The following is a 57,671-nucleotide window of genomic DNA, read 5'->3' on the forward strand; positions in this document are numbered from 1 at the left end:
CCACGGTGTTCGGCGACGACCTCTACGGCGAGTACTGCCGGGACGTCCTGTGCGACCAGGAGGACATCGACCTCTCGCTCTCCCGCACGGCGGACGGCTGGCCCACCCCGGTCACCGTCTCCCTCGCCCTCCCCCACCCTCGGCTTCGCTCGAGCGGGGGGACCCCCATCCACGACCGGGCCCTCGTCACCCACGGCCAGGAACCCCCGTACTCGCAGGACGTGCTGATGGGCGACCCGCCCGAGGCGCGCACGGCCCTCGTGCACATCGAGGCCGAACCCCGCGAGTGGCTGGCCAAGGCCGCCGCGAACGGCACGCAGATCTACGCCGACGTCGGCTGGGACCCCTCACAGCAGTGGTCGACCGACCTCCTCGACCAGCTCTCCCTGTGCCACGCCTTCCTCCCCAACGAGACCGAGGCGATGGCCTACACCCGCACCGACAGCGCGGTCGCGGCCCTCGGCACGCTCAGCGAGCTGGTGCCGGTGGCGGTCGTCACGCGCGGCGGGGACGGAGCGGTCGCCGTCGACCAGATCACCGGCGAGTACGCGGAGGTCCCCGCCCTGGACGTCGACGTCCTCGACCCGACGGGCGCCGGCGACGTCTTCGGCGCGAGCTTCGTCGCGGCCTCACTCGGCGGCTGGCCGCTGGAGGAACGGCTGCGGTTCGCCGTGCTCGCCGCCGGACTGTCCGTCCAGCACCACGGCGGGGCCCTGGCGGCCCCCGGCTGGTACGGCGTCGACCACTGGTGGCGGTCGGCGGAAGACCCCGGCCTGCGACGCGCGTACGGATTCCTCGAGCACCGCATCCCGGCCGACGTCGGCCCGCCCGTGCGCCACGCACCCGTCACCCCGCCGGCCGGTCCCCCGCCCGTGGGTCCACGCGCCTCCGAACGGCGGCACTGATCCCCCATCCCCTCAGCACGTCGAACAGCCCTCAGCACGTCGAACAGGAACAACAGGAGTGACCCGTGGACCTTTCTCGTAGAGGCTTCCTCCAGGCCGCCGTGTTCACCGCGGCCGCGTCCGGCCTGACCGTCGCCTGCGGCGGCGGCTCGGAATCGGGCGGCACCAAGAACGGCAAGGACCTCACCCTGTGGTACTGGGGTGGCGCGCTCAGCGACAAGGTGGTCGCGCAGGCCAAGACGCACTTCAGCGGCCAGGTCAAGCTGACCGCCGCCTCCATCGGCGGCGACTTCAAGCAGAAGCTCACCACCACCCTCGCCGCGGGCGGCTCCTCCGTGCCCGACATCACCGGCATCAAGGGCGAGGACATAGCCTCCTTCCTGCCCAACGCCGACCGCTTCCTCGACCTGAACGACCTGGGCTTCAAGAAGCTCTCGTCCCAGTACCTGGAGTGGAAGACCAAGCTCGCGCAGACCAAGGACGGCAAGCAGATCGGGTTCCCGATCGACATCGGTCCCACCGCGCTCTTCTACCGCGCGGACCTGTTCGACAAGGCCGGGCTGCCGACCGACCCGGCCAAGGTCGCAGCCGAGGCCAAGACCTGGGAGGACTACTTCGCGCTCGGCTCCGAGCTGAAGAAGGCGGTGCCCGGTGTCTTCCTGGTCAACAACATCAGCTCGGTGTTCAGCATCGCGGTCGGCCAGGGCACCAAGCGGTTCATCGACGAGGACAACCACTTCATCGGCGACCAGGACCACATCCGCACCGCGTGGGAGACGGCGATCCGCCCCTACACGCTCGGCATCGACGCCAAGATCAACGACCAGACCTGGAACGCCGCCATCGGCAAGAACCTGGCCACCGAACTCGGCGCCGCCTGGCACGCGCTGGACATCGAGTCGGCCGCCCCCGGCACCAAGGGCAAGTGGCGGGTCTGCGCGACACCGGGCGGGCCGGCCAACCAGGGCGGCTCCTACCTGGCCCTGCCCTCGCAGTGCCGGAACCCCGAAGAGGCGTTCAAGATCATCAGCTGGATCCTCAGCCCGGACAACAACGCCAAGAGCTACACCGACGCCACCATCTTCCCCGCCTCTCCGGCGACGTACTCGATGGCGGCCATGACGGGCCCCGACGCCTTCTTCGGCGGACAGAAGATCATCGACGTCTTCGGCCCGGCCGCCGAGGCCATCCCGGTGAGCTACGAGGCACCCGCCGACTCCGCGGTCATGGCGCCCTTCATGGCCGAGCTGACCAGCATCGAGGCCAAGGGCAAGAAGCCCGACGACGCCTGGAAGGACGCGGTCGCCCAGGCCAAGCAGATCGCCCGGCGACAGGGGGTGAGCTGAGGTGTCGTCACCTCCGGTCACCGGCCCCGTCGCGGTGCAGGGGCACCGCGGCGGGCCGGGCCCGGCCCGGTTCCGCCCGCGGCGCACCCCGCCCGCGGGCACCCCTCGTCCCAAGCGGCGCGGAGTGCTGTCGTACTGGCGGCAGTACATGGCGATCTCGCCCTTCTTCCTGATCTTCGCCGCCTTCTCCTTCGGCCCCGTCTTCTATTCGCTGTATCTGTCCTTCCAGCGCTACGACGGCCTGGGCACCAAGCAGTTCGTGGGCCTGCAGCAGTTCGAGTTCCTCTGGAACGACCCGGTCTTCTGGCTGTCGATCCGCAACACCCTGGTGATCTGGGTGCTGTCCACCGTGCCCACGCTGTTCGGGGCCCTGGTGCTGGCGACGCTGCTGCACTCGGTGCGCCGCTTCAAGGGCTTCTACCGCATCGCCCTGTACGTACCGAACGTCACCTCGATCGTCGCCGTGGCGATCTTCTTCGGCGCGGTGTTCAGCAACAACTTCGGTCTGGTCAACGCGATCCTGGGCACGGTCGGCATCGAGCCCGTCCCGTGGCTGAGCAACCCGTGGCTGATCAAAGTGGTGATCGCGCTGCTGATGACCTGGATGTGGACCGGGTACAACATGATCATCTACCTGGCCGGTCTCCAGGCCATCCCGACGCAGATCTACGAGGCGGCCAAGCTGGACGGCGCCGGCCCCGTCCGCACCTTCTTCCAGATCACCATGCCGATCATGCGGCCCATCATCCTGTTCACCGTCGTCATCTCGACCATCAACGGCCTGCAGAGCTTCAGCGAACCCCAGGTGCTCTTCGCCAGCAACGCCGCCAACCAGAACCTCGGCGGCCCGGGCCAGGCGGGCCTGACCACACTGCTGTACTTCTACCAGTCGGCCTTCCTCGACAACGACTACGGCTACGGCGCGGCCATCGTGTGGGCCTTCTTCGTACTGATCATCGTGCTCGTCGTCATCAACTGGCGCATCGTGCAACGAGGGAGGAAGTCATGACGACAGCCGCCACCCCATCGCCCGCCACGGGCCCGAGGCGGCGGCTGCGGCGCCCCCGGGGCCTGACCGCGCACATCCTCCTCGTCCTGGCCGTCCTGATCTCGGTCTTCCCGTTCCTGTGGACGATCGTGATGGCGACCAACACCACCAAGGAGATCTACCAGAGCCCACCGAAGCTGACGTTCGGCTCCCATCTGCTGGAGAACATCCGGCATGTGCTGAACACCATCGATTTCTTCGGGTCGATGCTCAACACGGTCGTCGTCGCGTGCGTCACCACGGTCCTGGTGCTGTTCGTGGACTCCCTGGCGGCGTTCACCTTCGCCAAGTTCGACTTCCCCGGGCGCAAGGTGCTCTTCGGCACGCTGCTGGTGTTCATGATGCTGCCGCTCCAGCTGGCCGTCCTGCCGCAGTTCATCCTCATGTCCGAGATCGGCTGGGTCGGCATGCTCAAGGCGCTGGCCCTGCCGGCCCTCGCCAACGCCTTCGGCATCTTCTGGCTGCACCAGTACATCCAGAACGGCGTGCCCGACGAACTGCTCGACGCCGCGCGCATCGACGGCGCCGGGTTCTTCCGTCAGTACTGGAACATCGCACTGCCGATGATCAGGCCCGCGCTGTCCTTCCTCGCCATCTACGCCTTCGTCAACGCCTGGAACGACTACGTCTGGCCGCTCATCGTGCTCACCAACCCCGACCACGTCACGCTCCAGGTGGAGCTCGCCCAGCTCAACGTCGGCCACAACACCGACTACAGCATGGTCATGGCCGGGGTGCTCATGGCGGCCCTCCCGCTGGTCGTCGTCTTCAGCATCTTCGCCCGCGGGTTCATCGCGGGCGCCACCGAAGGTGCGGTCCAGGGCAGCTGAACCGGTGTCGACAGGGAGGATCACAGTGGTGGAGATCGCCGGCGGGGAACTGCCACGGCGCGGCAAGGTGCTCGTCGTGGGCATGGACGGCCTGCGCTACGACCGGCTCACCCGTGAGCCGTCCAACGCCCCCGTCCTGCACGGCCTGATGGCCGCGGGCGCCCACGGCACCAGCCTGCTGCCCTACGGCGAGGTGGACGGCCAGGCCGACGGCGGGCCGTCCACCAGCATGGCCTACACCGACTCCGGCCCCGGCTGGTCGAGCGTGCTGACCGGCGTGTGGCCCGACCGGCACGGGGTGACCGGCAACGACTTCAAAGGCGCCGACTACGCCCGCTACCCCGACTTCCTGACCCGCGCCGTCACCGCCCGGCCCGGACTGCGCACCGCGGCCGCGGTGTCCTGGCCGGCCCTGGTCCGCCGCGGCACCCTCGGCCGCGCCATCGGCCGGCGTGTGCGCCACAACGGCGAGTCCAAGGGCTACGAGACCGCGGACCGCCGCGTAGCCCGCACCGCCCTGCGCTGGCTCACCCGGTTCGACCCGGACGTCATGTTCGTGTACTTCGGCGCCACCGACGAGGCCGGCCACGCCACGGGCCCGCTCTCCCCCGCCTACGACCGGGCGCTTCTCATGCAGGACGCCCACCTCGGGCGGCTGCTGGAGGCGATCGACGCCCGGCGCTCGGAGCCCGGGCGTGCCGACGAGCGCTGGACCGTGCTGGTCACGACGGACCACGGCCATCTCGACACCGGCGGCCACGGCGGCGGCACCCGCGCCGAACGGGAGGTCTTCGTCGTCCTCGCCGAGCCCGGCCTGCCCGCCGGCACCCGGCTCCGGGCGCCCCGCCTCATCGACATCGCCCCGACCGTCCTGGACCGTCTCGGCATCCCCGTCGACCCCGCCTGGGGCCTGCCGGGCCGCATCCTGCCCGGCTCGACGTCACCCACGTCCGCACCGACTCCGGAAGGGCCATGACCGACGCACCCCGCGATCCCCTGATCGCCCTGCGCCCCTGGGAGACACCCGAGGTGACCTCCTGGGGGCGGCTGCCCATGAACGCCGTCGACCGGCGCTGCGGAGCACTCCCCCTGGACGGCGACTGGCGCTTCCAGTTGCTGTCCGCTCCGGACGCGCCGGTCGGCGGTGCTGTGTCTTCCGCGTACTCGGTGCACGTCCCCGGCGTCTGGACCATGCAGGACACGGACGACCTGCCGCAGTACACGAACGTCCGTATGCCGTATGCAGAATTTCCTCCGCACTCGCCCGCCGCCAATCCGACGGGCGTCCACGAGCGTGAGGTCGACATCCCCGCCGAGTGGGCCGGACGCCGGATCGTGCTCCAGGTCGGGGCCGCCGAGAGCGTGCTGCTCGTGCACGTGGACGGGCGGCCCGTCGGCATCTCCAAGGACTCCCATCTGGCCGCCGAGTTCGATCTGACCGGGGTGGTGCGGGCGGGCGAGCGGGCCACCGTACGTCTGACGGTCGTGAAGTGGTCGGACGCCTCGCACATCGAGGACCAGGACCAGTGGTGGCACGGCGGGATCACGCGTTCGGTCCTGCTGTACGCCACCGACCCGTTGTATCTCGCGGACGTGACCGTGCGGGCGCGGTACAGCGGTGAGCTGCGAGTGGACTGCCGGGTGCGGCACGCGGGCGGTGCGCTGCCCGAGGGGTGGTACCTCACCGGGGAGCTGGACGGCCGACGGCTCGCGCAGGACGGCGAGTTCGACCGCGTGAACGCCGAGGACGAACGCGTCTCCGACTTCCTCGGCGAGGCCCGGCTGCTGACCACCGTCCCCGAGGTACGCACCTGGAACGCGGAGACGCCCGAGCTGTACGGCCTGACCGTCCGCCTCCATCGCGCCGACGGCACGGTCGCCGACACCTCCCGGCACCGCGTCGGCTTCCGCGACGTCGAGATCGTCGGCCGTGATCTGCTGGTCAACGGTGAGCGGGTGTTCATCCGGGGCGTCAACCGGCACGACTTCCACCCGCTGACCGGGCGGACGGTGTCGTACGACGACATGCGCGCGGACCTCGTCCTGCTGAAGCGGTTCGGCTTCAACGCGATCCGCACCGCCCACTACCCGGGCGACCCCACGCTGTACGACCTCGCCGACGAGCTCGGCTTCTACGTGGTCGACGAGGCGGACATCGAGTCCCACGACCACGCCCACGAGATCGCGGACGACCCGCGCTATCTGAACGCCTTCGTGGACCGCGTCTCGCGGATGGTGCTGCGCGACAAGAACCATCCGTCGGTCATCGTCTGGTCGCTGGGCAACGAGTCCGACTACGGCGCGAACCATGACGCGGCGGCGGGCTGGGTGCGCCGGCACGATCCCACCCGCCCGGTCCAGTACGAGGGCGCGGCCAAGCGCGGCTGGGCGGATCCGGAACTCGCCTCCGACATCGCCTGCCCGATGTACGCGCCGCTGGAGGACTGCGTGGCCCACGCGCTCTCCGGCGAGCAGACGAAGCCGCTGATCCAGTGCGAGTACTCGCACGCCATGGGCAACAGCAACGGCACGCTCGCCGACCACTGGGCTGCCATCGAGGCCACCCCAGGTCTTCAGGGCGGGTTCATCTGGGAGTTCTGGGACCACGGGATTCTGCAACGCGTGAGCGACGGAAGACCGGCTGGGCGTGGGGGCGCCGGGCTCTATGACAACGGTGTCGCCGCGCCCGGACACCGGTGGGCGTACGGCGGCGACTTCGGCGAGACGATCCACGACGGCGCGTTCATCGCGGACGGCGTGGTGTTTCCCGACCGCACGCCCAAGCCCGCGATGTACGAGCACCGGGAGATCGCGGCGCCGGTGCGCATCGAGCGCTTCCCCCACGAGGGGATCGTCCTGACCAACCACCAGCACTTCCGCGGCTTCGACTGGCTGGCGGCCGTGTGGGTGCTGTCGCTGGCGGACGGCCGCACCCTGACCGCGCCGGCCGAGCTGCCCGAGCTGTGCCCGGGCGAGACGGCGGTGGTGCCGCTGCCCTTGGCGCTGCCCGAGGACGGCGGCGAGGCGTGGCTGACACTGCGGGTGACGACGGCGAAGGACCTGCCGTGGGCGCCGCGCGGCACGCAGGTGTGCACACCGCAGGTGCGGCTGCGCGGGCCCGCTCCGGTCCCGGTTGCTCACGCGGACCTGGGGATCCCCCCGGCCGAAGGCTGGGGGAAGGTCGAGGTGGACGGCGAGGGTCTCCTCGTCCACCCTCTGCTGACGGCCGCCCCCACCCTCTCGCTGTGGCGGGCGCCCACCGACAACGACGAGTTGGGCGGCATGGCGCAGCGCTGGCGGAGCTGGGGGCTCGACGCGCTGGTACGCAAGGTCGTGTCCGTACGGCGGGACGCCGGGCGCTTGACCGTGCAGGCCGAGTACGCGGGCACGAGCGGTGTCGTACGGCACCGGCAGGTGCTCACGCCCGTCGAGGGCGGGGTCCGGGTCGAGGAAGAGGCCGAGCTGCCGGAGGCGTTCGACGACGTGGCGCGGGTCGGCACGGTCTTCGAGACGGTTACGGGGCTCGACCTGCTGGAGTGGTTCGGGCAGGGGCCCTGGGAGTCGTATCCCGACCGCAGCGCGGGCGCGCCGGTCGGCCACCATGCCGTCCCCGTCGACGAGCTGTTCACCCCTTACCTACGCCCTCAGGAGAGCGGTGGCCGGCACGGCGTACGGCGGTTCACGCTGTCCGCGCCGGACGCCACCGGTCTCTCGGTCGTCCTGGACGAACCGCGTCAGGTCTCCGTCACCCGCTACCGCGCCGAGGACCTGACCGCCGCCGCGCACCACGACGAACTGGTGCCGCGCCCCGGCTGTGTGGTGCACATCGACGCGGCGCACCGAGGTCTCGGCACGGCGTCGTGCGGACCCGACACCTTCCCCTCGTATCGCGTTCCGCCGGGCATCCACCGCTGGAGCTGGACCCTGCGCGTTCTCTGAACTCTTTCCTCCCCCTCTTTCATGGAGCACCCATGTGTACTTCGCATGCGCACGACCAGGGCGAGGCCGCGCAGGCCGGCGCCGCAAGACGCAGTTTCCTCAGGGCCACGGCCCTGATCGGCGCCGCTGCCACCGCCTCGGTCGCGCTGCCGGCCGAAGCGCAGGCGGCAGCCGCGGAGGGCTGGCGGCCCGACCCGGACAGCCGCCGCTTCACGCTCGCCGTGATGCCGGACACGCAGTACCTCTTCGACGGGCCGAGCATCGACAAGGCACCCGTGGAGGCGTCCCTGCGCTATCTGCTGCAGCACGGGCGGGAGGAGAACATCGTCTTCCTGTCCCACCTCGGGGACCTCACCCAGAACGGCACCCAGCCCGAAGTGGCCGCGATCAGCGAGGCGTTCCGTCTCCTGGACCGGCGGGGCGTGGGCTACAGCGTCCTCGCCGGCAACCACGACGTGAAGTCGTCGACGACCGACCAGCGCGGTGCGACGCCGTACCTGGACGCCTTCGGGCCCCAGCGGTTCCAGGGGAAGAAGACCTTCGGCGGTGCCTCCCCGGACGGCTACAACACCTTCCACCTCTTCAAGGCCGCCGGCCGTGAGTGGATGGTGCTCGCGCTGGACTGGCGGCTGTCGGAGAAGGGCTACGCCTGGGCCCAGGACGTCATGGCCGCGCACCCGAAGACACCGGTCATCCTCACCACCCACGAGCTGGTCGTCGAGGACGACTCCCTGTCGGCGTACGGGCAGCAGCTGTGGGACCGGCTGATCGAGGACCACGACCAGATCTTCCTCACCCTCAACGGGCACTACTGGCCCGCCGGCCGGGCGACCCGCAAGAACGCCGCGGGCAACGATGTCCACCTGCATCTGACGAACTACCAGAACCGCTACTTCGGCGGCGCGGCGATGATCCGCCTGTACCGGTTCGATCTCGACCGGAACGTCATCGATGTGGAGACGGTCTCGCCGTGGATCCTGGGCCGGGCCGCCAGGGGGCTCAACGAGCTGGAGCGGCAGGAGATCGAACTCAGCGGCGACGCCGACCGGTTCAGCGTCGACATCGACTTCGCCGGCCGCTTCTCCGGTTTCGATCCGGTGCCCGCCCGCCCGGCGCGGCCCGCGTCGCGGATGCTCATCCCGGGCACGATGGCGTACTGGCGCTTCGACGAGCCGGTGGGGGACGGCGTCCGGGATCTGGCCGGTCGCGGCAACGACCTCACCGTCGTCACCGTGGGCGGCGGCAGGCTGGGCTGGTCGGCCGACCACCACCCCGACCAGCCGGGCCACGGCAGCCTGGAGTTCCAGGGCTTCAAGTCCCCGCTGAAGGGCGCGTACCTGCGCACGGTCGACGGTGCTCCGCTGAACTCGGCGACCTTCGCGCACGGTTACACCATCGAGGCCTTCTACCGACTCCCCGCCGACTGGGACCCCTCCCACCACGCATGGTCGGGCCTGGTCGGGCGCTCCGGCACGGGCGGCGCGGCCGGCAAGACCGCCGACGACCCGGACGAGCCGCTCGCCACCCTCTCCCTGTCGAACGACCGCGAGCCGCAGTGGGCGATGCGCCCGCTGAACCAGGACGGCATCGCCACCAACTGGGGCCAGGAGACGCCGCTGGAGACCTGGTGGCACCTCGCGGTCGTCAACGACGGCGAGCACACGACGCTGTACGTCGAGGGCTGCCCGGTGGTCCGCAACCCGAAGGCGCCGGCGGTCGGGATCACCTCCGTCGGGCTGCCGTGGCTGCTCGGCGGCTACGAGTACGGCGGCCGGATCGACCAGATCCTGTACGGCCGCCTCGGCGACGTCCGGATCGTCGCGCGGGCGCTGCCCGTCACGTCCTTCATGAACCACTGAGCCCTTCGAGGATCACCATGACCGAGCAGCAGCTGCCCTCCTGGGCCGACCCGTCCGTCTCCCCCGCCGCCCTCGACGCCCAAGGCGTGTCGAGACGCCGACTCCTGCGCCGCGCGGGCCTGTTCGGCGCCGCCTTCGCGCTGAGCCCGGCGGCCCTGCCCGCCGTGTCCGCCGCGGCCGCCGACCGGCGCCTGGGCGGCGACGACCCCCGCCTGGCCTATCTGGTCGGCGACCACCACATCCACAGCGTCTACAGCCACGACGCCAAGTACACGTTCTCCCAACTGGCCGCCGCGGGCGCCGAGTACGGCCTGGACTGGATGGTGTTCACCGAGCACTCCAACTTCGGGCACGCCCGATACGGCGCCCCGCTGGAGCACGAGGAGATCCTCAGGGCGCGCGCCGAGAACCCGCGCCAGCTGATCTTCCAGGGCCTGGAGTGGTACATCCCGGCCGCCGAGCACTGCACCGTCTTCGCGGCGCCCGGCCCCAACGAGGTCGACGTCCTCACCCGGTTCGAGAGCGCCTACGACGGCAAGCTCCTCGGCTACACCGACGGCTCGGCGGGCGGCACGGACACCGCCCGCAACGAGGCGCACGCCGTCAAGGCCATCCAGTGGCTGGCCGAGCAGCGCCGCAGCGGATACGTCGACGACGTCCTCGTCCTCGCCAACCACCCCATGCGCCTCGGCATCGACTCCCCGCACGAGATGCGGGGCTGGCGGGACGCCGCCCCCGAGATCATGATCGGCATGGAGGGCGCGCCCGGCGCCCAGGGCGCGGCCATCCCCGGCTGGCGCGGGGCGAACTCGATCCGCGGCGAGTACGAGAACAAGCCGTCGGCCCAGTCCTGGGCGGGCTACCCGGCGGACGCCTATCTGACGTACGGCGGCTTCGACTGGGCGACCGCGACGGTCGGCGGTCTGTGGGACTCGATGCTGGCAGAAGGCAGCCTGTTCTCGATCACCACGAACTCCGACGCCCACCGCATCGTCTTCGACACCTGGAAGAACGGCGACTGGCCTGCCGGCCAGAACTTCGACACCACCGGCAAGCTCCCCGACCCGGTGAACACCGACACCCCGCAGCCGGGCAGCGACTTCTGGCCCGGCCAGTTCAGCCGCACCCACGTCGGCGTCACCCGCTACGGCTACCGGGCGGTGATGGCGGGCCTGCGCGCGGGCCGGGTCTGGGTCGACCACGGGCATCTGCTCGACGGCCTCGACGTGCGCCTCAAGCGGGACTGCGACTTCGGCCGGGGCGTCACGCTGGGCGGCCGCCTGCGCGTGCGCAGGGGCGAGAAGCTCACGCTGTACGTGACGGTCACGACCGCCTCCCGCCCCAACCCGCACGGCATCCTGCCGGAGTTGGCGCACGTGGACGTCATCCGGGGCGCCGTGCGCGGCCCGGTGGCCGACCGGGACTCCTGGAAGGCGCCCGACACCAAGGTCGCCGTGACGAGGGACGTGAGCGGCCGCACGGGGACGTACACCCTGCGCATCCCGCTGATCGCCGGGGACGAGTCCTTCTACGTCCGGCTGCGCGGCAGCGACGGCAACCGCCACGGCGCGGGCTACCTCGGCGCGTCGGCCGATCCGCACGGCCCGATCCCGCACGAGCCCGGGAACGGTGACCCGTGGACGGACACGTGGTTCTACTCGAACCCCGTGTTCGTCGAGGTCACGGGCTGATCGACGACAGGTACGGTGGGCCGCGTGACCGGTGAAGAGGCGCTGCGGCCCCAGTCCCTGATGCTGACGTTCCTGGGCGACCAGGTGCTCGGGCGGGACGTCTGTGTGTACTCGGGCAGCGTGATCGACGTGTTCGCGCGGGCGGGCGTCGGCGAGCAGGCGACCCGCTCGACGCTGACCCGCATGGTGAACCGCGGCCTGCTGCGCCGGCAGCGCGAGGGCCGCCGGATGTACTTCGGTCTGACCGAGCACTCGGCGGCCGTTCTGCGCGACGGTGAGCGGCGCATCTGGCACACCGGGGCGGTCAACCGGCAGTGGGACGGCACCTGGACCCTGCTCGGCTTCTCCCTCCCCGAGTCCTGGCAGCGCCAGCGTCACGACCTGCGCTCCCAGCTCACCTGGAGCGGCTTCGGCCCGCTGTTCAGCGGCCTGTGGATCGCCCCCGGCGCGGTCGACGTGTCGTCCCTGGTCGCCGGGCTCGGGCTGTCCGCCCACGTGAAGGTGTTCCGTGCGCACGCCGACAGCGGGACGGACATCGGGGCGATGATCGAGGAGACCTGGGAGCTGTCCGAACTGGCGGCGCTCCACGCGTCGTTCGTACGGCGCTGGCAACCGTGGACGACGCAGCTCCCGGAAGCCGACGACGCCCTCGCGCTGCGGCTCCGGCTGCAGGCGGAGTGGCTGCGCGTCATCCGCCGGGACCCGCGTCTGCCGGTCGAGCACCTGCCGGACGACTGGCCGGCCGAAGCGGCCGAGAAGACGTTCCGGGCGGTGCACGAGCGGCTCGCTCCCCTCGCGCAGGACGCCTCGGCGCGCCTCCTCGACCTGGTGCCCGTACGGGACGATCAGGCGTAGAAGCGGGACAGACTCTGCAGCACCGCCGCCGGCTTCGTGCCGCCCTCGATCTCGATGGTGCCGTCGACCGTGATCTGCACCCCGCCCGGGACCTCCTCCACCTCGGCCAGCTTCCCGACCAGACGTATGCGGGAGCCGACCTTGACCGGTGAGGGGAAACGCACCTTGTTCAGGCCGTAGTTGACCTTCGTGGTGACGCCCTGGACGTCCAGCAGCTCGGTGAAGAGGGGGATGAAGAGGGAGAGGGTGAGGTAGCCGTGGGCGATGGGGGCGCCGAAGGGACCTTCGGCGGCCTTCGCCGGGTCGACGTGGATCCACTGGTGGTCGCCGGTGGCGTCGGCGAACGTGTTGATGCGTTCCTGGGTGATCTCGATCCACTCGCTGGTGCCGAGATCGCTGCCCGCCAGCTTCTTCAGTTCGTCGAGGCCGTTCACGGTGATGCTCATGGGGTTCCTTAACTGTTGCCGTACCGGGTACGGACTCGGGACTTGAGGAGCTTTCCGGAGGCGGTGCGCGGGAGTTCGTCCGCGAGGACCACCGATTTGGGGATCTTGTACTTGGCGAGGCGGCCGGCCAGGGAGGCGAGCACCTCGTCGGGGTCGAGTGCGGCGCCCTCGCGGGGGACGACGACGGCGCGCGGCACCTCGCCCCACTTGTCGTCCGGTACGCCGATGACCGCGCACTCGACGATGTCGGGGTGGGCGAGGAGCAGGTCCTCGATCTCGGCGGGGTAGATGTTCTCGCCGCCGGAGATGATCATGTCCTTGATGCGGTCGACGATGAAGACGTAACCGTCCTCGTCGACCCGGGCGGCGTCACCGGTGCGGAACCAGCCGTCGGCGAAGGCGGCCGCGGTCTCCTCGGGCAGTCCCCAGTAGCCGGACATCACGGCCGGGCCGCGCACCACCACCTCGCCGTTCTCGCCGACGTCGACCGGGGTGAGGTCGGGGCGCAGGACCCGTACGTCGGCGAAGAAGTGGGGCACACCGGCCGAGCCCGCCTTGCTGACGGAGTGCTCCCCGTCGAGGAAGCAGACGCCGAGCGCCTCGGTCATGCCGTAGCCCTGCAGGAAGGTCAGACCGCGCGCCTGGTACGCCTCGATGAGCGGTGTCGGCACCGGGGCGCCGCCGCAGCTGAGCATCCGCAGGCTGGACAGGTCCGCCTCCGGCCAGCGCGGATGGCGGGCGACCTGCTCGAACATCGCGGGCACCCCGAACATGTAGGTGATCCGGTGCCGTGCCACCAGGTCGAGGGTCTCGCCCGGGTCGAATGCGCCGACCAGGACGCATGTGCCGCCCTTGAGCAGCACGGGCAGGGTCAGCACGGTCAGACCCGCGATGTGGAACAGCGGCGCCGAGACCAGGGCCCGCTCGTCGGCGTGGAGATCCTTGTCGATGAGGAAGTTGACCGCGTTCCAGGTGGCGTTGGCGTGCGAGAGCATCGCGCCCTTGGGGCGGCCCGTCGTGCCGGAGGTGTAGAGAATCAGGCAGGTGTCGTCGGCCGCGACCGGCTCGTCGATCGGATCCAGGGGCGCCTCGGCGAGCGTCGCCTCGTACTCGGCGCCGACCTCCAGGTACGTCCGGACGTCGGTGCTGCCCGGCAGACCGGCGACGAGCCCCGCGTGCGAGGGGCCGTAGACGAGGATCTTGGCGCCGGAGTCGGCGAGCTGGTAGGCGATCTCGGGTCCGGCCAGGCGGGTGTTGAGGGGCACGAAGACCGCGCCGAGCGTACCCGCCGCGAACAGCGTCTCCAGGAAGGACGGGTGGTTGGGGCCGAGATAGGCGATGCGGTCGCCGCGCCTGAGGCCCCGGGCGCGCAGGGCGTGGGCGAGCCGGGTGGTGCGGGTGTACAGCTCGGCGTAGCTGATGGCCGTCTCGCCGTGGATCAGGGCGGTGCGGTGGGGGGTCTTGCGGGCCCGGCGTGCGGGCCATGACCCCAGTCCCTCGTTGCGCATGTCACGCCCCTTACGGTTTCGTCAGCCCGAGCAGGCGGGCGGCGTTCTCCTTGAGGATCTTCGGCCTCACCTCGTCCTTGACCGGCAGCTTCTCGAAGTCGGCGAGCCAGCGGTCGGGGGTCAGGACGGGGAAGTCGGAGCCGAAGAGGACCTTGTCCTTCAGCAGCGTGTTGGCGTACTGCACGAGCTGCGGCGGGAAGTACTTCGGCGACCAGCCGGACAGGTCGATGTGCACGCCCGGCTTGTGGGTGGCGACGGCGAGGGCCTCGTCCTGCCAGGGGAAGGACGGGTGCGCCAGGATGATCTTCAGGTGCGGGAAGTCGGCGGCCACGTCGTCGACGTGGAGGGGGTTGGAGTACTTCAGGCGGATGCCGCCCCCGCCGGGGACGCCCGCGCCGATGCCCGTCTGGCCCGTGTGGAAGAGGGCGATGGTGCCCGTCTCCTCGATCACCTCGTAGAGGTCGTACGCCACCGAGCGGTCGTCGGGGAAGAAGCCCTGGATGCTGGGGTGGAACTTGAAGCCCTTCACCCCGTACTCCTCGACCAGACGGCGGGCCTGCCGCACGCCCGCCTTCCCCCGGAAGGGGTCGATGGACGCGAAGGGGATGAGGACGTCGGAGTTGGCGGCGGCCGCCTCCGCGACCTCCTCGTTCGGGACGGGCGCGGTGCCGGTCGCGGACTCGGCGTCGACCGTGAAGATCACGGCGGCCATCTTCCGCTCGCGGTAGTAGGCGGCGGTCTCCTCCAAGGTCGGCTTCCGCTTGCCCTCCACCTTGAAGTAGGCGGAGGAGGCGTCGTGCAGGTCGTCGTCCAGGGAGGAGTGGCCCTTGGAGGAGACCTCCGCATGGGTGTGGACGTCGATCGCGACCAGGTCGTCCAGGTTTATCGAGGGAGCCATCACGCCTCCGGGAACTTCGGCGCCGGAACGCCGACCGACTGCAGTTGCGCGCCCACCGAGGTCGGGAACACGTCGGCCAGGGCCCCGGGGGTCCAACCGCCGTCGGCGTAGGCCGCCGCGATCTCCTGCGGATGCGACCAGAGTGCCACCTTGTCGCCACCGATGCCGATGGCCTGCCCGGTGATGCCGCGGGCCGCCTCGGAGGCGAGGAAGGGCACCAGGGCGGCGCAGTCCTCGGGGGTGCCGAAGCCCTCGCCCTTGCGCAGGAAGTCCGGGAGCGGTTCGCCGTTCCTCATCGCCTCGATGTACGGGGCGAAGGCCGGGATGGTCTCGGTCATCGCGGTCGCGGCCACCGGCACGATGGCGTTGACGGTGATGTTCGCCCGGCCCAGTTCCATGGACCAGGTGCGGGCCATGGCGGCGATGCCGGCCTTGGCGGCGGCGTAGTTCGTCTGCCCGAAGTTGCCGCGCTGGCCGGCCGGGGAGCCGACCAGGATCAGGGTGCCGCCCTCGCCCTGCTCGCGCATGCGGACGGCGGCGGCGCGGGCGCAGGTGAAGGTGCCCTTGAGGTGGGTGGTGATCACCGCGTCGAAGTCGTCGTCGGTCATCTTCCACAGCACCTTGTCGCGCAGGATGCCGGCGTTGGTGACCAGGACGTCCAGGCGCCCGAACTCCTCGACCGCGCGGCTCACCAGCCGGTCGGCGGCCTCGCTCGTGCCGACCGGGACGACCTCGGCGACGGCGGTGCCGCCGGCCTCGGTGATGGACTTCACGGCCGCCTCGGCCACGGCCTCGTCGACGTCGTTGACGACCACGGAGGCGCCGTGGGCGGCCAGGGCGTGGGCGTAGGCGAGGCCGAGGCCCCGGCCGCTGCCGGTGACGACGGCGGCCTTGCCGGTGAGATCGATGCTGGGCACGAGGGGGTCCCTTCGACGTGGGGTGCGGCTACGAGGTCGAAGTTAAGAGCAATAATTGTTGTCGTCAATAGTTGTTGGTGACCTTCGGGTGCGCCATGCTGGAATCTGCACAGAGGAACCCCCGGAGACGGGGCCGACACCAGGGAGTCAGCCATCGCCCGCCAGCACGCCACGAACCCGGCGCCCATCGACGCGAACGAACCCTGGATGCGCGGACTGCACGCGGACACGGGGTACCTGCTGTACCGCCTGGGTCTGCGCTCCGGTCAGTTGTTCAACACGTTCCTCCAGGAGTCGGGCCTGCGCCTGCGCCACTACGCGCTGCTGCGGTTCCTCGCCACCTCACCGGGCGCCCTCCAGCGCGAACTGAGCGCGTCCCTCGGCTACGACCCGAGCGCCATCGTCGGCCTGGTGGACGACCTGGAGAAGCTGGGGTTCGCCGAGCGGCGCCCCTCCCCCGACGACCGCCGCAGCCGGATCATCGTCCTGACCGAGGACGGCCGGGCCTTCCTGCGGGACACCGACGAGGCCGGGCAGCGCGTCACCAACGAGCTGGTCGAGCCGCTCGACGCCGCCGAGCGCGAGCAGCTCCACGCGTTGCTGCAGAGAGTCGCCGAGTCCGGGCTGGGGTGACGGGCCGCCGATGATCGCCGACGCCGTGCCGTCCCTGTCGGCCAAGGGGACGCGTTCCGCGACCGACCGGCTGCTGTCGGTACTGGGCGCCTTCGACCTGGAGCATCCGGCGCTCAGCCTGACCGACATCAGCCGCCGGGCCGGGCTGACCCTCACCACCGCGCACCGGCTCGTGGCCGCCCTCACCGAGTGGGGTGCCCTGGAGCGGGACGACTCCGGCCTCTATCACGTCGGGCTGCGGCTGTGGGAGATCGCGGCGCTGGCCCCGCGCGGGCTCGCGCTGCGCCAGATCTCGCTGCCGTATCTGGAGGACCTGTACGAAGCGACGCACGAAAACGTGCAGTTGGCGGTCAAGGACGGACCCGAGGTCGTCTACATCGAGTGGCTGTCGGGACGGTCCGCGGTCGGCGTGCACATCCGGGTCGGGGCGCGCTGGCCGCTGCACGCCACCGGGGTGGGTCTCGCGCTGCTCGCGCACAGCGCCCCGGAGTTCCAGGAGGAGTACTGCACCGGACCGCTCGCCGCCTTCACGCCGTACACCGTCACCGAACCGGCCCGGCTGCGCCGCATGCTGGCCGACGTACGCCGCACGGGGGTGGCGGTGAGCAGCCGCCAGGTCACCGACGACGCGCTGTCCGTGGCCGCCCCGGTGCGCGGTCCGGGCGGCACGGTCGTCGCCGCCGTGTCGGTCGTCGTGCCCCAGGCGGACGCGCAGGTGCCGGTGCTGGTGCCCGCGGTGCGGCTCGCGGCGCGGGGGATCTCGCGGGGGCTGGGGTGGCAGCCGGAGAAGGGGGCGTAGGAACCCCTGCGGTGCCGGGCGCTCGCCCTACGCGGCGCCGCTCGGGGCCAGCAGGCGTTCGACGAACCAGACGAGACCCAGGACCCCGACCACGGCGGTCGCACCGACGTGGGCCACGGCCGACCAGGAGTACCGGCGCGCCAGCAGGAGCAAGGGGAACACCAGCAGGACAATGGCGAGCTGTCCCAGTTCGATGCCGAGGTTGAAGCTCAACAGGGAGACGAGCAGCCGGCCGCTGAAGTCGTCGGTGAAGCTCAGTGCCCCGGCGAAGCCCAGCCCGTGCAGCAGACCGAAGTTGTCAAGTGCGACCGCATCCACGCCGCCGCGGGAACCGTCGCCTGCCTCTACGCCGACGGGATCCTCGGCACCGTGACGATGCGCGTCCTCGGTGCGGACCTCAAGGAACGCAAGGCCATACCGGTCAGCGGCGTCCCCAACCGGGTCCGCGTCTCGGCCGACGGCCGCATGGTCTCCTGGACCGCCTTCGTCGGCGGCGACAGCTACGCCACCCTCAACTTCGCCACCCGCACTGGCATCTACGACACCAGGACGGGGACCCTGTTCAAGACGCTGGAGACCTTCTCGGTCATCAAGGACGGCAAGCCGTATCAGTCGCTCGACGTCAACTACTGGGGAGTGACCTTCACCGACGACGACAACATCCTCTACGCCACCATGTACACCAAGGGCCACCGCTACCTGGTCCGGGGCGACTTCGCCGCGCGGACCGTCCGCACCCTGCGCGACCGCGTCGAATGCCCTGGACCGTCCCCGCCGACAGCTCCGGCACAGCGAAACTGCTCCTGCGCAACGCCCATTCCCCCGCCGCGCTCGGCTGATCACACCCGCGCAGACGCTGTGCCGGCACCGTGCTCGCCGACCGCGCCGGGTCGGCGAGCAGCGTCGTCCATAACCTGTCGACGCAGGGCAACAGGTTCTACAGGCGGACGGTCATCGTCACGGCCACCTCGTCACCGGACCCGAGGCCCTGCGGCGCACGCACGGCCTTCTTCAGCGGCAGCAGATAGCCGCCGTCCCGGGGAAACAGCGACGTCTCGAAGGCGATCTCACCGATCCGTGCCTCGACCGGGATGACGCCCCAGCCGTACGTGGCCGTCGCGGCCACCTCCCGGATGTCACCGGATTCCTCGTCCGGGACGCGGACGAAGTAGTAAGGCGCCGGTCCGCGCCATTCGATCACCCGGCCGGTGAAGACGAGTTCCATACGGTCAGGACCTCATTCCCTCTCCCAGGCCGGCGCGTGCCGGCACATTCCCGCATTCATAGGGTGAACCTCCCTGCCACGCAAGCCTTTTCTCTGCTTCACCTCTTGACGACCGCAACGACGGGGAGCACATTGGCGACACTTTGAGAGCGCTCTCAACCGCACCCGCACTCTCAACTCCCCACCCCGTACACCGAGAGGCAGCACCCCCATGAGCGAACCCTCCGGCATACACCGCAGACGCCGCCCCCTCACCCGCGTGCTCGTCGCGGCGCTCGGCACTCTCGGCCTGGCGGCGGCCGCGGCCACCGTCGCCGTCCCGTCCGCGAACGCCTCAGCGCCCACGCCCCCGACGGGCTGGACACAGGTCTTCCTCGACGACTTCAACGGCGCCGCGGGCACCGGCGTGAACACCTCCGACTGGCAGTACGACCTCGGCACGTCGTATCCGGGCGGTCCCGCCAACTGGGGCACCGGCGAGGTCGAGACGATGACGAACAGCACCGACAACGTCTCGCTCGACGGCAACGGCAACCTCCGCATCACGCCCCGGCGCGACGCGTCCGGCCGGTGGACCTCGGGCCGGATCGAGACCGCGCGGACCGACTTCCGGCCCCCGGCGGGCGGCAAGCTGCGCGTCGAGGGCCGCATCCAGATGCCGAACGTCACCGGCACCGCGGCCGAGGGCTACTGGCCGGCCTTCTGGATGCTGGGCGCGCCCTATCGCGGCAACTACCAGAACTGGCCGAGCGTGGGCGAACTGGACATCATGGAGAACGTCCAGGGCCTGAACCGGGTCTGGGCCACGATGCACTGCGGCACCAACCCCGGCGGCCCGTGCAACGAGACGACCGGCATCGGCAACTCCACCGCGTGCCCCGGCTCGACCTGCCAGTCGGCGTTCCACACCTACACCATGGAGTGGGACCGCTCGGTGAGCCCGGAGACGATCCGCTTCTTCGTCGACGGCACCCAGTACCACTCGGTCAACGCGAGCCAGGTGGACGCGACGACCTGGTCCAACGCCACCAACCACGGCTTCTTCGTCATCCTGAACGTGGCGATGGGCGGCGCCTTCCCGGACGCCTTCGGCGGCGGACTGGACGCCGACACCCAGCCCGGCCACCCGATGGTCGTCGACTACATCCAGGTGCTGTCGTCCAGTGGGAGCGGTACCACACCCCCGCCGACGGGCAACCGTGACGCCTACAGCGCCATCCAGGCCGAGTCGTACGACGGCCAGAGCGGCGTGGGCACCGAGTCCACCTCCGACTCGGGCGGCGGCCAGAACATCAGCTCCCTCGCCAACGGCGACTGGGCGCTGTACCGGGGCGTCACCTTCGGTTCCACAGCCGCCACTCAGTTCGTCGGCCGGGTGGCGAGCGGTGCGGCGAGCGGCGTCAGCGGCCTGGTCGAGGTGCGCCTGGACAGCCGAGGCAACGCACCGATCGGCAGCTTCGCGGTGGCCAACACGGGCGGATGGCAGTCATGGCGGACCGTCCCGGCGAACATCAGCGGGGTGACCGGAACGCACGACGTCTATCTCACCTTCACCAGCGGTCAGCCGTCGGACTTCGTGAACGTGAACTGGTTCAACTTCGGGCGCTGACGGATGGGGCACTGATGGCCTCATATGGCCGGCCGGTGATGCCCTTGTGCTGTCGCCGCACCCTGCGTTGTCGGTGCCCCCGCGAGACCCCTGTGGTCCTCGCGGGGGCATCAGCCGTTCACGCCGCCGTCTCCACCGGCAGCTCCGCCAGCCGCCACTCCAGCATGCCGTCGGTGAGCCGGACGGCTCTGCGGCCGTGGCGTCGCAGGAGGCGTACGGCATCGTGGGCCAGGACGCAGTAGGCGCCCCGGCAGTAGGCCACGACCTCGGTGTCCTCGGGCAACTCGGTGATGCGGTCGGCGAGTTGGCCGACCGGGATGGACAGGGCGCCCGGGATGTGTCCGGCCGCGTACTCCTCGGCCGGGCGCACGTCCAGCACGACGATCTCTCCCGCCGCCGCGCGGGAGAGCAGTTCCGCACGGTCGACGGCCGTGGTGTCGTCGGCTCCCAGGTAGGCGGTGCGGGCGGGGTCGACGGCGGGCTGGTGGGCCTGGGCGACGCGACGGAGCAGGGCGTAGAGGGCGGCCACGTCGTCGCCGGCCAGGCGGTAGTGGATGCGTACGCCGTCACGGCGGGTGGCGACCAGACCGGCCTGCCGAAGGGTCTGCAGGTGCGCCGAGGCGGTCGTCAGATTCAGGCCGGCGGCCTTGGCGAGGGCGTCGACGGTGCGCTCGCCCTGGGCCAGCAGATCGAGCAGTTCCAGGCGCTTTCCGCTGCTCAGCGCCTTCCCGGTGCGGGCGAAGGCGTCGTACAGGGCGGCTTTGCGCACCGCGTCTCCCATGGCTTACCTCACCCTCCGATGTTTACTCCATTATTCCATGGAATATTGTAAGTGAGGGGTGGGCGCGTGGGGCGTCCGGCCCGTACCCTGGCACCTGGAGGACCCCGTGGGCTTCGTCGACGATCATCTGATTCCGCTGGTCGACACCGGCCTCGGCAACAGCGCCTACCTCGTCGACCTCGGTGACGGCCGCGCCCTGGCCGTGGACGCGAGCCGTGATCTGCGTGCCTTGCGTGCGGCTGCCGGGCGGCGCGGGCTGACCGTCGCCTTCGCCGCCGACACACACCTGCACGCCGACTTCCTCACGGGCGCGCTGCAACTGGCCGCCGACGACGGGGCGACGGTGCTGGCCTCCGCCGCCGGGCGGCGCTCCTTCGAGCACCGTGCGCTGGCCGACGGCGACGAGGTGGACCTCGGCGGGCTGACCCTGCGCGCCCTGGCCACGCCCGGCCACACCGACGAGCACCTGTCCTTCCTCCTCCTCGACGGCGCCCGGGAGGTGGGCGTGTTCACCGGCGGTTCGCTGATCGTGGGCTCGGCCGCCCGCACCGACCTCCTCGGCCCCGCCCGCGCGGAGGATCTCGCCCGCGCCCAGTACCGTTCCCTGCGCCGCCTGGCCCGGCTCCCGGACGCGACGGCCGTGTGGCCCACGCACGGCGCCGGTTCCTTCTGCTCCGCCCCGCCGGGCGCCGAGCGCACCACGACCATCGGCGCCCAGAGGCGGGCCAACGCGCTGCTGGCCGCGCCGGACGAGGACAGTTTCGTACGGGAGCTGCTCGACAGCCTCGGCTCCTACCCCGCGTACTTCGAGCGGCTGGCGGAGATCAACCGGCGTGGCCCCGCACTGCTCCCCGCCGGGCCCTCGCTCCCGGCGCTGTCCCCCGCCGCCGTACGGGAACTGCTCGGCCAGGGCGCGCAGATCGTCGACGTACGCGGCGTGCGGGATTTCGCCGCTGGGCACATTCCCGGCGCCGTCTCCATCCGGCTGCGCGACGCGTTCGCCTCCTGGCTGGGCTGGCTGCTGCCCGACGACAGCCCCCTCGTCTTCGTCACCGCGCCCGGCCAGGACCTCGCCGAACTCACCTGGCAGGCCCTGAAGATCGGGTACGAGCGGCTGTGCGGGCATCTGACGATGGACGCCTGGACGGCCGACGGGGGCGAGCGGGTGAGCGTCGAGGTCGTCGCCGCCGACGGCGTGGGCGATCGTCCCGTCCTCGACGTCCGTCAGCGGTCCGAGTGGGAGTCCGGGCACATCCCGGGCGCGGTGGCGATCGAGCTCGGTGATCTGGCCGCCCGCGCGGACGAGGCACCCTCGGGTGCGCTCGTGCACTGCGGGCACGGCGAGCGCGCCATGACGGCCGCGAGTCTGCTGCAACGCGCCGGGCACGAGGGCCTCGCCGTCCTCGCGGGCGGCCCGGACGACTGGGCCGAGGCCACCGGCCGCCCGCTGCAGGAGGGCGCGTGACCACGCACGCCGACGCCGGCGCCGTACGGCTCGGACTGCGTGCCAACCTCGCCCAGTTCAGTCTGCTCGTCCTCGTCAACGCCCTGGTCGGCGGCATGCTCGGCCAGGAGCGCACCGTGCTGCCGCTGCTCGCCGACGACGTCTTCCATCTGTCCGCCTACACCGCCGCCCTCACCTACATCCTGGCGTTCGGCGCGACGAAGGCGGTGACCAACTTCTTCGCGGGCACCCTCTCCGACCGGTACGGCCGCAGGCCCGTGCTGATCGCCGGCTGGCTGATCGCGCTGCCCGTGCCCGCGATGCTGGCGTGGGGTCCGACCTGGGGCTGGATGGTCGCCGCGAACGTCCTGCTGGGCGTCAACCAGGGCCTGACCTGGTCCACGACGGTCATCATGAAGATCGACCTGGCGGGTCCGCAGCGGCGGGGCCTCGCCATGGGCCTCAACGAGGCCGCCGGATACGGCGCGGTCGCCGCCACCGCGATGGCCACGGGCGCCATCGCCGAACACGCCGGACTGCGCCCCGAGCCCTTCCTGCTCGGCGCCGCATATCTCGCCGTGGCCCTGGGCCTGTCGGTCTTCGCCGTCCGGGAAACCCGCGAACACGCCCGCGCCGAGGCGGCCCTGCACCCCGTACACGCACTGGCGGAACGGGAGTTGACGACCGCTCAGGTCGCCCGCCGGACCAGCCTGACCGACAAGGCGCTGTCCGCTGCCAGCCAGGCGGGCCTGGTCAACAATCTCAACGACGCCCTCGCCTGGGGCATCTTCCCGCTGCTGTTCGCCGCGCACGGCTTGTCGGTCGCGGAGATCGGCGTGCTGGCCGCGCTGTATCCGGCGGTGTGGGGAGCGGGGCAGCTGGTCACCGGCTGGTGGTCGGACCACGTCGGCCGCAAAGCTCTCATCACCGCGGGCATGCTGCTGCAGGCGGCCGCGATCGGTGTCGTCGCCGAGGGAACGACATTTCCCGTGTGGGCGGTCGCACAGGTCCTGCTCGGCATCGGCACCGCACTGGTGTACCCGACCCTGCTCGCCGTCATCGGCGATGTCGCCCACCCGGCCTGGCGGGCCCGCGCGGTCGGCGTCTACCGCCTGTGGCGGGACGGAGGGTTCGCGGTGGGGGCATTGCTGGCCGGCGTGCTGGCCGACGCCTACGGCCTGGCGACGGCGGTCTGGACGGTGGCAGCACTGACGGCGGCCTCGGGCGCGATCGTAGCGGTGCGGATGTACGAAACACGCGGTTCGGCAACCCCTTAGGGGCGCGGGAACTGCGCGACAAGCCACGACGCACCCGCAGACGCCGAACGACCCGGCGCGGCACCCCCGAAGGCGCCCGATCAACGCAGTTCCGCCCGAAACGCCGCCGGCGTCACATCCGTGTGCTGATGAAAGAACTTGGAGAAGTTGGCAGCGTCGGGGAACCCCACCGCCGCCCCGATCCGACCAATCGGCATGTCCGTGTGGGCCAGCAGCCGCTTGGCCTCCAAAATCACCCGCCGGTCGATGAACCCCTTCGGGGTCTGCCCGGTCGCGGCACGGACCGCCCGCACCAGGGTCCGCCGTGAGTAACCCAGTTGGTCGGCATACGCACTGACACTGTGGTTCGTCGCGAACCCCTTCTCCACCGCGTCCCGGAAGAGCGTGAACGTCGTGTCGGCCTGCCCGCGCGCGGCCTCCGCCGAGCTCGCGGCGAGGTGGGCCAGCCGCAGGAGGAACGCCGTCAGCGAGTGCCGCAGGACCGCCGTGTGCAGGCTCAGGGGGAGGGTCGTCGTGTCCTCGTACTCGCGTTGGAGTTGGGCGAGGGCCGAGCGAAGGGCGGTGAGCCGGTCTTCGTCGGGGTGGAGCAGGGGCGGGAGGTCGTAGCGGTAGAGGCCGGTGGCCTCGACCGTGGCGCGGGGCAGGAAGCCCGGTTGCATGGTCAGGACGGTGCCGCGGTAGTCGCCGGCCCGTGAGAAGCGGTGGACCTGACCGGGGCGGATCCACAGCAGGTCGCCGGCGCTCGCCTCGTACTCCGTGAAGTCGATCATGTGGCGCACGGGGCCCCGGCTGAAGAGCATCACGACGTGGAAGTCGATGCGGTGCACACGCTCCAGTGGCGCCCCGTCCGCATGCCAGGTGTGGTCGGTGCTGCCCATCGGGCCGACCTGCATGCCGACACCGCCGACGCTCAGCTCGACGGGGAAGGGAAAGGTTCTGATTCCCTCGGCCCCGCCTTCGCCCCTTATGCCCACCATGCCCGCCTCATACCGTCTCACCCGTGCGCGCCCCGTGCTCAGCCGTGCGCAGCGCTCCGCGCGGTGTCCCACTTTCACCACAGCGTGACACACGCCGACCTTCCCCAGTAAAAGTCAGACTTTTACTTTTGAACGCGTTGGACCAGCCACTTCGCTCCTGCAGAGGAATTCTTGAAGATGAGCACGCAGACACCGGACAGCTTCGAATGGACCGAACTCGACCGGCGTGCCGTCGACACGGCGCGCCTTCTGGCGGCGGACGCCGTGCAGAAGGTCGGGAACGGCCACCCGGGCACCGCGATGAGCCTGGCGCCGGCCGCGTACACGATCTTTCAGAAGGTGATGCGCCACGATCCCGCCGACCCCGAGTGGACCGGCCGGGATCGTTTCGTTCTCTCTCCCGGGCACACCTCGCTCACCCTCTACACCCAGCTCTTCCTCGCGGGGTACGAGCTGGAGCTCGACGACCTGAAGGCGTTCCGGACCCACGGTTCGAAGACGCCGGGTCACCCCGAGTACGGCCACACCGCCGGCGTGGAGACCACGACCGGTCCGCTCGGCCAGGGTGTCGCCAACGCGGTCGGCATGGCGATGGCCGCCCGCTACGAGCGGGGGCTGTTCGACCCGGACGCCCCCGAGGGCGAGTCCCCGTTCGACCACACCATCTGGGCGATCGTCTCCGACGGCGACCTGGAGGAGGGCGTCTCGGCCGAGGCCTCCTCGCTCGCCGGCCACCAGAAGCTCGGCAACCTGGTCTTCCTGTACGACGACAACCACATCTCCATCGAGGGCGACACGGCGACCGCGTTCTCCGAGGACGTGCTGAAGCGGTACGAGGCGTACGGCTGGCACGTGCAGCGGATCGAGCCGGCCCTGGGCGGGGACATCGACGTCCACGCGCTGTACGCGGCGCTCAAGGCGGCGCAGGCCGAGACCGAGCGCCCCTCGATCATCGCGATGCGCACGATCATCGCCTGGCCCGCCCCGAACGCCCAGAACACCGAGGCCTCCCACGGCTCCGCCCTCGGCGCCGAGGAGATCGCCGCCACCAAGCGCATCCTCGGCTTCGACCCGGAGCGGTCCTTCGAGGTCGCCGACGAGGTCCTCGCCCACACCCGCAAGGCCCTCGACCGGGGCGCCGAGGCGCACGCCGCCTGGGACAAGCAGCTCGACAAGTGGCGTGGCGCCGACGCCGAGCGCGCCCAGCTGTTCGACCGGGTCGTCGCAGGTCAGCTGCCCGAGGGCTGGGAGTCCGCGATCCCGGTCTTCGAGGAGGGCAAGTCGGTCGCCACCCGTGCCGCCTCCGGCAAGGTGCTCCAGGCCCTGGGTGCCGTGATCCCCGAGCTGTGGGGCGGCTCCGCCGACCTCGCCGGGTCGAACAACACCACCATCGACAAGACCAGTTCCTTCCTGCCGGAGGGCAACCCGCTGCCCGAGGCCGACCCCTACGGCCGGACTGTCCACTTCGGCATCCGCGAGTTCTCGATGGCCGCGGAGATGAACGGCATCGCGCTGCACGGCAACACCCGTATCTACGGCGGCACCTTCCTGGTGTTCTCCGACTACATGCGCAACGCCGTCCGCATGTCGGCTCTCATGCAGCTGCCGGTGACGTACGTCTGGACGCACGACTCCATCGGCCTCGGCGAGGACGGTCCCACCCACCAGCCGGTCGAGCACCTCGCCTCGCTGCGCGCCATCCCGGGCCTGAACATCGTCCGCCCGGCCGACGCCAACGAGACCGCGATCGCCTGGGCCGAGATCCTGAAGCGGCACTCCACCGACCCGGCCCCGCACGGCCTGACGCTCACCCGCCAGGGCGTGCCGACGTACGCGCCCAACCCCGATGCGGCGAAGGGTGGTTACGTCCTGCGGGACTCCTCCACCGGGACCCCCGACGTCGTCCTCATCGCCACCGGCTCCGAGGTCCAGCTCGCCGTCGCCGCGCGCGAGCGGCTGGAGGCCGAGGGGATCGGCACGCGGGTGGTGTCGATGCCGTCCGTGGAGTGGTTCGAGGAGCAGCCGCGCGCGTACCGCGAGAGCGTCCTGCCGCCGGCCGTGAAGGCGCGGGTCGCCGTCGAGGCCGGGATCGGTCTCACCTGGTACCGGTTCGTGGGCGACGCGGGACGCATCGTCTCCCTGGAGCACTTCGGAGCCTCCGCCGACGCCAGCACCTTGTTCGCCGAGTACGGCTTCACCCCCGAGAACGTCGCCGCAGCCGCCCGGGAATCCCTGGCCGCCGCGCGTGGTTGATCCAGCCGCCAGAAAGAAGATGATCACTGTGACCACCGAAGCAACCGCTACCGCGGGCATCCTCAAGCGCCTCTCCGACGAGGGCGTCTCCATCTGGCTGGACGACCTCTCGCGCAAGCGGATCGAGTCCGGGAACCTCGCCGAGCTCGTCGCCGGCAAGAACGTCGTGGGCGTCACCACCAACCCGTCCATCTTCCAGGCCGCCATCGGCTCCGGCGAGGGCTACGAGGAGCAGCTCGCCGACCTCGCGGTGCGGGGCGTCACGGTCGACGAGGCCGTGCGGATGATGACCACCGCCGATGTCCGCGCCGCCGCCGACATCCTGCGGCCGGTGCACGACGCGACGGACGGCCGGGACGGCCGGGTCTCCATCGAGGTCGACCCGCGCCTCGCCCACCGCACCGCGGCCACGATCGCCGAGGCCAGGCAGCTCGCCTGGCTGGTCGACCGCCCCAACGTGATGATCAAGATCCCGGCGACCAAGGCGGGTCTGCCCGCCATCACCGAGGTCATCGCCCAGGGCATCAGCGTCAACGTCACGCTGATCTTCTCCCTGGAGCGCTACCGCGAGGTGATGGACGCCTACCTGGCCGGTCTGGAGCAGGCCGCCGCGAAGGGCCTGGACCTGTCCGCCATCCACTCCGTGGCGTCCTTCTTCGTCTCCCGCGTCGACACCGAGATCGACCAGCGGCTGACGGCGCTCGGCACGGACGAGGCCCGCGCGCTCAAGGGCCGTGCGGCGCTCGCCAACGCCCGCCTCGCCTACGAGGCGTACGAAGAGGTCTTCGCCGGGGATCGCTGGACCGCCCTCGCCGGCGCCGAGGCGAACAAGCAGCGCCCGCTGTGGGCCTCCACGGGTGTTAAGGACCCCGCCTACAAGGACACCCTGTACGTCGACGAGCTGGTCGCTCCCGGCACGGTGAACACCATGCCGGAGGCCACGCTCGACGCCACCGCCGACCACGGCGAGATCACCGGCGACACGGTGACCGGCGGCTACGACCGGGCCCGCGCCGACCTGGCCGCCGTAGAGGCCCTGGGGATCTCGTACGACGAGGTCGTCACCCGACTGGAGGACGAGGGCGTCGCCAAGTTCGAGGTGGCGTGGCAGGACCTGTTGAACGCCGTGAAGAAGTCGCTCAGCAGCAAGGGAGCTGACGCAGCATGACCTCCTCCGACCGGGACCGGGACTGGGACAACCCCCTCCGTGACCCCCGCGACCGCCGTCTGCCCCGGATCGCGGGCCCGTCCGGCCTCGTCATCTTCGGCGTGACCGGCGACCTGTCGCGGAAGAAGCTGATGCCGGCCGTGTACGACCTCGCCAACCGCGGCATGCTGCCGCCGGGCTTCTCGCTCGTCGGGTTCGCCCGCCGGGACTGGGCGGACCAGGACTTCGCGCAGGTCGTGCACGACTCGGTGCGCGAGCACGCCCGCACGGAGTTCCGAGAGGAGGTCTGGCAGCAGCTCGCCGAGGGCATGCGGTTCATCCCGGGTGACTTCGACGACGACATGGCGTTCAAGCAGCTGCGCCAGACGGTCGACGAGCTCGACGCGGCGCGCGGCACGAGCGGCAACTACGCCTTCTACCTCTCCGTACCGCCGAAGTTCTTCCCGAAGGTCGTCCAGCAGCTCAAGGAGCACGGCCTGGCGGACGCCCCCGAGGGCTCCTGGCGGCGGGCGGTCATCGAGAAGCCGTTCGGCCACAACCTCGCCAGCGCCCGGGAGCTGAACGCGATCGTCCACGACGTGTTCGACCCGGAGCAGGTCTTCCGCATCGACCACTACCTGGGCAAGGAGACCGTCCAGAACATCCTGGCGCTGCGGTTCGCGAACCAGATGTTCGAGCCGATCTGGAACCGGTCGTATGTCGACCATGTGCAGATCACGATGGCCGAGGACATCGGCATCGGCGGCCGGGCGGGCTACTACGACGGCATCGGCTCCGCGCGTGACGTCATCCAGAACCACCTGCTGCAGCTGATGGCGCTGACCGCCATGGAGGAGCCGGCCGCCTTCGACGCCGGGTCGCTGCTCACCGAGAAGCTGAAGGTGCTCAAGGCGGTGAAGCTGCCGGAGGACATCGGCCGGCACACCGTGCGCGGGCAGTACGCGGCCGGGTGGCAGGGCGGTGAGCAGGTGCTCGGGTACCTCCAGGAGGACGGCATCGACCGGGGGTCGAAGACCGACACGTACGCGGCCATCAAGCTGAACGTCGACAACCGGCGCTGGGCGGGCGTGCCGTTCTACCTGCGCACCGGCAAGCGGCTCGGGCGGCGGGTGACGGAGATCGCCGTCGTCTTCCAGCGGGCGCCGCACTCCCCGTTCGACTCCACCGCCACCGAGGAGCTCGGCCAGAACGCCGTCGTCATCCGCGTCCAGCCCGACGAGGGCATGACGGTCCGGTTCGGGTCCAAGGTGCCGGGCACCTCGATGGAGATCCGGGACGTGACGATGGACTTCGCGTACGGCGAGTCGTTCACGGAGTCCAGCCCGGAGGCGTACGAGCGGCTCATCCTGGATGTCCTCCTCGGGGACGCCAATCTGTTCCCCCGTCACCAGGAAGTGGAAGAGTCCTGGAAGATCCTCGACCCGATCGAGGAGTACTGGGACACACACGGCAGGCCGGCGCAGTACGCGTCCGGCAGCTGGGGACCCGAGGAAGCCGACGAGATGCTCGCACGAGACGGACGGAGCTGGCGCAGGCCATGAAGATCGACCTGACCGACACCACGGCAAGCAAGATCAACAAGGCGCTGGTGCAGGGCCGCCGCGCGATCGGCACGCCGGCCGTGGGCATGGTCCTGACGATGGTGATCGTCACGGACGAGGAGAACGCCTACGACTCGATCAAGGCGGCCGAGGAGGCCTCGCACGAGCACCCCTCGCGCACCCTGGTCGTCATCAAGCGGCACGCCCGCACCCCGCGCGACCGCACCCGCTCCCACCTCGACGCCGAGGTCCGGGTGGGCGCCGACGCCGGCACCGGCGAGACGGTGGTGCTGCGCATGTACGGCGAGGTGTCCGACCACGCCGACTCGGTGGTGCTGCCGCTGCTGCTGCCCGACGCGCCGGTCGTCGTGTGGTGGCCGGTGGAGGCACCCGAGAACCCCTCGAAGGACCCGCTGGGCGCGCTGGCGCAGCGCCGGATCACCGACCTGTACACCACCGAGACCCCGCTGGCCGACCTGGAGGTCCGCGCCCGCTCCTACGCGCCCGGCGACACCGACCTCGCCTGGACCCGGCTCACCCCGTGGCGCTCGATGCTCGCCGCGGCCCTGGACCAGGCCCGGGTGCCGATCGTCTCGGCGACCGTGGAGGCCGAGGCCGACAACCCGGCCGCCGAGCTGCTGGCCCGCTGGCTGGAGGCCCGCCTCGACGTCACCGCCGAACGGGTCGTCACCGCCGGGCCGGTCGTCACGGGCGTGCGCCTGGGCACCGAGAACGGCGAGATCGTGATCGACCGTCCCGAGGGCCCGCTGGCCACGCTGCACCTGCCGGGGCAGCCGTCCCGCACCCTCGCCCTGAAGGTCCGCACCACCTCCGAACTCATCGCCGAGGAGCTCAGGCGCCTCGACGCGGACGAGATGTACGCCGTCGCTCTGCGGGGCGAGGCCACCAAGGAGACGCCCTCCCATGTCTGAGACGCCCAAGCTGACCCGGCGCCCCGAGTGGGCCGAGCTGGAGGACCACCGTTCGGGCCCGCTGCTCCACCCCGATCTGCGGGAGCTGTTCGCCGCCGATCCGGGGCGTGCGGAGCGCTACGTCGTGCGCGTGGGCGACCTGCGCATCGACTACTCCAAGAACCTGGTCACCGACGAGACGCTGGCCCTGCTCCAGGAACTCGCCACCGCCACCGATGTGTTCGGGCTGCGCGACGCCATGTTCCGCGGCGAGAAGATCAACATCACCGAGGACCGGGCGGTACTGCACACCGCGCTGCGCGCCCCGGCCGACGCCGTGATCGAGGTCGACGGCGAGAACGTCGTGCCCAAGGTCCACGCGGTGCTGGACAAGATGAGCGCGTTCGCCGACCGCGTCCGCTCCGGCGAGTGGACCGGCCACACGGGCCGCCGTATCCGCAACGTCGTGAACATCGGCATCGGCGGCTCCGACCTGGGTCCGGCGATGGCGTACGAGGCTCTCCGCCCGTTCACCGCACGGGAGTTGACGTTCCGGTTCGTGTCGAACGTCGACGGCGCCGACCTCCACGAGGCGGTGCGGGACCTGGACCCGGAGCAGACGCTGTTCATCGTCGCGTCCAAGACGTTCACCACGATCGAGACGATCACCAACGCCACCTCGGCCCGTTCCTGGCTGCTGGCCGGGCTCGGAGGCGACGACAAGGCGGTCGCCAGTCACTTCGTCGCGCTGTCGACGAACGCCGAGAAGGTGACGGACTTCGGCATCGACCCGGAGAACATGTTCGAGTTCTGGGACTGGGTCGGCGGGCGGTACTCGTACGACTCGGCGATCGGCCTGTCCCTGATGATCGCCATCGGCCCGGAGCGCTTCCGGGAGATGCTCGACGGCTTCCGCATCGTCGACGAGCACTTCAAGGGCGCGCCCGCCGAGGCCAACGCGCCGCTGATCCTGGGCCTGTTGGGCATCTGGTACGGCAATTTCTTCGGCGCCCAGTCGCACGCCGTCCTGCCCTACAGCCACTACCTGTCGAAGTTCACGGCGTATCTGCAGCAGCTGGACATGGAGTCCAACGGCAAGTCGGTCCAGCGCGACGGCCACCCCGTGGACTGGCAGACCGGACCGGTGGTGTGGGGCACACCCGGCACCAACGGACAGCACGCCTACTACCAGTTGATCCACCAGGGCACCAAGGTCATCCCCGCCGACCTGATCGGGTTCGCGCGTCCCGTCGACGAGCTGAGCGACGAGCTCAAGGCGCAGCACGACCTGTTGATGGCCAACCTGTTCGCGCAGGGCCAGGCGCTCGCCTTCGGCAAGACCGCCAACGAGGTCCGCGCGGAGGGCGTCGCCGAGGAGCAGGTGCCGCACCGCACCTTCCGCGGCAACCACCCGACGACCACCATCCTCGCGCGCGAGCTGACGCCGTCCGTGCTCGGCCAGCTGATCGCGCTGTACGAGCACAAGGTGTTCGTGCAGGGCGCGGTCTGGAACATCGACTCCTTCGACCAGTGGGGCGTCGAGCTCGGCAAGGTCCTCGCCAAGCGGGTCGAGCCCGCGCTGACCGAGACGTTTACATCAGCCGCTGCCGCGGCGGGGTCCGTCCCCGGTCTCGACGCCTCCACCGCCGCCCTCGTGGCCGCCTACCGTGAACTCAAGGAAGTGAACTGACATGACAGCCATGCAGTTGGGCCTGATCGGCCTCGGCAAGATGGGCGGCAACATGCGCGAGCGGATCCGCCGCGCCGGCCACACCGTCATCGGCTACGACCGCAATCCCGAGGTCTCCGACGTCAAGAGCCTCGAGGAGCTGGTCCAGCGGCTCGACGCGCCGCGCACGGTCTGGGTGATGGTCCCGGCCGGCACCGCCACGCAGACCGTCATCGACGAGCTCAAGGACCTGCTCTCCCCCGGTGACACGGTGGTCGACGGCGGCAACTCCCGCTGGACGGACGACGAGAAGCACGCCGCCGAACTGGGCATCAAGGGCATCGGCTTCGTCGACGCGGGCGTCTCCGGCGGTGTGTGGGGCCTGGAGAACGGCTACGCGCTGATGGTCGGCGGCGACAAGGAGCACGTGGAGCGGCTGAAGCCGGTCTTCGAGGCGCTCAAGCCGGAAGGGCCGTACGGCTATGTCCACGCCGGCCGGGTCGGCGCCGGGCACTTCTCGAAGATGGTCCACAACGGCATCGAGTACGCCATGATGCAGGCCTACGCCGAGGGCTGGGAGCTGCTGGAGAAGGTCAACTCGGTGGACAACGTCCGCGAGGTGTTCCGCTCCTGGCAGGAAGGCACCGTGATCCGCTCCTGGCTGCTGGACCTCGCGGTGAACGCCCTCGACGAGGACGAGCACCTGGACAAGCTGCGCGGCTATGCGGAGGACTCCGGCGAGGGCCGCTGGACCGTCGAGGCGGCCATCGACAACGCCGTGCCGCTCCCGGCGATCACGGCCTCCCTCTTCGCGCGGTTCGCCTCCCGCCAGGACGACTCCCCGCAGATGAAGATGATCGCGGCGCTGCGCAACCAGTTCGGCGGGCACGCCGTCGAGTCGAAGGAGTAGCGGGCCGTGGGGGAGCTCCTGCTGGTCCGCCACGGTGAGACGGAGTGGAGCAGATCGGGACAGCACACCAGCTTCACCGATCTGCCCCTCACCCAGGACGGCGAGGAACAGGCCAAGTCCCTCGCCCCGCTCCTGTCCGGCCGGACCTTCTCCCTGGCGCTGACCAGCCCGCTGCGCCGCGCCGTGCGCACCGCCGAACTGGCGGGCGTGGCGGGGGCCGTACCGGACCCCGATCTGCACGAGTGGGACTACGGCGGCTACGAGGGCGTCACCACCGCCGAGATCCACCGCACCCGCCCCGACTGGTCCCTGTGGACCGACGGAGTGCCGCCCGGCCCGGACGCTCACCCCGGTGAGTCACCGGCCGAGGTGGGGACGCGAGCCGACCGGGTGCTGGCCCGGGTGGCGGCCGCGCTCCCCGGCGGCGACGTGATCCTCGTGGCGCACGGCCACTTCCTGCGGGTCGTGACGGCCCGCCGGCTGGGGCTGGCCCCGGCGGACGGGCGGCTGTTCCAGCTGGCGACGGGCACGGTGAGCCGGCTGTCGACGGAGCACGGCCGGCCCGTCATCGCCGAATGGAACACCCGGCCATAGCCCTCGTGGCGGAGCAACGGCCTCGGCCGGTCCGGATGCCGGCGCCAGGGCCGCGGGCGGTCGTCCGCGGCCCTGGCGTTCTGTCCGGGCACGGCAGGCTGCCCGTCGGTCCGGTGTCGCCGAGCGGTCAGGTGATGACCGGGCCGGCGTGCCAGCCTGCGCCATCCGAGGTGTTGTGGCGCCACCAGTGCTCGATCCGCCCGCCCGTGACCGGGACGCAGAGCTCGAAGTTGCCGACACCGGCGTCGTTCCCGGCACCGTATGTGCCCTCGATGAGACAGGGCGCCTCCGTCACGTTCTCGCCCACGTCGGCTCCTCCCCCGCCGCGGGCGGTCCGCCCGGCCTTTGGCCAGTGCAGAAACCCGTGCCGTCGCACCGTCAAGGCCGGTGAGCCGATGACGTAGCCGCCCGACGCGAAGTCGGAACGCCGCGTCCGTACGAACCGGGCCGACTGGCGTAGGAACCGTTGGCCGGCCGGCCCTGCCCGGCCGGGGGGGTCGACGGGTGCCTTGCCGACCCATGACCGGAGCTGTATGGCTGGATGATGAGCCGAGTCTGGTCGCAGTGCATGACAGCGGAGTGCTCGGCGGTCGTCGTGCCGGGACACGCCCACTGTCTTCGCCACCTGGGTGGGCCGGAGCGCCGCGACGCGCTCGCGGCCCTCGTGCCGGGCGCGGACGTGGACTTCCGCGGGGTGCACTTCACCCCCCAGCTGTGGGGGGCGGTGACGGAAGCGATGGACGCACGGTTCGGGCGGGCGCGGTTCGACGCGGCCCGCTTTCCGGCGGACGTACGGTGCTCGGGGACGCGCTTCGAGGGGCCGGCCTATTTCGAGGGGGCCTGCTTCGAAGGCGCCGCCCACTTCACCGGAGCCGAGTTCGCGGACTACGCGGGTTTCGACGCGGCGGCGTTCGCCGGAGCAGCCTACTTCCGTGAGGCGCGCTTCCACGGCGAAGTCCGGTTCGTGCTCGCGCGGTTCGCGGCAGAGGTGTTCTTCGAAGGAGTGTCGTGCGCCTCCGCCGCCCGCTTCTCTCAGGCGTGGTTCGACGGTGTCACTGCGTTCACCTCCGCCAGCTTCTCGGGCACCGTGTACTTCACCGAGGCCTGGTTCCGCAGTCGGGCGGAGACCAGTGCCGACTTCTCGGAAGCGTGCTTCAGCAGACCGGCGGAGTTCCGCGGAGTCCGGTTCCGGGGCCGGGCGGCGTTCGCGGAGGCGGTATTCGAGAGCGAGTGGCGCGGTCCGGTCGTGTGCGCTGACGAACTGTGGATGCGCGGGGCCGTGTTCAGGATGCCGCTGCGCATCGGCATCGCGGCACGTCGGCTGGACATGAACCGGGTGCGCTGCGATTCCCCTGCGGCCTTCCACCTGCGCTACGCGGCCGTGTCGTTGCGGGACGCGGCGCTCGCCGAGCCGGTGACCCTGTCGTACGAGGCGATGCCGTTCATGGCCGGGCGACACCCGCTGGAACAGGAGATGCCGCGTGAGGAGGGCAGTGTGGCCGTTCGCCTGCTGCGGCTGTCCGGTGTCAACGCGGCCCATCTCGTCCTGACCGACGTCGACCTGTCGCAGTGCGAGTTCTCGGGCTCCTACAACCTCGACCGGATCAGTCTGGCGGGGCGCTGCGAGTACGGCGCTCCACCGCGTGGGGTGCGCCGCGGCCGAGCGTGGCTGCCGGTGTGGTGGAGCCGTCGGCGAGTGGTCGTCGAGGAGCAGTACTGGCGCGCGCTGCCCGGCCGGGACCGCACCGAGGCGGACACCGCCGGATGGCTCACCGGACTGGGCCACCCCGATCCGGCCCAGAGCCCCACGGCCGACGACGTGGCCATCGTGTACCGCCAGCTGCGCAAGGCGCTCGAGGACACCAAGAACCAGCCCGGCGCGGCCGACTTCTACTACGGCGAGATGGAGATGCGTCGCCACAACAAGGACACTCCACCGGGCGAGCGTGCCCTGCTGCACGCCTACTGGCTGCTGTCCGGCTATGGGCTGCGGGCCTCACGGGCGCTGTGGGCCCTGCTGTGTGCCATGGGCGTGACCGTGCTGCTGCTCATGCTCTACGGGCTGCCCGCCGCGCCGCCCACTTCGCGCATGACGGAGCAGGTGCCGGCCGGCGGCGGACAGGTCGTGCTGACACCCGCCCTCACGGGCAGGGAGGTTCCCCGCGGAGCCGACCGTCTCAGTGTCGCTCGCCTGGAACGGGCGGGACGGGTGGTCGTCAATTCGGTGGTGTTCCGAAGCAGCGGCCAGGACCTGACGCCGGAGGGCATGTGGATCGAGATGGTGAGCCGCCTGTGCGAACCGGTCCTGCTGGGTCTGGCCGTGCTCGCCGCCCGCGGACGGGTGCAGCGCTGACCGCTGTCTGCAGCACGTCCCCGAACTCGCTCAACGCCCCCGGCGGAGCGAGGGCGTTGACGTAGTGGCCCGGCCCGTGGTCGTCGAAGGAGTACTTGAACGGGATGGTGCGGGTCGGCGCGAGGCGGGTCGCGAAGAAGGCAAGCGGTGCCACCACGGCCAGCCCGGCCAGACTGTCCGTCTGGGGGTAGTGCAGGCCGGACTCCGTCACTTCCGTCCAGCCCTCGGCGCCGCCCCGCAGCAGGGGTCGTACGGACCGCCGCGCCCTGTCCGCGACACGCATCGCCAGCTCGTCCCATGACCCGGCCAACACAGACCGCAGTACGTCACTCGGCAGCGTGAGCGCCTCGATCGCCGTACCGGTCGGTGACGGCTCGCCCTGACGGCGGGCCGGCGCCTGCAGTCCTACCGGTTCCTCACCGCGGGGCGAGCGCGTTCGCGGCGTGGCGGACGGTGCGGCCGACGGGCGGGTCCTCCTGAACGGGCCGACGGCGAGTTGACAGGTCCGGCGGCCGGCGTCAGAGTCCCCGCTGATGGAGATCAACGATCTGACGCCGGCCGAGCTGCGGGTGTGGCAGGCATTCGCCAAGGGCGCGGAGGTGGACTTCCGTGAGGGGGCCGAGCCGGAAGGAGCACCCGGACGTACCCTTCGCGCCGGGGTGTTGCGGGCCTTGCTGCTGGACGGCCCCCGGGAGCCCGGGGAGATCGCGGCCCTGAAGGTCAGAGGGGCGCACATCACCGGGCTGCTGGACCTGCGGTACGCGACCGTCGACAGTGTCCTGCACCTCACCCACTGCCGGTTCGAGAAGACCCCGGACTTCGTCGGTGCCCAGCTGCGCTACGTCAGCCTGCGGGACTCCGAGCTGCCCGGCCTGTCGATGACGCGCTCCCGGATCGACGGCAGCCTTCGGCTGACGCGCTGCCGGTTCGAGGGGGCCGTGCGGGTCGACGGGGCGCAGATCGCGGGCGCTCTCTTCATCGATCAGGCGCACATCACCGTCGGCGACGCCGTGCAGCCCGCACTCCAGCTCAACCAGGTCTCCGTCGACGACGACGTGTGCGCCCATCACCTGCGCGTACAGGGCCGGATCCGGCTGGACGGCGCCACCGTGGCGGGCTCGCTCGACCTGGAGGACGCAACTGTGCGCAACCCCGGCGGCAACGTCGTCGACGCCGAGGCCCTCGACCTGGGCGCCAACCTCCTCGCCAGGCGTCTGACCGCCCACGGCCGCGTCGACCTGCGCGGCGCCCGCATCCCCGGTCGGCTCGACCTGCTGTACAGCAGGCTGTCCAACCCCGGCGGCACCGCGATGCGGGCGAGCAGCTGTGTCATCGGTGAGGTGTGGCTGCGCAAGGGACCGCCGGTCGAGGGCATGCTCAACCTGCGCCGCTCGCAGATAGAACACCTCAACCTGGAGCCGGAGATGCTGCCCGACCAGGTCCGCATCCTCGACCTCACCTACACCTCCCTGACCCCGCACGTGCCGCCCGAGCGCCGACTGCCCATGCTGAGCCGGGACGACGACACGTTCGACCCGCACGGATACGAGCAGTTGACCGCCGCCTACCGGCGGACCGGCGACGATCACGCCGCCCGCCTCGTCCAGCTCGCCAAGCAGCGCCGGCACCACGCCACGCTGCCCTGGTACGGCCGTCTGTGGGGCCATGTCCAGGACGCCACGGTCGGCTACGGCTTCCGGCCGATGCGCGCCCTGGGCTGGCTGCTGTCCCTGCTGGCCGTCGGCTCGGTCACCTTCGCGGTGCACGCGCCCCCACCGCTCAAGGCGGACGAGGCACCGCACTTCAACCCGGTCTTCTACACACTCGACCTGCTGCTGCCGGTGATCTCCTTCGGCCAGGAAACGGCGTTCGCCCCGCAGGACGGGCAGCAGTGGCTGTCGTACGTCCTCGTCCTCACCGGCTGGATCCTGGCCACGACCGTCATCGCCGGTGTGACCCGGACCGTCAACCGCCAGTAGGTCAGTCAGGGCAGCTTGTGCTGTGCCGCCAGCCGTACGGGCGCGTTCTGGGCTCCGTAACCCCGGTAGCCGTCCCGCTGCACCAGCTCGAAGAAGACGCGGCCGACGGTCACGGTGTAGCAGTGCCGGAACTCGCCGTACGCGTCATGGTCGTAGAGGATGCCCAGCTCGCGATACGCCTCCAGCTCGCCCTCGGGGAACTCGTACCGGGCCGCCAGGTCGTCGTAGTAGTTGGCCGGGATCGACAGCAGCCGTCCGCCCGCCGCCCGGAAACGGCGCGCCGCGGCGACGACGTCGTCCGTGGCCAGCGCGATGTGCTGGGCGTGCACCGTGTCGTCCGTGGGGGCGGCGCCGACGCTCAGGGCGATGCGCACGCTGCCGTCGGCGTTGGTGACGGCACGGCTGCGCATCAGGCCGTACGGGTCGGCGACGTCGACGCTCTCCTGGGCGTGCAGGCCGAGGACGCTGCGGTGGAAGAGGGTCGCCTCGTCGTAGTGGTGCCAGGGCTGGGTGAGGGCGAGATGGTCGATGCGGTGCACGCCGGCGGTGCCGGGCTCGTGTGCGACGGCCGTGAAGTCGGCGCGCCAGTTGGGCAGCCCGGGCCGGTCGGTCGCGCAGAAGAACAGTTCCGTGCCGTCGGGTGCCGCGACCGCGTCGAGCGGGGCGTCCTCCAGGGCGCGGCGGCGGGGCAGGACGGGGGACAGGAGGGCCTCGGCACGGCGGGCGGCCGCGGCCGGGTCCGGTGACTCCAGGCCGATGGCGGCGAGCCCGGTGCCGTCGCGGCGGGCGGCGCCCGCGGTGTTGACGAGGACGCGGGCCTCGCCCTGATGCCAGAGGTCGACCGGCTTGCTGCGGTGCCGCGCGGTACGGGTGAAGCCGAGGGCGGCGAGCAGCGCCGAGACCGGTTCGGCGTCGGGCGTGACCAGTTCGGCGAAGGCGACGCCGGTGGGGACGACAGGCTCGGGTGGGGCCACCAGACCGACCGTCTCCTGCAGCACGATCAGGGAGCGGTGAGCGTCGACGGCGGTCGGGCCGGCCTCGGACTGCCGGAAGACGTCGTTGAAGACCTCGAGGGAGAGCGGACCACCGTATCCGGTGTGCAAGACACGGCGTACAAGGTCCGCCACATCGAATCCGCCCTGCCCGGGGAAGCAGCGGTAGTGACGGCTCCACTGGAGGACGTCCATCGCGAGCAGCGGGGCGTCGGCGAGCTGGAGGAAGAAGATCTTCTCGCCGGGGATGTCCTCGATGCCCTTGAGGTCGGAGCCGCGGGAGAGGATGTGGAAGCTGTCCAGGCAGGTGCCGAGCGCGGGATGATCGGCGGCCTCGACGATCCGCCAGGCGTGCGTGTACGTGTTGACGTGCCGCCCCCAGGCCAGCGCCTCGTACGCCACCCGGATACCGAAGCCCTGGGCGAGTTCGGCGAGTCGGCGCAGGTGATGGGCGGCGAGCGCGTCGTCGTCCACGGCGAGCGGGTGCACGCTGGAGCAGACGAGCACGGTGTCGGCACCGAGCCGCCGCATCAGCTCGAACTTGTGCCGGGCCCGGTGCAGAGTGCGGGCGAACTCGTCGGCGGGCACGGCCTCGATGTCCCGCATCGGCTGGTAGAGGTCGATGGTGAGACCGAGGTCGGCGCAGCGGGCGCGGATCTCCTCAGGTGTGAGGGGACTGGCCAGCAGGTCGTTCTCGAAGATCTCGACACCGTCGAACCCGGCCCGGGAGGCGGCGGTCAGTTTCTCGGTGAGGGATCCGCTGAGGGAGACGGTGGCGATGGATGTACGCATGGGACCTGCTCCTTCAAGCTGCCGGTTACTGCAGCGCCCCGTCAGGGGCGCGGGGCTGTATCGATTTGCGGCTCCGCCGCGTGGGCGCGAGCAACCACGGACGGCCCGCAGCAGTCATACCTCCGAACCCGCCGAGCTCTCGACGACGCCGACCATCTCGGCAATGTCCGCCAGCATCCGCACACTGTCCGGCTCACGCCGCGTGAACAGGCGAAACGCATCCGCGGCCTGGAACACAGCCATCCCGCCCCCGTCCAGAGCGGCGCAGCCCACCGCACGCGCGGTGCGCAGCAACTCGGTCTCCAGCGGCCGATAGACCACCTCGGCCACCCACAACCCGGGATGGAGCAGTTCCGCAGAGAACGGCATCCCCGGATGCGCGGCCATCCCGGTGGGCGTCGCGTGCACGATCCCGTCGGCCGACCCGATCAGCCGGCCCAGCTGATCCGCCGTGCCCGCGGCAGCGCGCCCCGCGCCGAAGTGCCGGTTCAGCGCCCCGGCGAGATCGGCGGCCCGGTCGGTCAGCGCGTCGACGACGGTGATCCGCTCGGCGCCCAGCGTCAGCATGGCGTGGGCGACCGCCGCCCCCGCTCCCCCGGCGCCCAGCTGCACGACCCGCTCCAGCGGCACGTCGGGCAGCCCGCGCGCGAAGGACGCGGCGAAGCCGGTGACGTCGGTGTTGTGGCCGACGGCCCGGCCGTCCTCGAAGACGACGGTGTTCACCGCGCCCAGCGCCTCGGCCTGCGGGGCGAGCGCGTCCAGGTGCCCGAGGACGAGCTGCTTGCACGGGTGCGTGATGTTCAGCCCGTCGAAGCCCAGATCACGGGCGGCCCGCACCAGGTCGCCCACCGCCCCGGGCGGGACGCCGAGGGCGTCGATGTCGATGAGCCGGTACAGATAGCGCAGACCCTGCCGGTCGGCCTCCCGCTCGTGCAGCGCGGGGCTGAGCGAGGGGCCGATGCCCGACCCGATCAGCCCGACGAGATACGAGTCCTTGGCGTCCTTGGCCACCGGGGACCTCCTGAGCGGCTCACTAATGTACGAACTGGTGAGTTAGTCATAGCAGGCGGCACCCGGGATTGGGAAGGCCGTCCGGCCACCCGGGGCGAGCGGGCTTCTACAATCACCGGCACGCGGGTGGGCCACCGGGGAGCGTCCACCCCTCGCCGAAGGAAGCCGATGACCAGCGTCGAAGAGCCGGCACGAAACGGCGGACGGATCCGTGACGCCGCCCGCACCCAGGCCGAGATCCTCGACGTCGCGACGCAGGAGTTCGCCCGCGCCGGCTACGACGGCGCCCGCGTCGACGAGATCGCCGCCCGCACCCGCACCACGAAGCGGATGATCTACTACTACTTCGGCGGCAAGCAGCAGCTGTTCACGGCCGTGCTGGAGCGGGCGTACGGCGTGATCCGGGAGGCCGAGCAGCAGCTCGACGTCGAGCATCTGGACCCGGTCGCGGCCATCCGGCGCCTGGCCGAGCTGACCTTCGACCACCACGAGCAGCACCCCGACTTCATCCGCCTGGTCAGCATCGAGAACATCCACGGGGCCGAGCACATCGCCGCCTCCGCCAAGCTCGGCAAGATCGGCTCACCGGCGCTGGACGTCATCCGCCGGATCCTGGCGTCGGGGCAGGAGTCCGGCCTGTTCACGGCCGACGTCGACGCCGTCGACCTGCACGCGATGATCAGTTCCTTCTGCTTCTTCCGGGTCTCCAACCGGCACACCTTCGGCGCCCTGTTCGGCCGTGACCTGGTGGATCCGGCGCAGCGCGAGCACTACCGCGCGATGCTCGGCGACATGGTGATCGCCTACCTGACCGCGGAGCGCGCGGCGGACTGAAGTCGTCCGGCACATCCCCTTGACACCCGGGAAACGGGGGCGCAACATCCGTAGCCATCCGCTACTAACTATCCAGTGGGTTCATTAGCCGGGTAGCTCCCGGCTCGGCCGACCCGTCACCCCAGGGATCCGGCGCCTCTTCTCTCCGCTCACTCCTCCGTATGGTGGAGACCCCTCGAAGGAGCACCCCTGTGTCCGTCCCCGACACCCCCGCCGGCCAGCCGAAGAAAGCGGCCATGGCCGCCTGGATCGGCAGCGCCCTGGAGTACTACGACTTCTTCATCTACGGCAGCGCGGCCGCGCTGATCTTCCCCGAGGTCTTCTTCGACGAGTCCGACCCGGCGACCGCGACCCTGCTGTCGCTGGCCACGTTCGGTGTGGCGTACGCCGCCCGGCCCGTCGGCGCGCTGTTCCTCGGTCACTTCGGCGACCGGATGGGCCGTAAGAAGATCATGGTCTTCACGCTGATCCTGATGGGCGTGTCGACGTTCCTGATCGGCTGTCTGCCGACCCGTGACCAGGTCGGCACCCTGGCGCCCGTCCTGCTGGTCCTGTGCCGTGTGCTGCAGGGCATCTCGGCGGCCGGAGAGCAGGCCAGCGCCAACTCGATGACCTTGGAACACGCGCCACCGCACCGGCGCGGCTTCTTCACCAGCTTCACGCTGAGCGGCACCCAGGGCGGACAGCTGCTGGCCACCCTGATCTTCATCCCGGTCGCCGCGCTGCCGGAGGAGCAGCTGCTCTCGTGGGGCTGGCGGGTGCCGTTCTGGCTGAGCATCGCGGTCGCCGTCGTCGGCTATGTCATCCGCCGCAAGCTTCAGGAGACGCCCGCCTTCGAGCAGCAGGCCGCCACCGAGGGTGTCGCCAAGATGCCGCTCGCCGTGCTGCTGAGGGAGCACTGGGCGGATGTGCTGCGGGTGATCGGCGGCGCGCTGGTCGCCTCGGTCAGCACGATCTTCACGGTGTGGGCGCTGTCGTACGCCACGAGCGACGCGGTCGGGATGAGCAGGTCCTCCATGCTGTGGGTGGGCGCCCTCGCCAACCTGGTCGCCCTCGCCGCGATCCCGCTGTGGGCCACGCTGTCGGACCGCATCGGGCGCCGCCCGGTGTACCTGATCGGCGCGGCGGGCAGCGCGCTGACGATGTTCGGCTACCTGTGGTCGATCTCCACCGGCTCCTACCCGCTGACCCTGCTGCTGGGCATCGTGACCTTCGGAGTGGTCTACAGCGCCGCGAACGGCGTGTGGCCCTCCTTCTACGGCGAGATGTTCTCCACCCGCGTCCGGCTGTCCGGGATGGCCATCGGCACCCAGATCGGCTTCGCCGTGGCCGGTTTCGCGGTCACCTTCGCCGCACAGATCGCGGGCCCGAACGGCGACGACTGGTCCGCGGTGGCCCTGTTCACGGCGGCCCTGTGCGTGCCGCCGGTCGTGGCCGCCCTCTCCGCCCGCGAGACCGCCAGGATCCCGACGGAGCAGCTCGGCGAGCGTGCGCACCGGGAGGCCGCACAGCCGGAGACGGTGACGGCCTGATCCCGCGCCGGTCCTGCGCCCCCTGGCGAGTCCCCGGATGCCCCGACGGCTCCGGGGACTCGCGCGTCACCCCGACACGAGCAGCTCCGTCCAGGCCTCGGTCACCCGTTCCACGGAGAAACCCTCCCGTACCTGCGTGCGGGCCAGCTCCCCGGCGGACCGCCAGCCGTCCTCCCCGAGCGAGGCGATCGCCTCCGCCATCGCCTCGGGGCCGTCGTGGATCCACCGCCGGTCGTAGATCTCGTCCGCCCCGGGCCACGGCAGCAGTGCGGGCACGGCACCCGACGCCATGCCCTCGGCGGGCGCCAGGTGGAAGCTCTCGTCGTCACTGGTGGACAGCACATGCCCGACCCGCCGCAGCCAGCCCGCCACATCCGGCCCGAACGCGTCGAAGACGACGGCCCCGTCGAGCAGCGGCGAGGTCTGCATACGGCGCAGCACGGCGTCGTAGTGCGCCCGCTCCTCGGGCTTGTTCCAGATCCACCAGTACTCCCAGGGCGGCTTGGACTTGACCGACAGATGCCAGCGCGGGTCCCGGGCGCGCAGCGCCTCCAGTACGTCGAGGCCGAGGTCGAGGCGTTTGCGGCTGGGCGCGATGCCGATCATGCCGAGGCGGTGGTGGGCGCCGGGTGCCTTCGGCCGGTCCAGCTGGTCGGTGTCCACCCAGTTCGACACCACCACGACCTTCGAGGCGGGCCAGCCGGTGTGCTCGCGGGTGCGGCGGGCGTAGTACGGGCTGACGCACACCACCCGGTCGACGGCGTCGATGTCGATCTGGCGGGGCCATGGGGCGTCCAGTTCGAAGCGGTGCAGCCGTACGACGAGCCGGCTGCCGCGCCGCTTGTGGCGGCTGTACCAGACGGCGGCCGGACCGCACCACTCGACGACCACCACGTCCGCCCAGTCGGCGAGTTCCCGGCTGGTGTCCGGATCGTGGCGGGACAGCGCCGGCCAGGCGTCGACCCGTACGTCGAGACCGGGCAGCGCACGGAAGTGGTCGAGGATCCGGGTCAGGAACTTCAGGTCGTGACCCGCGACACCCACGCGCAGGGGGCGCGCACGGGCGAGCACCTCGCCGGGTGCGGCGGGAAAGGCCCGTGCGAGCTGGGCACGCCAGCGGGCGGCCGCCGCGTCCAGGGTGTGGTGCCGGGCGGCCTCGCGGCAGCGGTCGGCCGCGAGACGCCGCGCCCGCGGCTCGCGGACGGCCCGTGCGACGGTGTCGGCGGCGTCGTCGAGTCCGGCGCGTCCGGGCACGAACAGCGGGTAGTCGGCGCCGAGCAACGCCTCGTGCGCCGGGGTGCGGTTCAGGACCACGGGCAGGCCCAGCGCGCCGAACTCCAGGACCTTGGTGGACAGTTCGAGGCTGGAGTCGAGCACGGGGTCCCGCCAGCCCAGACCGAGATCACAGTCCGCGGCGATGCGCATGGCTTCCTCGCGCGGCCGGCCGCCGTGATGGCGGACGCCGGGCGTACCGGCGAGCGCCCGCGCCATGTCGGTCCGGAAGCCGGGGTGGCCGGGGTCGTCGTGGATCTTGTCGCCGACGGTGTGCAGTTCGGCGGGGACACCGCGTTCGGCGAGCAGTTCCGGCAGCCGGGTCATGGGCAGGGTGTTCCACCGGGGTGCGAACTTGCCGGTGTAGACGAGCCGCAGCGGATCGTGCGGCCCGTCTTGGTCCGCCGGCTCGAAGCCCGGCTCGGGCACGGCGGGCGGGCTGAGCACGCACTTGCCGCACGCCTCGGGCACCCAGGTCTCCAGGAGGCAGCGCAACTCCTCGGTCTGGCACAGGAGTCGGTGCGCGGCCCGGGCGATGCGGGTGAGGTCGGCGTGGGCCGCCCCGGTCATCTCGGCGGCCGACTGCGGGATGTCGGTGAGGTAGGCCCAGATCCGCCCGTCGAACCGGCCGTCGGCCACGCTCTGCGTGACGAGCCGCCGGCCGCGCAGCACGAGCAGATCGCACGGGTCGTCCTCGTCCAGCCGGGCGAGCGCCTGTGCGGCCTGCACCGGCGACAGGGGCCGGCCGCCCAGGCCCGGCAGCAGCCGCTCCTCGTGCGGGGACACCAGGGTGACCCCGGGGAGCCCGGCCAGCGGATCGGTCAACCGGCCGGTGCGCACCGGGGACTTGAGGACGAGCCGGGTGGCACAACCCGCGCGGGACAGGGCCTGCACCGTCGACTGGGCCCACACGGCGGAACCGTCGATGAGGTTGAGGTCCACGTCGCCGTAGACGAGCGCCCGCAGCGTGCGGCTCATGACGGCTCCCCCATGCGGCTCATGACGGCTCCCTTCCCGCGCACGGCGAACAGACGGTGCCCCTGGGCCGCCCACGTGTCCGGCGCCGTCCCGGACAGGTGCAGCGACCGGCGTACCAGCAGGGGGCGCAGCGACGGTACGAAGACGTAGTCGTCGGAGGTCGGCGTGTGCCCCACCGCGTCGGCGCCGGAGTGCTCCTGGGCGCACATCAGGTCCAGCAGCAGGGTCTCGGGCCGGTCCTCGGCGAGGTCCGTCCAGTCGGCGACCCAGGGCGCCAGGGGCTGCCCTCGGCGTACCGGCACCCCGGCGGCGGTGAGTTCGTCGAGTCCCGCCGGATCGGGCACGACGACCTCGGCCGGGCGGTGCAGCTGGCCGAGCACCTGGCCGACGAGCCGGGCGACCTCGGTGCGGCCTTGGGGCGCGGCCAGCACGGCGACGCGCCGCTCGTCCAGCGGGTCCGGGGCACCGGCCGACCGCGCCAGCTGCGACAGCCGTACCCGGGTGCTGTCCGCCCGGAACACCTCGCGCAGGCGCTCCCGGCCCTCCACCGCCGGGTCGAGCCGCGCCAGCCGTACGCAGGTGCCGGCGTCGAGGACGGCGTCCCAGGCGAATCGGGCGAGCCCGGGCGCGGCAGAGGCGGGAGCGTCCCGCCACAGCACGGCCGGCCGACCCAGCACCCTTGTCTCGGCGAGCAGTTCGGCGAGCGTGCGGTCCAGGTCGGGGGCGAGACCGGTACCGGTGAGCCACCAGGGCCCGCCGCCGGTGCAGGCGCTCAGCTGCACGACGAGCACGTCGGGGTCGGTGCGCTGCACCAATGGCCGCCCGTCGTGCGGCAGCAGCCGGTTGACGAACACGTCCGCCGCGAAGTCCTCCGCGGTGGCGGGGGTGAGGACACCGGCGAGGACGAGGCGGTCGCGGGGTCCTGCCGTCAGGGCGCGGTGGGCGAGGTGGAAACGGCCGTCGAGGGGCGCGTCCGGTTCGGTGCGGTCCTTCGGCGCGCTCTGCGGTGCCGGCCCGGCCGAGCGGCGCCGTCCGCGCCACAGTCCGTACAGCTCCCCCGGCAGCCGGGCCGCGCCCCGCTTCGGCGACCGCGCCGCCGTCACCAGCGCTTTTCCCACCCGCAGGGAGGTGGAGCCCTCCAGCATGGCCACGCGCGCCTGCAGCACGTCGACCCGGTCCCGGGCGGCCCGCAGCGCGGCGGCGAGCTGCTCCTTCTCCCGTACGGCGGCGGAGAGCCGGTCGGTGATCCCGTCCTGCCCGGCGGCGCCGCGGGCGCGTTCCGCCTCCTCCACGGTCCGTTCCAGGTCCTGGACCCGGGCCCGCAGGGACCGGGAGGCGAGGTCGGCGAAGACGTACTCGTCGGCGATCCGCAGGGCCGTGGCATGACCGTCGGACGGCACGGGACGGCCGAAGAAGTCGTGCGGTGGCAGGAGCTCCTCGGTGCGCGCGACGACCGCGCCCGCGTGCAGATGAACGTAGTCGAGGGGTGCCGCGCGCAGCACCTGGCAGCGGTGGGCGACCAGAGCGTCGAGGAGCCGGTGGTAGGGGAGGTCGGCCGCACGGTGGCCGAACACGATCAGCGCACGGGCACCGGGCCGCATGCGTGCCAGTACGGCGCGACAGGCGTCCTCGCTTCCGTGCAGCTCGGCGTCGGGCCCGTAGGAGAGGAGCGCCAGCGCACCCTCGGCGACCGGTTGTCCGTCGTCGCCGTGCAGGACGACACCCGGGGGCAGGTGCAGGTAGGGCTCCAGGCGCAGGCCGCCGCCGGTCGTGTCCACCACCGTCGTGACGCCGTCGAGGTGCGGATGGAGCAGATCGGTCAGACGCATCAGCGGGTCCTCGTGAAGACGTGGAAGCCGACCCGGTCCTCCCGGAAGCCGTACGGCCTGAAGAGGACGTGCCGCAGCCCCAGCGGCTCGAGTTCGGCCCGGTAGGCGGCGGTCGGGCGGTGCACGACGTGGTCACCGCGCAGGGTGCGGTCGGCGGTGTCCTCGTCGGTGACGATCAGGCGGCCGGCCACGCGGACGAGGGAGGCCAGATTGCGCAGGCCGGCCGCCCACTCGTGGTCGTCCGGTACATGGAACAGGACGTCCACGCAGACCACGATGTCGTACGGCCAGGGACTGCGCCACTCGTCGAGCGCGGCGACGGCGTAGCGCGGGCCGCCGCCCTCGGCGCGGGCGTGGTCGATCGCGGCCGGGCTGGTGTCGAAGGCGTCGACGCGATGGCCGCAACGGGCCAGGGCGCGGGCGAAGTAGCCCTTGCCGCAGCCCGCGTCGAGCACGAACAGCGGGGCGGCGGGGCTGGACAGGTCGCCGATGAGGGAGAGCAGCGTGCCGAGCCGCTGGGCGTAGAAGATCTCGTTGCCCGGACGGTCGAGCCCGAGGTGCGCGCCGGAGGCGAGCTCGTCGTGGTCGGCGTGGCGGGTGTCCCAGTACGTCCGGGTGTCGGCGTACGGCCGGGTGTCCTCAGCCATGGCGCTCCAGCCACCCGGTGATGACGTGTGCGATCCGGCCGCCCGCCCGGCCGTCCCACAACGGTGGCCCCTCCCCCGGCGCGGCTGACCCGCCGTCCAGCACCTTGCGCAGGGCGGGCACCAACTCGCCGTGGGTGACCAGCCTGTTGGTGCCGTGGGTGACCGTGACCGGGCGTTCGGTCGTCGTGCGCAGGGTCAGGCACGGGACGCCCAGGACGGTCGTCTCCTCCTGGACGCCGCCGGAGTCGGTGATCACCGCGGCGGCTCCGCGCACGAGGCTCATGAACTCGACGTAGCCGAGCGGGTCGAGGAGATGGACGCCCGGCGCGTCCCCGAGGCCCGCCGCCCGCAGCGCCGCCCGGCCGCGCGGGTGCAGCGGTACCGCCAGGTCGAGATGGCGGGCGGCCTCGGTCAGGGCGCGGGCGGCGGTCGCGGCGGCCTCCGGGTCGTCGACGTTGGCGGGCCGGTGCAGGGTGACGACGCCGTAGCGCTCGGGCAGCCGGTGTGCCGCACGGGCGGACACCGGGTCGAACCGGTCCAGATGGGTGAGCAGGGTGTCGATCATCGGGTTGCCGACGAAGTGCACCCGCTCGGTGGCGACCCCCTCGCGGGCCAGATGGCCGACGGCCTCGGGGCTCGTGACGAACAGCAGCTCTGCCAGCTGGTCGACCAGACGCCGGTTGACCTCCTCCGGCATCGTCATGTCGAAGCTGCGCAGCCCGGCCTCGACATGCGCCACCGGGACGCCCAGCTTGGCGGCGACGAGGGCGGCGGCCAGCGTCGAGTTCACGTCGCCGTACACCGTGACCAGCGCGGGGGCGCGGGCGGTCAGTTCGTCCTCCAGAGCCGTCAGGAGGTCGGCGGTCTGGCGGGCGTGGGTGCCGGAGCCGACGCCGAGGTCGGTGTCGGGCTCGGGCAGGCCGAGTTGCCGGAAGAAGATGTCCGACATGCGCTCGTCGTAGTGCTGGCCGGTGTGGACGAGGGTCTGGGCGCAGCCCGCCGTGCCCAGGGCGGCGACGACGGGTGCGGCCTTGACGAAGTTGGGGCGGGTGCCGACGACGTGGAGTACGCATCCGTTCATGGGTGCTTGTCTCCGCCTCAGTTGTGATGGCTCGGTCGCCTACGGGGCGCCACATGCCGGTGTCGCGCCCCTTCGGCTCCCTCGCGGCCGGTGTCGTCGGGACAGTGGCTGTTGGTGGGCCGTTGCTCGGCGTTGCGGCCTACCGTTGCAGTATGTCCCGATATGTTCTTCGCGCCCTCAGTCTGGCGGCTTCGGTGGCCGTTGGCGAACTGCGCCAGGACCCGTTGCGGGCGGCGCTGCTTGCCGTACGTCTGCTGCCGGGGCGTGCCCGGCGCCGGTTGCGGCCGGTCGAGACGCGGCTCGCCGGGCGTGCCCGCAGTGCCGGACCGGTGGCGGTGCCGTCCGCCGTGCGGGTGCCCGCGCCCGTCGGACGGCCGTTCCGCCCGGTGCCGGGCCGGGTGCTCCATCTGGTCACCAATGGGCTGCCGTTCCGGCACGCCGGTTACACCGTGCGCACGCAGAAGCTGGTCGAGGCGCAGCTGGCGGCGGGGCTGGACCCGCATGTCGTGACCCGGATCGGCTTCCCCGTGACCCAGGGGGTGCTGGACGCCCGACCGTCGCAGCGCGTGGGCGGGGTGCCGCAGCACCGGCTGCTGCCGCTGCGCCTGCCGTACGGGCAGGCCGCGGCACTGGCACGCAACGCCGACCTGGCCGCCCGGCTGACGGAACGGCTGCGGCCCGCCGCACTGCATGCGGCGACCGACCACGGCAACGGGCGGGTGGCGCTCGCCCTGCGGGAGACCTACGGGCTGCCGGTGGTCTACGAGGTGCGGGGTTTCCTTGAGGAGACCTGGCTGACCCAGGCGCCGGGGCGCAGCCGGGACGACGAGACGTACCGGGCGCGCCGCGCCCTGGAGACGTCCTGCATGCGCGAGGCCGATCTGGTGCTGACGCTGGGTGAGGCGATGAAGGCCGAGATCGTGGGGCGCGGAGTGCCCGAGGAACGGGTCCTCATCGTGCCGAACGCCGTGGACGACGCGTTCCTGGCCCCACTGCCGGACGGAGCACCCGTGCGGGCCCGGCTCGGGATCGGGCCGGAGGAGTTCGTGGTCGGCACCGTCGGCAGTCTCACCCCGCACGAGGGGATCGGCACATTGCTCCATGCGGGTGAACAGCTGCGCCGGCGTGGCGTCCCGGTACGGCTGCTGATCGTCGGGGACGGACCCGAGCGGCCCGCACTGGAGCAGCTGGCCGCCCGGCTGGGCCTGGACGACGGGGCCGCCCTGTTCACCGGCCGGGTGCCGCACGCCCAAGTGCGGGACTTCCACGCCGTGTTGGACGTGTTCGCGGTGCCGCGCACCGACGAGCGCGTCTGCCATCTGGTGACCCCGCTCAAGCCGGTCGAAGCGATGGCGAGCGGTGTCCCCGTGGTGGCGAGTGACGTCACCGCGCTCAGGGAGCTGGTGGAACCGGAGGTTAACGGACGACTAATTCCCACCACATCGCAAAATTCCTGGGCTGATGAACTCGAAATGCTCATTTACAGTCAAAAGCGGCGGACAGAGTGGGGAGCAGCCGCCCGCGCGATGGTCGCGCGTGACCGCACCTGGCAGCGGGTCGCCGCCACAACCCGTGACGCGTACCGCGCCCTTGGATGCCTTGAGGCGGGGTGAGTCCCTATGCAGGTCGACCGGACCGGACCGCTCGGTGAAGAGAGCGAAACGCTCGGGGAAGCAGAACGGCCCGACACCGTGGACCTCGCGGTGATCGGGCTGGGATACGTCGGACTGCCGCTGGCTCGTGAGGCGGCGTCGATCGGACTGAGGGTGGTGGGGCTCGACCGCGACCCCCGGGTCGTGGAGGCGCTCAACACCGGGCACTCCCATGTCGACGACGTCTCCGACGAGGACGTCCTGCGCATGCGGACGGCCGGTTTCACGGCGTACACGGACGACGCCTGTCTGGCCCGTGCGCAGACCGTGGTGATCTGTGTGCCGACCCCGCTCAGCGAGGACGGCGGCCCCGATCTGAGTGCGGTGAGGTCCGCCGTGCGCACCGTGACGGGCAGGCTGCGGCGCGGGCAGCTCGTCGTGCTGGAGTCCACCACCTACCCGGGCACCACCGAGGAGGTCGTACGGCCGCTCCTGGAGGAGTCGGGGCTGCGCGCCGGCGCGGACTTCGCCCTGGCCTTCTCGCCCGAGCGCATCGACCCGGGCAACACCACGCACGGGCTGCGCACCACGCCCAAGGTGGTCGGCGGCTGCACCCCGTCGTGCGCGGCACGTGCGGTCGCCTTCTACGGCAAGCTCGTCGACACCGTCGTCCAGGCGAAGGGCACCCGCGAGGCCGAGATGGCCAAGCTGCTGGAGAACACCTACCGGCATGTGAACATCGCCCTGGTCAACGAACTGGCCGTGATCAGCCATCAGTTGCACGTCGACCTGTGGGACGCGATCCGCTGCGCCGGAACGAAGCCCTTCGGCTTCCAGGCGTTCAGGCCCAGTCCCGGGGTCGGCGGGCACTGCATACCCATCGATCCCAACTACCTGTCGTACAAGGTGCGTTCGTCTCTCGGCTACGAGTTCCGGTTCGTGGAGCTCGCCCAGGAGATCAACCGGCGGATGCCGGAGTACGTGGTGCGCCGCGCCCAGGACCTCCTCAACAGCGCCGGCCGGCCGCTGCACGGCTCCCGGGTGCTGTTGCTCGGGGTCACCTACAAGCCGGACGTGGCGGACCAGCGGGAGTCGCCCGCGGTGCCGGTGGCGCGGCTGCTGCGGGAGCGGGAGGCCGAGGTGTCCTTCCACGACCCGCACGTGCGGCTGTGGTCCGTGGACGGGGCGAGCGTCCCGCGCGTCGGCGACGTCCTGGCGGCGGTGCGCGAGCACGACCTCACGATCCTGCTCCAGGACCACTCGGCCTACGACCTGCCGGCGCTCGGCGACGCCGCCCGGCTGCTGTTCGACACCCGGGGGCGGATCTTCCGGCCCGACGTCGAAGTGCTGTGACCGGCACGTTTCTCGGGACAGTGGACCTCGGGGCAGTGGATCCCGGGGCAGTCGAAAGGTGCGTGCTCTGATGCGGATACTCGTCGTCACCGTCGTCCACCACCCCGAGGACGCCCGGATCCTGCACCGGGAGATCGCCGCGCTGCGGGAGCACGGCCACCGGATCGTGTACGCCGCGCCGTTCGCCGCCCGCGAGGTGGCGCCACGCCCGTACGTCGAGGGCGTGGACCTGCCCCGGGCCGCCGGCCGGGACCGCCGGACGGCACTGCGCGCGGCCCGCACACTGCTCGCCGAGCGCGGGCCGCAGGCGGACGTCGTCCTGCTGCACGACCCCGAACTGCTGCTCGCTCTGCCCGGCACGCTGCGCCGATGGCGGCGTGCGGGACGCACCCCGGTCACGGTGTGGGACGTGCACGAGGACACGGCGGCGGCGCTCGTGATGAAGCGTTGGGTGCCACCGCCGCTGCGCCCGCCGCTGCGCCTGGCCGTGCGGTCGGCGGAACGACTGGCGGAACGGCGTCTGCGGCTGCTGCTCGCCGAGGACGCCTACCAGCGGCGCTTTCGCCGCCCGCATCCCGTGGTGGCGAACCTCACGACGGTGCCGCCGGACCCGCCCGAGCCGCCGGGTGACGACCGGGTCGTCTACCTCGGGCACCTCTCCCGGGCGCGGGGCGCGCTGGAGCTCATCGAGACGGCGCGGCTGCTGGCACCGGACGTCCGCGTCGAGGTGATCGGCGCGGCGGACCCCGAGGTGCGGGACGCGCTGGCCGAGGCCGACCGGGACGGTGTGCTGCGCTGGCACGGGTACCTGCCCAACGACCGCGCCCTCGGCCTGCTCTCCGGGGCCCTGGCCGGTCTCTCCCTCCTCCACGACCAGCCCAACTACCGCCATTCGCGCCCCACCAAAGCCGTGGAGTACATGGCCCACGGCGTGCCCCTGGTCACCACACCCACCCCGCTCGCGGCCGACCTCGTCGAGCGCTACGGCTGCGGTCTCGTCGTGCCGTACGAGGACCCGGCCACCGCGGCGCAGGCCGTACGGCGTCTTCGCGCCGACCCGGAGATGCGCCTGCGCGCGGCCATGCGGGGCTGGGAAGCGGCGCGTTGCGACCTCGACTGGGCGGACCGGGCGACCGAGTTCGTCCTGTGCCTGGAAGCCTGGGTGAAGGAGGCGGCGGGCGCACCGGGGGCCGGATCCGTCGCTAGGGACGCGGATGCCTCGGCTCGTACAGGCTGACCTCACCGCCGCCCGGCAACCGGAATCCGGTCACCTTCCCCCAGGCGGCTTCCTCGACCGGTCGGGTGAACTCCACGCCCTTTCCGGTGAGTTCGGCGATCGTCGCATCAAGATCGTCGCACATCAGCATCAATTCGTGCGCCGGCTCGCCTTCCGTCGGATGGCAGGCGACCTCTGCCGGCGGCGCCCCGAAGAGGAGCCAGCCGTGTCCGGCGTCGACGTACGGCCAGCGCAGGACGTCCCGGAAGAAGGCACGGTCCGCCTCGGCGTCGCGCGTATAGATCACCACATGCGCCCCATTGATCACGGGCGGAGGCTAAGCCCGCCGCTCGCACAACGGCAAGCGCGGCGCGCGACCCGTCACGCGGACGCCGCGCCCGCCGGCACGAGGCGCTCGGACTCCGCGGCGATCCGCGCCCAGCGCTCGTCGGGGCTGCCGTGTCCCGGCAGCCGGATGTCGATGTGCAGCCGGTTCTGCACCGTCTTCGGCTCGGGCACTCGTCCTCCGGCAGGGCGAACTGGGCGAGCTGGCGGCGGTCAGCCCTGGTTGGCCCCCTTCGGGATGCCGTACACCCGCTCCACCCGCAGCCGCAGCACCAACCGCCCGTCCCGCACCATCGCCGCCCGGAAGTCCTCCCAGTCGGGATGCTCGCCCAGGACGTCCCGGTAGAGCCGGACGAGTTCCTCGACCGTGGCGTCGTACGGGTCCTTCGCGACCGGTGTGAGGTCGGCCGCGCCCTCGGCGACGACGTACGCCCGCCGGTCGGGGGTCGTGACGTGGTACGACGCCCTGGGGTCCCGGCGCAGATTGCGGGTCTTGGCGCGGTCGTCGGTGATCGAGACGCGGATGATCCGCTCGTCCGGGTAGTAGGCGTGGCTGACGTTCGACAGCTGTGGCCGGCCGTCGCGCTTGAGGGTGACCAGCACCCCGCCCCGGACCTCGGAGAGCAGCGCGAGCAGTGCGTTCTGGGTGGCGTCCTCAGTCATGCCTGGATCAACTCTGTCGAGGAGTCCGCGCATTCCCCCAGGGGCCACAACCAGTAGACAGTGTCTACTTACGCCTGGTAGACACTGTCCATGTCAGTGCACGAACCCGATACCGGGCTGCGGACCAGGCTGATCGACACCGGCGTGGATCTCGTCGCCCAAGAGGGCGCCCAGGCCCTCACCCTGCGGGAGATCGCCCGCCGGGCAGGCGTCTCGCACGGCGCCCCGCGCCGCTACTTCCCCACCCATCTGGAGCTGCTCTCGGCCATCGCCCGCCGCGGCTTCGAGGAACTCGCCCGTCGCACGACGGCCGCCGACGGCGACGGTCCGGTGAGCCCACGGGCGCGGCTGACCACGCTGGGGCGGGTCTACCTGGAGTTCGCGCTGGGCAATCGCGGCATGTACGAGTTGATGTTCCGTCATGATCTGCTGCAGAGCGGTCACTTGGGGCTACGGGACACCAGCCTCCCCCTCTTCGGCCGCCTGGTGGAGCTGGTCGGCCACGCCCGCCCCGACGCGGACGCCCGGCTCGTCGCGGGCGCGCTGTGGGCGAACCTGCACGGGATCGCCCAGCTGTGGGGCTGGGGCAGCCTCCAACTCGCCACCGGCGCAGAGGACTTCGTACCCCTGCTCCGGTCGGCCTTGGACGCACACCTCGGGCCGGAGGGCGAATGAACCCGCGGCTCACTCTGGCGAGCAGTGTCGTCGGCGCCATGATCGTCGCGCTGGACGGCACCGTCCTGACCGTCGCCCAGCCGGCCCTGCAGCGCGATCTGGGCGCTTCCTTCGCCGAGGTCCAGTGGACCAGCACCGGCTATCTGGTCGTGGTGGCAAGCCTGTTGGTGTTCGCGGGGCGGCTCGGCGACCGGTACGGGCACCACCGCGTCTTCGGCCTCGGCATGCTCGGCTTCGGGGCCGCGTCGGCGGGCATCGCCCTGGTGCCCGGCGTCGGCTGGGTGATCGGGCTGCGGGTCGTCCAGGGCGTGTTCGGGGCGCTGTTGCAACCGGCCACGCTCGGGATGCTGCGGGCCGCGTTCCCGGCCGACCGGCTGCGGACGCCGATCGCCGTACGGACCGCCGCGATCGGGGTGGCGGCAGCTGTGGGGCCGGTCGTGGGCGGTGCGCTGGTGGCGGGGCCGGGCTGGCGGGCGGTGTTCCTCATGAACGTCGTCCCCACCCTGGTGTTCGGCGGGCTCGCCCTCGCCGTACGGTCCCCGCGCCACGCCTCCCCCGCCCGGCTCGACGTGCCCGGCGCCCTGCTGCTCGCGGTGACCCTGGCCTGCCTCGTCCACGCCCTCGTCGCGCTGCCGGGGTGGGTCTGGACGGCCGCGACCGCCCTGGTCACCGGCGTCGCCTTCGTCCGGCACGAGCGCCGTACGGCCGACCCGCTCCTGCCGCCGGACCTCGTCGGATCGGCGGCCGTCGGCTCGGCGCTCGGCATGCTGGTGGCCGCGTCGGCGGCGCTGTCCGGCGCGCTGTTCGCCGGCACCTTCCTGTTGCAGGACACGCTCGGCCTGAACCCGTTCCAGAGCGCACTGCGCAGCCTGCCGCTGGCCCTGCTGATGGTGGTGGCGGCGCCCTGTTGTGCGGTGCTGTTGCGCCGGTCCGGTGCCCGCCGTACGGCCGTGGGGGCGATGGCGGCCCTTGCGCTCGGCATCCTCGTGCTGTCCCGGGCGTCCGCCACTTTTGCCCTCTGCTCGGGGTTCGCCCTGGTGGGAGCCGGGTTCGGCACCGTGATGGTGGCGGCGACCCATGTCGTCGTACGGGAGGCCGCCGTCAAGTCCGCAGGCGTGGCGGGCGGGCTGCAGCAGACCGCGATGAACGTCGGCCCGGTGCTGGGCGTGGCCGCCGCGACCGCGCTCATGGCGTCGGGCGGCGGCCCCGCGCTGCCGTTGACCGTCCTCGCCGCCGTTGCCCTGGCCGGTGCGGTGCCGGGCCGTGCGCTTCCGGGACGGCCCGTGGCGACGATCGACGATCATGGGCAATCGAAGGACCGTACACGCGTTCCTGCGCGACGATGAGGTCAGAGGCCGTTCCGGCTGGGTATGCCGGAGCGCGTCCTCGTCGTACGCATTCGGAGGAGAGCGATGGCACTGCTGACACAAGAGGTCGACCCGGGCGAGGCCGGGCTGGACGCCAAGGCGCTGGACCGCCTCGACCAGCACCTCGCCCACTACGTCGACGAGGGGCGCCTGCCCGGCTACCTGGTGTCCGTCGCCCGCGGTGGACGCGTCGCCCACCTCACCACGCACGGCCACCGCGACCTCGCCGCCGGGCTGCCCGTCGGGGCGGACACGCTGTGGCGGATCTACTCCATGACCAAGCCGGTCACCTCGGTCGCCGCGCTGCTGCTGGTGGAGGAGGGCAAGCTGTCGCTCGACGACCCGCTCGAACGCCACCTGCCCGCCTTCGCCGAGCCGCGGGTGTACGTCAGCGGATCCGGCGCCGACACGGTCACCCGGCCCGCCCGCGGGCCGATAACCGTCCGGCACCTGATGACCCACACCGCCGGACTGACGTTCGCCTTCTACCACACGCATCCCGTCGACGCCCTCTACCGCGACGCCAACCTGGAGTCGGCGGTGGTGCCCGGATCCGACCTGGCCGAGACGGTCGACGTGTACGCGCGCCTGCCGCTGCAGTTCGAGCCGGGGACGCAATGGAACTACTCCGTCGCCAGCAACGTCCTCGGCCGGGTCATCGAGGTCGTGTCCGGGCAGCCGCTCGACGAGTTCTTCGCCGAGCGAATCTTCCGGCCGCTCGCGATGACCGACGCCGGATTCTGCGTGAACGACGAACAGGCGGGCAGGCTGGCCGAGTTGTACGGCGAGAGCGAGGACGGCGGCATCGAACCGATCCCCGGCCTCCCGCTGCGCGGCCGCCCCCGCTTCCTGTCCGGCAGCGGGGGTCTGGCGGCCTCCGCGCACGACGTCCACCGCTTCATGGAGCTGCTGCGCCGCCGCGGCGAACTCGACGGCACCCGGCTGCTCGCCCCCGGGACGGTGGACCTGATGACGTCCAACCACCTCCCGGGCGGCGCCGATCTGCGCGCCTTCGGCAGCCGCCCCGCCCACGACGAGCCCGGCAACGACGGCCTCGGCTTCGGCCTCGGCGTCTCCGTGGTGATCGACCCGAGCCGCACGAGGTCCCCGGCCGGGCTCGGCACGTA

General features: G+C 71.5%; 48 protein-coding genes and 1 pseudogene (2 of these 49 only partly in view). 31 read left to right on the top strand and 18 right to left on the bottom strand.

The features are described from left to right. The 9 genes from ACIBU0_RS04665 to ACIBU0_RS04705 form a co-directional block, all read left to right on the top strand. A protein-coding gene (locus ACIBU0_RS04665) for a carbohydrate kinase family protein (protein ID WP_398811544.1) crosses the window boundary here: on the top strand, positions 1-905 show its 3' portion. It extends 184 nt beyond the left edge of the window; 905 of the gene's 1,089 nt are visible here — the last part of the coding sequence; the start codon falls outside the window, past its left edge; its stop codon occupies positions 903-905. A 65-nt stretch (positions 906-970) separates the two neighbouring features. Then, positions 971-2,251 (top strand): ABC transporter substrate-binding protein, encoded by a 1,281-nt coding sequence (locus ACIBU0_RS04670; RefSeq protein ID WP_398811546.1) that lies wholly within the window; start codon positions 971-973, stop codon positions 2,249-2,251. Positions 2,252-2,375: 124 nt separating this feature from the next. Further along, positions 2,376-3,260, top strand: coding sequence for a carbohydrate ABC transporter permease (locus tag ACIBU0_RS04675; RefSeq protein ID WP_398811797.1), 885 nt, complete (start codon positions 2,376-2,378; stop codon positions 3,258-3,260). After that, positions 3,257-4,129 (top strand): carbohydrate ABC transporter permease, encoded by an 873-nt coding sequence (locus ACIBU0_RS04680; RefSeq protein ID WP_398811548.1) that lies wholly within the window; start codon positions 3,257-3,259, stop codon positions 4,127-4,129. Before ACIBU0_RS04675 ends, ACIBU0_RS04680 begins: the two co-directional genes overlap by 4 nt. A gap of 28 nt (positions 4,130-4,157) precedes the next feature. After that, on the top strand, positions 4,158-5,105 hold the full coding sequence (locus ACIBU0_RS04685) for an alkaline phosphatase family protein (protein ID WP_398811800.1): 948 nt from the start codon (positions 4,158-4,160) through the stop codon (positions 5,103-5,105). Next, on the top strand, positions 5,102-8,068 hold the full coding sequence (locus ACIBU0_RS04690; RefSeq protein ID WP_398811556.1) for a glycoside hydrolase family 2 TIM barrel-domain containing protein: 2,967 nt from the start codon (positions 5,102-5,104) through the stop codon (positions 8,066-8,068). The genes ACIBU0_RS04685 and ACIBU0_RS04690 overlap by 4 nt, the downstream gene beginning before the upstream one ends. A 32-nt stretch (positions 8,069-8,100) precedes the next feature. Continuing rightward, positions 8,101-9,927, top strand: a complete 1,827-nt coding sequence (locus tag ACIBU0_RS04695; RefSeq protein ID WP_398811559.1) for a LamG-like jellyroll fold domain-containing protein — start codon at positions 8,101-8,103, stop codon at positions 9,925-9,927. 17 nt (positions 9,928-9,944) lie between these two features. After that, entirely contained in the window at positions 9,945-11,618 is a 1,674-nt protein-coding gene (locus ACIBU0_RS04700) for a PHP domain-containing protein (RefSeq protein ID WP_398811563.1), read from the top strand. Positions 11,619-11,642: 24 nt separating this feature from the next. Further along, entirely contained in the window at positions 11,643-12,473 is an 831-nt protein-coding gene (locus ACIBU0_RS04705) for a PaaX family transcriptional regulator C-terminal domain-containing protein (protein WP_398811565.1), read from the top strand. Here ACIBU0_RS04705 and ACIBU0_RS04710 read toward each other — a convergent pair. Genes ACIBU0_RS04710 through ACIBU0_RS04725 form a run of 4 tightly spaced genes read right to left on the bottom strand, consistent with a single transcriptional unit; the run spans position 12,464 to position 16,242 of the window. Then, the gene (locus tag ACIBU0_RS04710; RefSeq protein WP_398811567.1) at positions 12,464-12,919 is read right to left on the bottom strand and encodes a MaoC family dehydratase; all 456 of its coding nucleotides are present in this window, start codon (positions 12,917-12,919) and stop codon (positions 12,464-12,466) included. The genes ACIBU0_RS04705 and ACIBU0_RS04710 overlap by 10 nt on opposite strands. An 8-nt stretch (positions 12,920-12,927) precedes the next feature. After that, positions 12,928-14,427, bottom strand: coding sequence for a long-chain fatty acid--CoA ligase (locus ACIBU0_RS04715; protein WP_398811570.1), 1,500 nt, complete (start codon positions 14,425-14,427; stop codon positions 12,928-12,930). 10 nt (positions 14,428-14,437) lie between these two features. Then, positions 14,438-15,325, bottom strand: a complete 888-nt coding sequence (locus ACIBU0_RS04720; RefSeq protein WP_398811573.1) for an amidohydrolase family protein — start codon at positions 15,323-15,325, stop codon at positions 14,438-14,440. Continuing rightward, positions 15,325-16,242: an SDR family NAD(P)-dependent oxidoreductase gene (locus ACIBU0_RS04725; RefSeq protein ID WP_398811576.1), complete on the bottom strand. Its 918-nt coding sequence runs from the start codon at positions 16,240-16,242 to the stop codon at positions 15,325-15,327. The genes ACIBU0_RS04720 and ACIBU0_RS04725 overlap by 1 nt, the downstream gene beginning before the upstream one ends. Before the next feature lie 207 nt (positions 16,243-16,449). On the opposite strand from ACIBU0_RS04725, the gene ACIBU0_RS04730 reads away from it, so the two are divergent. Next, positions 16,450-16,875 (top strand): MarR family winged helix-turn-helix transcriptional regulator, encoded by a 426-nt coding sequence (locus ACIBU0_RS04730; protein ID WP_398811580.1) that lies wholly within the window; start codon positions 16,450-16,452, stop codon positions 16,873-16,875. Positions 16,876-16,885: 10 nt separating this feature from the next. After that, on the top strand, positions 16,886-17,674 hold the full coding sequence (locus ACIBU0_RS04735; protein WP_398811583.1) for an IclR family transcriptional regulator: 789 nt from the start codon (positions 16,886-16,888) through the stop codon (positions 17,672-17,674). Positions 17,675-17,701: 27 nt separating this feature from the next. Here ACIBU0_RS04735 and ACIBU0_RS04740 read toward each other — a convergent pair whose 3' ends face one another. Further along, a complete protein-coding gene (locus tag ACIBU0_RS04740) occupies positions 17,702-17,992 on the bottom strand; it encodes a HupE/UreJ family protein (RefSeq protein ID WP_398811586.1) in 291 nt (96 codons plus the stop codon). A 619-nt stretch (positions 17,993-18,611) separates the two neighbouring features. Further along, positions 18,612-18,899, bottom strand: a complete 288-nt coding sequence (locus ACIBU0_RS04745; protein ID WP_398811588.1) for a DUF1905 domain-containing protein — start codon at positions 18,897-18,899, stop codon at positions 18,612-18,614. 211 nt (positions 18,900-19,110) lie between these two features. On the opposite strand from ACIBU0_RS04745, the gene ACIBU0_RS04750 reads away from it, so the two are divergent. Then, positions 19,111-20,508: a glycoside hydrolase family 16 protein gene (locus ACIBU0_RS04750; protein ID WP_398811590.1), complete on the top strand. Its 1,398-nt coding sequence runs from the start codon at positions 19,111-19,113 to the stop codon at positions 20,506-20,508. A gap of 118 nt (positions 20,509-20,626) precedes the next feature. Here the strand turns inward: ACIBU0_RS04750 and ACIBU0_RS04755 are convergent, their stop codons facing one another. Next, a complete protein-coding gene (locus ACIBU0_RS04755) occupies positions 20,627-21,289 on the bottom strand; it encodes an ArsR/SmtB family transcription factor (RefSeq protein WP_398811593.1) in 663 nt (220 codons plus the stop codon). A 106-nt stretch (positions 21,290-21,395) separates the two neighbouring features. Here ACIBU0_RS04755 and ACIBU0_RS04760 point away from each other — a divergent pair, with 106 nt between their 5' ends. Together ACIBU0_RS04760 and ACIBU0_RS04765 are read left to right on the top strand one after the other, a co-directional pair. Then, positions 21,396-22,754: a rhodanese-like domain-containing protein gene (locus ACIBU0_RS04760; RefSeq protein ID WP_398811596.1), complete on the top strand. Its 1,359-nt coding sequence runs from the start codon at positions 21,396-21,398 to the stop codon at positions 22,752-22,754. Then, positions 22,751-24,010 (top strand): MFS transporter, encoded by a 1,260-nt coding sequence (locus tag ACIBU0_RS04765; RefSeq protein WP_398811599.1) that lies wholly within the window; start codon positions 22,751-22,753, stop codon positions 24,008-24,010. The genes ACIBU0_RS04760 and ACIBU0_RS04765 overlap by 4 nt, the downstream gene beginning before the upstream one ends. An 80-nt stretch (positions 24,011-24,090) precedes the next feature. On the opposite strand, the gene ACIBU0_RS04770 is transcribed toward ACIBU0_RS04765, so the two are convergent. Beyond that, positions 24,091-24,987, bottom strand: coding sequence for a helix-turn-helix domain-containing protein (locus ACIBU0_RS04770; RefSeq protein ID WP_398811601.1), 897 nt, complete (start codon positions 24,985-24,987; stop codon positions 24,091-24,093). Positions 24,988-25,164: 177 nt separating this feature from the next. Between ACIBU0_RS04770 and tkt the strand changes: the two genes are divergently transcribed. From tkt to ACIBU0_RS04805, 7 genes are read left to right on the top strand one after another with little or no spacing between them, the layout of a single operon-like run. Beyond that, positions 25,165-27,240 (top strand): transketolase, encoded by a 2,076-nt coding sequence (tkt, locus tag ACIBU0_RS04775; protein ID WP_398811604.1) that lies wholly within the window; start codon positions 25,165-25,167, stop codon positions 27,238-27,240. Positions 27,241-27,259: 19 nt separating this feature from the next. After that, positions 27,260-28,408, top strand: coding sequence for a transaldolase (gene tal, locus ACIBU0_RS04780; RefSeq protein ID WP_398811607.1), 1,149 nt, complete (start codon positions 27,260-27,262; stop codon positions 28,406-28,408). Continuing rightward, on the top strand, positions 28,405-29,949 hold the full coding sequence (gene zwf, locus ACIBU0_RS04785; RefSeq protein ID WP_398811609.1) for a glucose-6-phosphate dehydrogenase: 1,545 nt from the start codon (positions 28,405-28,407) through the stop codon (positions 29,947-29,949). Before tal ends, zwf begins: the two co-directional genes overlap by 4 nt. After that, positions 29,946-30,881, top strand: a complete 936-nt coding sequence (gene opcA, locus ACIBU0_RS04790; protein WP_398811612.1) for a glucose-6-phosphate dehydrogenase assembly protein OpcA — start codon at positions 29,946-29,948, stop codon at positions 30,879-30,881. Before zwf ends, opcA begins: the two co-directional genes overlap by 4 nt. Further along, a complete protein-coding gene (gene pgi / locus ACIBU0_RS04795) occupies positions 30,874-32,550 on the top strand; it encodes a glucose-6-phosphate isomerase (RefSeq protein ID WP_398811614.1) in 1,677 nt (558 codons plus the stop codon). Before opcA ends, pgi begins: the two co-directional genes overlap by 8 nt. A gap of 10 nt (positions 32,551-32,560) precedes the next feature. After that, positions 32,561-33,439: a phosphogluconate dehydrogenase (NAD(+)-dependent, decarboxylating) gene (gene gnd, locus ACIBU0_RS04800; protein WP_398811803.1), complete on the top strand. Its 879-nt coding sequence runs from the start codon at positions 32,561-32,563 to the stop codon at positions 33,437-33,439. Positions 33,440-33,445: 6 nt separating this feature from the next. Then, complete coding sequence (locus ACIBU0_RS04805) at positions 33,446-34,033, top strand: histidine phosphatase family protein (protein WP_398811617.1); 588 nt, start codon at positions 33,446-33,448, stop codon at positions 34,031-34,033. Between the two features lie 127 nt (positions 34,034-34,160). Here ACIBU0_RS04805 and ACIBU0_RS04810 read toward each other — a convergent pair whose 3' ends face one another. Then, a complete protein-coding gene (locus ACIBU0_RS04810) occupies positions 34,161-34,340 on the bottom strand; it encodes a hypothetical protein (protein WP_398811619.1) in 180 nt (59 codons plus the stop codon). A 261-nt stretch (positions 34,341-34,601) separates the two neighbouring features. On the opposite strand from ACIBU0_RS04810, the gene ACIBU0_RS04815 reads away from it, so the two are divergent. Both ACIBU0_RS04815 and ACIBU0_RS04820 read left to right on the top strand, forming a co-directional pair. After that, a complete protein-coding gene (locus ACIBU0_RS04815) occupies positions 34,602-36,386 on the top strand; it encodes a pentapeptide repeat-containing protein (protein WP_398811622.1) in 1,785 nt (594 codons plus the stop codon). 533 nt (positions 36,387-36,919) lie between these two features. Next, positions 36,920-38,365 (top strand): membrane-associated oxidoreductase, encoded by a 1,446-nt coding sequence (locus tag ACIBU0_RS04820; RefSeq protein ID WP_398811625.1) that lies wholly within the window; start codon positions 36,920-36,922, stop codon positions 38,363-38,365. A gap of 5 nt (positions 38,366-38,370) precedes the next feature. Here the strand turns inward: ACIBU0_RS04820 and ACIBU0_RS04825 are convergent, their stop codons facing one another. Both ACIBU0_RS04825 and ACIBU0_RS04830 read right to left on the bottom strand, forming a co-directional pair. Beyond that, positions 38,371-40,149 carry a bifunctional sugar phosphate isomerase/epimerase/4-hydroxyphenylpyruvate dioxygenase family protein gene (locus tag ACIBU0_RS04825; RefSeq protein ID WP_398811628.1) on the bottom strand — a complete coding sequence of 593 codons (1,779 nt, stop codon included), beginning with the start codon at positions 40,147-40,149 and terminating at the stop codon, positions 38,371-38,373. 114 nt (positions 40,150-40,263) lie between these two features. Beyond that, on the bottom strand, positions 40,264-41,160 hold the full coding sequence (locus ACIBU0_RS04830) for a shikimate dehydrogenase (RefSeq protein ID WP_398811630.1): 897 nt from the start codon (positions 41,158-41,160) through the stop codon (positions 40,264-40,266). 168 nt (positions 41,161-41,328) lie between these two features. On the opposite strand from ACIBU0_RS04830, the gene ACIBU0_RS04835 reads away from it, so the two are divergent. Continuing rightward, positions 41,329-41,994 (top strand): TetR/AcrR family transcriptional regulator, encoded by a 666-nt coding sequence (locus ACIBU0_RS04835; RefSeq protein WP_398811633.1) that lies wholly within the window; start codon positions 41,329-41,331, stop codon positions 41,992-41,994. Between the two features lie 191 nt (positions 41,995-42,185). After that, positions 42,186-43,526, top strand: a complete 1,341-nt coding sequence (locus ACIBU0_RS04840) for an MFS transporter (protein WP_398811635.1) — start codon at positions 42,186-42,188, stop codon at positions 43,524-43,526. 66 nt (positions 43,527-43,592) lie between these two features. Here ACIBU0_RS04840 and ACIBU0_RS04845 read toward each other — a convergent pair whose 3' ends face one another. The 4 genes from ACIBU0_RS04845 to wecB are packed head-to-tail and all read right to left on the bottom strand — an operon-like array spanning position 43,593 to position 49,333. Further along, positions 43,593-45,776, bottom strand: coding sequence for a glycosyltransferase (locus ACIBU0_RS04845; protein WP_398811638.1), 2,184 nt, complete (start codon positions 45,774-45,776; stop codon positions 43,593-43,595). Then, the gene (locus ACIBU0_RS04850; RefSeq protein WP_398811641.1) at positions 45,773-47,605 is read right to left on the bottom strand and encodes a hypothetical protein; all 1,833 of its coding nucleotides are present in this window, start codon (positions 47,603-47,605) and stop codon (positions 45,773-45,775) included. The genes ACIBU0_RS04845 and ACIBU0_RS04850 overlap by 4 nt, the downstream gene beginning before the upstream one ends. Beyond that, entirely contained in the window at positions 47,605-48,252 is a 648-nt protein-coding gene (locus ACIBU0_RS04855) for a class I SAM-dependent methyltransferase (protein ID WP_398811644.1), read from the bottom strand. The genes ACIBU0_RS04850 and ACIBU0_RS04855 overlap by 1 nt, the downstream gene beginning before the upstream one ends. Beyond that, positions 48,245-49,333 (bottom strand): non-hydrolyzing UDP-N-acetylglucosamine 2-epimerase, encoded by a 1,089-nt coding sequence (gene wecB, locus ACIBU0_RS04860; protein WP_398811647.1) that lies wholly within the window; start codon positions 49,331-49,333, stop codon positions 48,245-48,247. The genes ACIBU0_RS04855 and wecB overlap by 8 nt, the downstream gene beginning before the upstream one ends. Positions 49,334-49,485: 152 nt before the next feature. Here wecB and ACIBU0_RS04865 point away from each other — a divergent pair, with 152 nt between their 5' ends. From ACIBU0_RS04865 to ACIBU0_RS04875, 3 genes are all read left to right on the top strand, one after another. Further along, the gene (locus tag ACIBU0_RS04865; RefSeq protein ID WP_398811650.1) at positions 49,486-50,946 is read left to right on the top strand and encodes a glycosyltransferase; all 1,461 of its coding nucleotides are present in this window, start codon (positions 49,486-49,488) and stop codon (positions 50,944-50,946) included. 6 nt (positions 50,947-50,952) lie between these two features. Beyond that, positions 50,953-52,278 (top strand): nucleotide sugar dehydrogenase, encoded by a 1,326-nt coding sequence (locus ACIBU0_RS04870; RefSeq protein WP_398811653.1) that lies wholly within the window; start codon positions 50,953-50,955, stop codon positions 52,276-52,278. Positions 52,279-52,348: 70 nt separating this feature from the next. After that, positions 52,349-53,515 carry a glycosyltransferase gene (locus tag ACIBU0_RS04875; RefSeq protein WP_398811656.1) on the top strand — a complete coding sequence of 389 codons (1,167 nt, stop codon included), beginning with the start codon at positions 52,349-52,351 and terminating at the stop codon, positions 53,513-53,515. Here the strand turns inward: ACIBU0_RS04875 and ACIBU0_RS04880 are convergent. From ACIBU0_RS04880 to ACIBU0_RS04890, 3 genes and pseudogenes are all read right to left on the bottom strand, one after another. After that, entirely contained in the window at positions 53,481-53,822 is a 342-nt protein-coding gene (locus tag ACIBU0_RS04880; protein ID WP_398811658.1) for a VOC family protein, read from the bottom strand. The genes ACIBU0_RS04875 and ACIBU0_RS04880 overlap by 35 nt on opposite strands. Positions 53,823-53,890: 68 nt before the next feature. After that, a pseudogene (locus ACIBU0_RS04885) lies at positions 53,891-54,016 on the bottom strand (VOC family protein); the annotation flags it as partial. Between the two features lie 36 nt (positions 54,017-54,052). Continuing rightward, positions 54,053-54,502 (bottom strand): PPOX class F420-dependent oxidoreductase, encoded by a 450-nt coding sequence (locus ACIBU0_RS04890; protein WP_398811661.1) that lies wholly within the window; start codon positions 54,500-54,502, stop codon positions 54,053-54,055. A gap of 90 nt (positions 54,503-54,592) precedes the next feature. On the opposite strand from ACIBU0_RS04890, the gene ACIBU0_RS04895 reads away from it, so the two are divergent. The 3 genes from ACIBU0_RS04895 to ACIBU0_RS04905 all read left to right on the top strand — a co-directional run. Then, positions 54,593-55,177 carry a TetR/AcrR family transcriptional regulator gene (locus ACIBU0_RS04895; RefSeq protein WP_398811664.1) on the top strand — a complete coding sequence of 195 codons (585 nt, stop codon included), beginning with the start codon at positions 54,593-54,595 and terminating at the stop codon, positions 55,175-55,177. Beyond that, positions 55,174-56,523: an MFS transporter gene (locus ACIBU0_RS04900; RefSeq protein WP_398811666.1), complete on the top strand. Its 1,350-nt coding sequence runs from the start codon at positions 55,174-55,176 to the stop codon at positions 56,521-56,523. Before ACIBU0_RS04895 ends, ACIBU0_RS04900 begins: the two co-directional genes overlap by 4 nt. A 66-nt stretch (positions 56,524-56,589) precedes the next feature. Next, positions 56,590-57,671, top strand: partial view of a serine hydrolase domain-containing protein gene (locus tag ACIBU0_RS04905; protein WP_398811668.1) — the 5' portion only. The gene runs 151 nt beyond the window's last position; only the first 1,082 of its 1,233 coding nucleotides appear in the window; the start codon lies at positions 56,590-56,592; the stop codon falls past the right edge of the window.

Source organism: Streptomyces sp. NPDC049627, assembly GCF_044465645.1.
GTDB lineage: Bacteria > Actinomycetota > Actinomycetes > Streptomycetales > Streptomycetaceae > Streptomyces.

Bases quoted from the DNA above. Each gene is read 5' to 3' on its own strand.
- ACIBU0_RS04680 (WP_398811548.1), top strand. From the start codon at position 3,257: ATGACGACAGCCGCCACCCCATCGCCCGCCACGGGCCCGAGGCGGCGG.
- ACIBU0_RS04690 (WP_398811556.1), top strand. From the start codon at position 5,102: ATGACCGACGCACCCCGCGATCCCCTGATCGCCCTGCGCCCCTGGGAG.
- ACIBU0_RS04695 (WP_398811559.1), top strand. From the start codon at position 8,101: ATGTGTACTTCGCATGCGCACGACCAGGGCGAGGCCGCGCAGGCCGGC.
- ACIBU0_RS04700 (WP_398811563.1), top strand. From the start codon at position 9,945: ATGACCGAGCAGCAGCTGCCCTCCTGGGCCGACCCGTCCGTCTCCCCC.
- ACIBU0_RS04710 (WP_398811567.1), bottom strand. From the start codon at position 12,919: ATGAGCATCACCGTGAACGGCCTCGACGAACTGAAGAAGCTGGCGGGC.
- ACIBU0_RS04715 (WP_398811570.1), bottom strand. From the start codon at position 14,427: ATGCGCAACGAGGGACTGGGGTCATGGCCCGCACGCCGGGCCCGCAAG.
- ACIBU0_RS04720 (WP_398811573.1), bottom strand. From the start codon at position 15,325: ATGGCTCCCTCGATAAACCTGGACGACCTGGTCGCGATCGACGTCCAC.
- ACIBU0_RS04730 (WP_398811580.1), top strand. From the start codon at position 16,450: ATGCGCGGACTGCACGCGGACACGGGGTACCTGCTGTACCGCCTGGGT.
- ACIBU0_RS04735 (WP_398811583.1), top strand. From the start codon at position 16,886: ATGATCGCCGACGCCGTGCCGTCCCTGTCGGCCAAGGGGACGCGTTCC.
- ACIBU0_RS04745 (WP_398811588.1), bottom strand. From the start codon at position 18,899: ATGGAACTCGTCTTCACCGGCCGGGTGATCGAATGGCGCGGACCGGCG.
- ACIBU0_RS04750 (WP_398811590.1), top strand. From the start codon at position 19,111: ATGAGCGAACCCTCCGGCATACACCGCAGACGCCGCCCCCTCACCCGC.
- ACIBU0_RS04755 (WP_398811593.1), bottom strand. From the start codon at position 21,289: ATGGGAGACGCGGTGCGCAAAGCCGCCCTGTACGACGCCTTCGCCCGC.
- ACIBU0_RS04770 (WP_398811601.1), bottom strand. From the start codon at position 24,987: ATGGTGGGCATAAGGGGCGAAGGCGGGGCCGAGGGAATCAGAACCTTT.
- tkt (WP_398811604.1), top strand. From the start codon at position 25,165: ATGAGCACGCAGACACCGGACAGCTTCGAATGGACCGAACTCGACCGG.
- tal (WP_398811607.1), top strand. From the start codon at position 27,260: ATGATCACTGTGACCACCGAAGCAACCGCTACCGCGGGCATCCTCAAG.
- zwf (WP_398811609.1), top strand. From the start codon at position 28,405: ATGACCTCCTCCGACCGGGACCGGGACTGGGACAACCCCCTCCGTGAC.
- opcA (WP_398811612.1), top strand. From the start codon at position 29,946: ATGAAGATCGACCTGACCGACACCACGGCAAGCAAGATCAACAAGGCG.
- pgi (WP_398811614.1), top strand. From the start codon at position 30,874: ATGTCTGAGACGCCCAAGCTGACCCGGCGCCCCGAGTGGGCCGAGCTG.
- gnd (WP_398811803.1), top strand. From the start codon at position 32,561: ATGCAGTTGGGCCTGATCGGCCTCGGCAAGATGGGCGGCAACATGCGC.
- ACIBU0_RS04815 (WP_398811622.1), top strand. From the start codon at position 34,602: ATGACAGCGGAGTGCTCGGCGGTCGTCGTGCCGGGACACGCCCACTGT.
- ACIBU0_RS04820 (WP_398811625.1), top strand. From the start codon at position 36,920: ATGGAGATCAACGATCTGACGCCGGCCGAGCTGCGGGTGTGGCAGGCA.
- ACIBU0_RS04825 (WP_398811628.1), bottom strand. From the start codon at position 40,149: ATGCGTACATCCATCGCCACCGTCTCCCTCAGCGGATCCCTCACCGAG.
- ACIBU0_RS04835 (WP_398811633.1), top strand. From the start codon at position 41,329: ATGACCAGCGTCGAAGAGCCGGCACGAAACGGCGGACGGATCCGTGAC.
- ACIBU0_RS04845 (WP_398811638.1), bottom strand. From the start codon at position 45,776: ATGAGCCGCACGCTGCGGGCGCTCGTCTACGGCGACGTGGACCTCAAC.
- ACIBU0_RS04850 (WP_398811641.1), bottom strand. From the start codon at position 47,605: ATGCGTCTGACCGATCTGCTCCATCCGCACCTCGACGGCGTCACGACG.
- ACIBU0_RS04855 (WP_398811644.1), bottom strand. From the start codon at position 48,252: ATGGCTGAGGACACCCGGCCGTACGCCGACACCCGGACGTACTGGGAC.
- wecB (WP_398811647.1), bottom strand. From the start codon at position 49,333: ATGAACGGATGCGTACTCCACGTCGTCGGCACCCGCCCCAACTTCGTC.
- ACIBU0_RS04865 (WP_398811650.1), top strand. From the start codon at position 49,486: ATGTCCCGATATGTTCTTCGCGCCCTCAGTCTGGCGGCTTCGGTGGCC.
- ACIBU0_RS04870 (WP_398811653.1), top strand. From the start codon at position 50,953: ATGCAGGTCGACCGGACCGGACCGCTCGGTGAAGAGAGCGAAACGCTC.
- ACIBU0_RS04875 (WP_398811656.1), top strand. From the start codon at position 52,349: ATGCGGATACTCGTCGTCACCGTCGTCCACCACCCCGAGGACGCCCGG.
- ACIBU0_RS04890 (WP_398811661.1), bottom strand. From the start codon at position 54,502: ATGACTGAGGACGCCACCCAGAACGCACTGCTCGCGCTGCTCTCCGAG.
- ACIBU0_RS04895 (WP_398811664.1), top strand. From the start codon at position 54,593: ATGTCAGTGCACGAACCCGATACCGGGCTGCGGACCAGGCTGATCGAC.
- ACIBU0_RS04900 (WP_398811666.1), top strand. From the start codon at position 55,174: ATGAACCCGCGGCTCACTCTGGCGAGCAGTGTCGTCGGCGCCATGATC.